Origin of the sequence: Pseudoalteromonas sp. SWXJZ10B (assembly GCF_015864475.1) — a bacterium.
In the GTDB taxonomy this organism is placed as follows: domain Bacteria; phylum Pseudomonadota; class Gammaproteobacteria; order Enterobacterales; family Alteromonadaceae; genus Pseudoalteromonas; species Pseudoalteromonas arctica.
Window position 1 is genome coordinate 1 of the sequence record NZ_JADYXD010000019.1, and the last position, 57,671, is coordinate 57,671.

Annotated in this window: 54 protein-coding genes, 4 tRNA genes and 2 pseudogenes (1 of these 60 running past the window's edge); 23 read left to right on the forward strand and 37 right to left on the reverse strand. The window is 38.2% G+C overall.

All coding sequences use genetic code 11. The annotated features are described in order from the left end of the window. Positions 1-320 precede the first annotated feature (320 nt). Positions 321-1,208, forward strand: a complete 888-nt coding sequence (locus tag I6F54_RS15235; protein ID WP_197142170.1) for a HEPN domain-containing protein — start codon at positions 321-323, stop codon at positions 1,206-1,208. 338 nt (positions 1,209-1,546) lie between these two features. Here the strand turns inward: I6F54_RS15235 and I6F54_RS20370 are convergent, their stop codons facing one another. The 4 genes from I6F54_RS20370 to I6F54_RS15250 form a co-directional block, all read right to left on the reverse strand. Beyond that, the gene (locus I6F54_RS20370; RefSeq protein WP_231617044.1) at positions 1,547-1,948 is read right to left on the reverse strand and encodes a hypothetical protein; all 402 of its coding nucleotides are present in this window, start codon (positions 1,946-1,948) and stop codon (positions 1,547-1,549) included. 29 nt (positions 1,949-1,977) lie between these two features. Beyond that, positions 1,978-2,175: a hypothetical protein gene (locus I6F54_RS20375; RefSeq protein WP_231617045.1), complete on the reverse strand. Its 198-nt coding sequence runs from the start codon at positions 2,173-2,175 to the stop codon at positions 1,978-1,980. Positions 2,176-2,485: 310 nt separating this feature from the next. After that, positions 2,486-3,175 carry an HNH endonuclease gene (locus tag I6F54_RS15245; protein WP_197142171.1) on the reverse strand — a complete coding sequence of 230 codons (690 nt, stop codon included), beginning with the start codon at positions 3,173-3,175 and terminating at the stop codon, positions 2,486-2,488. A 2-nt stretch (positions 3,176-3,177) separates the two neighbouring features. Beyond that, a complete protein-coding gene (locus tag I6F54_RS15250; RefSeq protein ID WP_197142172.1) occupies positions 3,178-4,428 on the reverse strand; it encodes an AAA family ATPase in 1,251 nt (416 codons plus the stop codon). A 451-nt stretch (positions 4,429-4,879) separates the two neighbouring features. Between I6F54_RS15250 and I6F54_RS15255 the strand changes: the two genes are divergently transcribed. Beyond that, positions 4,880-7,186: a restriction endonuclease gene (locus I6F54_RS15255; RefSeq protein WP_197142173.1), complete on the forward strand. Its 2,307-nt coding sequence runs from the start codon at positions 4,880-4,882 to the stop codon at positions 7,184-7,186. Positions 7,187-7,549: 363 nt separating this feature from the next. On the opposite strand, the pseudogene I6F54_RS15260 reads toward I6F54_RS15255, so the two are convergent. The 15 genes and pseudogenes from I6F54_RS15260 to I6F54_RS15330 form a co-directional block, all read right to left on the reverse strand. Beyond that, a pseudogene (locus I6F54_RS15260) lies at positions 7,550-7,822 on the reverse strand (endonuclease III domain-containing protein); the annotation flags it as partial. 51 nt (positions 7,823-7,873) lie between these two features. Next, positions 7,874-8,956, reverse strand: coding sequence for a hypothetical protein (locus tag I6F54_RS15265; RefSeq protein WP_197142174.1), 1,083 nt, complete (start codon positions 8,954-8,956; stop codon positions 7,874-7,876). Positions 8,957-8,968: 12 nt separating this feature from the next. After that, positions 8,969-9,631 (reverse strand): endonuclease III, encoded by a 663-nt coding sequence (nth, locus tag I6F54_RS15270; RefSeq protein WP_197142175.1) that lies wholly within the window; start codon positions 9,629-9,631, stop codon positions 8,969-8,971. 49 nt (positions 9,632-9,680) lie between these two features. Then, a complete protein-coding gene (locus I6F54_RS15275) occupies positions 9,681-10,379 on the reverse strand; it encodes an electron transport complex subunit E (RefSeq protein WP_165729536.1) in 699 nt (232 codons plus the stop codon). Beyond that, positions 10,376-11,017 (reverse strand): electron transport complex subunit RsxG, encoded by a 642-nt coding sequence (gene rsxG, locus I6F54_RS15280; RefSeq protein WP_002962266.1) that lies wholly within the window; start codon positions 11,015-11,017, stop codon positions 10,376-10,378. Before rsxG ends, I6F54_RS15275 begins: the two co-directional genes overlap by 4 nt. Next, complete coding sequence (rsxD, locus tag I6F54_RS15285) at positions 11,014-12,072, reverse strand: electron transport complex subunit RsxD (RefSeq protein ID WP_197142176.1); 1,059 nt, start codon at positions 12,070-12,072, stop codon at positions 11,014-11,016. The genes rsxG and rsxD overlap by 4 nt, the downstream gene beginning before the upstream one ends. Beyond that, positions 12,069-14,645, reverse strand: a complete 2,577-nt coding sequence (rsxC, locus tag I6F54_RS15290; protein WP_197142177.1) for an electron transport complex subunit RsxC — start codon at positions 14,643-14,645, stop codon at positions 12,069-12,071. Before rsxC ends, rsxD begins: the two co-directional genes overlap by 4 nt. 8 nt (positions 14,646-14,653) lie before the next feature. After that, positions 14,654-15,208, reverse strand: coding sequence for an electron transport complex subunit RsxB (gene rsxB / locus I6F54_RS15295; protein ID WP_007585357.1), 555 nt, complete (start codon positions 15,206-15,208; stop codon positions 14,654-14,656). 1 nt (position 15,209) lies between these two features. Beyond that, the gene (rsxA, locus tag I6F54_RS15300) at positions 15,210-15,791 is read right to left on the reverse strand and encodes an electron transport complex subunit RsxA (RefSeq protein ID WP_008172491.1); all 582 of its coding nucleotides are present in this window, start codon (positions 15,789-15,791) and stop codon (positions 15,210-15,212) included. An 81-nt stretch (positions 15,792-15,872) separates the two neighbouring features. Next, positions 15,873-16,691 (reverse strand): substrate-binding periplasmic protein, encoded by an 819-nt coding sequence (locus tag I6F54_RS15305; protein WP_165740413.1) that lies wholly within the window; start codon positions 16,689-16,691, stop codon positions 15,873-15,875. A gap of 15 nt (positions 16,692-16,706) precedes the next feature. Next, positions 16,707-18,650, reverse strand: coding sequence for an EAL domain-containing protein (locus tag I6F54_RS15310; RefSeq protein WP_024592352.1), 1,944 nt, complete (start codon positions 18,648-18,650; stop codon positions 16,707-16,709). A 148-nt stretch (positions 18,651-18,798) separates the two neighbouring features. After that, positions 18,799-18,875 (reverse strand) — tRNA-Asn (locus tag I6F54_RS15315). 21 nt (positions 18,876-18,896) lie between these two features. Continuing rightward, positions 18,897-18,973 (reverse strand) — tRNA-Asn (locus tag I6F54_RS15320). Between the two features lie 21 nt (positions 18,974-18,994). After that, positions 18,995-19,071: transfer RNA gene (locus I6F54_RS15325), tRNA-Asn, on the reverse strand. 15 nt (positions 19,072-19,086) lie between these two features. Beyond that, positions 19,087-19,163: transfer RNA gene (locus I6F54_RS15330), tRNA-Asn, on the reverse strand. A 1,052-nt stretch (positions 19,164-20,215) separates the two neighbouring features. On the opposite strand from I6F54_RS15330, the gene I6F54_RS15335 reads away from it, so the two are divergent. From I6F54_RS15335 to I6F54_RS15355, 5 genes are all read left to right on the forward strand, one after another. Next, positions 20,216-21,595, forward strand: a complete 1,380-nt coding sequence (locus tag I6F54_RS15335; protein WP_166421067.1) for an MATE family efflux transporter — start codon at positions 20,216-20,218, stop codon at positions 21,593-21,595. Further along, a complete protein-coding gene (gene uvrB / locus I6F54_RS15340) occupies positions 21,592-23,586 on the forward strand; it encodes an excinuclease ABC subunit UvrB (protein WP_007583893.1) in 1,995 nt (664 codons plus the stop codon). The genes I6F54_RS15335 and uvrB overlap by 4 nt, the downstream gene beginning before the upstream one ends. A gap of 2 nt (positions 23,587-23,588) precedes the next feature. Then, positions 23,589-24,527 (forward strand): class I SAM-dependent methyltransferase, encoded by a 939-nt coding sequence (locus tag I6F54_RS15345; protein ID WP_197142178.1) that lies wholly within the window; start codon positions 23,589-23,591, stop codon positions 24,525-24,527. Beyond that, on the forward strand, positions 24,528-25,208 hold the full coding sequence (locus I6F54_RS15350; protein WP_007583896.1) for a tRNA (adenine(22)-N(1))-methyltransferase TrmK: 681 nt from the start codon (positions 24,528-24,530) through the stop codon (positions 25,206-25,208). Positions 25,209-25,309: 101 nt separating this feature from the next. Further along, a complete protein-coding gene (locus I6F54_RS15355; protein ID WP_197142179.1) occupies positions 25,310-26,332 on the forward strand; it encodes a hypothetical protein in 1,023 nt (340 codons plus the stop codon). 4 nt (positions 26,333-26,336) lie between these two features. Here the strand turns inward: I6F54_RS15355 and I6F54_RS15360 are convergent, their stop codons facing one another. After that, entirely contained in the window at positions 26,337-26,579 is a 243-nt protein-coding gene (locus tag I6F54_RS15360; protein ID WP_007583900.1) for a hypothetical protein, read from the reverse strand. A gap of 208 nt (positions 26,580-26,787) precedes the next feature. On the opposite strand from I6F54_RS15360, the gene I6F54_RS15365 reads away from it, so the two are divergent. After that, positions 26,788-27,237, forward strand: coding sequence for a methyltransferase family protein (locus tag I6F54_RS15365; RefSeq protein ID WP_197142180.1), 450 nt, complete (start codon positions 26,788-26,790; stop codon positions 27,235-27,237). A gap of 87 nt (positions 27,238-27,324) precedes the next feature. On the opposite strand, the gene queC is transcribed toward I6F54_RS15365, so the two are convergent. Beyond that, positions 27,325-27,981: a 7-cyano-7-deazaguanine synthase QueC gene (queC, locus tag I6F54_RS15370; RefSeq protein WP_007583902.1), complete on the reverse strand. Its 657-nt coding sequence runs from the start codon at positions 27,979-27,981 to the stop codon at positions 27,325-27,327. Positions 27,982-28,126: 145 nt separating this feature from the next. On the opposite strand from queC, the gene queE reads away from it, so the two are divergent. From queE to I6F54_RS15390, 4 genes are all read left to right on the forward strand, one after another. After that, positions 28,127-28,792, forward strand: coding sequence for a 7-carboxy-7-deazaguanine synthase QueE (gene queE / locus I6F54_RS15375; RefSeq protein ID WP_002960417.1), 666 nt, complete (start codon positions 28,127-28,129; stop codon positions 28,790-28,792). Between the two features lie 239 nt (positions 28,793-29,031). Further along, the gene (locus tag I6F54_RS15380) at positions 29,032-29,775 is read left to right on the forward strand and encodes a class I SAM-dependent DNA methyltransferase (protein WP_165740067.1); all 744 of its coding nucleotides are present in this window, start codon (positions 29,032-29,034) and stop codon (positions 29,773-29,775) included. A gap of 553 nt (positions 29,776-30,328) precedes the next feature. Continuing rightward, positions 30,329-31,171, forward strand: a complete 843-nt coding sequence (locus I6F54_RS15385) for an acetolactate decarboxylase (protein WP_197142181.1) — start codon at positions 30,329-30,331, stop codon at positions 31,169-31,171. 161 nt (positions 31,172-31,332) lie between these two features. Beyond that, complete coding sequence (locus I6F54_RS15390; RefSeq protein ID WP_165740070.1) at positions 31,333-32,172, forward strand: nuclear transport factor 2 family protein; 840 nt, start codon at positions 31,333-31,335, stop codon at positions 32,170-32,172. A gap of 64 nt (positions 32,173-32,236) precedes the next feature. Here the strand turns inward: I6F54_RS15390 and I6F54_RS15395 are convergent, their stop codons facing one another. Further along, the gene (locus I6F54_RS15395; RefSeq protein ID WP_197142182.1) at positions 32,237-32,872 is read right to left on the reverse strand and encodes an NAD(P)-dependent oxidoreductase; all 636 of its coding nucleotides are present in this window, start codon (positions 32,870-32,872) and stop codon (positions 32,237-32,239) included. 119 nt (positions 32,873-32,991) lie between these two features. On the opposite strand from I6F54_RS15395, the gene I6F54_RS15400 reads away from it, so the two are divergent. Then, positions 32,992-33,888 (forward strand): LysR family transcriptional regulator, encoded by an 897-nt coding sequence (locus I6F54_RS15400; protein WP_197142183.1) that lies wholly within the window; start codon positions 32,992-32,994, stop codon positions 33,886-33,888. Positions 33,889-34,128: 240 nt separating this feature from the next. Continuing rightward, positions 34,129-35,085 carry a LysR family transcriptional regulator gene (locus tag I6F54_RS15405; RefSeq protein ID WP_197142185.1) on the forward strand — a complete coding sequence of 319 codons (957 nt, stop codon included), beginning with the start codon at positions 34,129-34,131 and terminating at the stop codon, positions 35,083-35,085. Between the two features lie 541 nt (positions 35,086-35,626). On the opposite strand, the gene I6F54_RS15410 is transcribed toward I6F54_RS15405, so the two are convergent. From I6F54_RS15410 to I6F54_RS15425, 4 genes are all read right to left on the reverse strand, one after another. Then, positions 35,627-36,097: a carboxymuconolactone decarboxylase family protein gene (locus tag I6F54_RS15410; protein WP_197142187.1), complete on the reverse strand. Its 471-nt coding sequence runs from the start codon at positions 36,095-36,097 to the stop codon at positions 35,627-35,629. A gap of 61 nt (positions 36,098-36,158) precedes the next feature. Further along, the gene (locus I6F54_RS15415) at positions 36,159-36,791 is read right to left on the reverse strand and encodes a putative quinol monooxygenase (protein WP_197142189.1); all 633 of its coding nucleotides are present in this window, start codon (positions 36,789-36,791) and stop codon (positions 36,159-36,161) included. Between the two features lie 67 nt (positions 36,792-36,858). After that, on the reverse strand, positions 36,859-37,527 hold the full coding sequence (gene nfsB / locus I6F54_RS15420; protein WP_165740082.1) for an oxygen-insensitive NAD(P)H nitroreductase: 669 nt from the start codon (positions 37,525-37,527) through the stop codon (positions 36,859-36,861). Between the two features lie 57 nt (positions 37,528-37,584). Continuing rightward, positions 37,585-38,592 carry a zinc-binding alcohol dehydrogenase family protein gene (locus tag I6F54_RS15425; RefSeq protein ID WP_165740084.1) on the reverse strand — a complete coding sequence of 336 codons (1,008 nt, stop codon included), beginning with the start codon at positions 38,590-38,592 and terminating at the stop codon, positions 37,585-37,587. Positions 38,593-38,884: 292 nt separating this feature from the next. On the opposite strand from I6F54_RS15425, the pseudogene I6F54_RS15430 reads away from it, so the two are divergent. Beyond that, positions 38,885-40,155, forward strand: a pseudogene (locus I6F54_RS15430) (IS4 family transposase). Positions 40,156-40,394: 239 nt separating this feature from the next. On the opposite strand, the gene I6F54_RS15435 reads toward I6F54_RS15430, so the two are convergent. Both I6F54_RS15435 and I6F54_RS15440 read right to left on the reverse strand, forming a co-directional pair. Further along, complete coding sequence (locus I6F54_RS15435) at positions 40,395-41,381, reverse strand: IS110 family transposase (protein WP_197142190.1); 987 nt, start codon at positions 41,379-41,381, stop codon at positions 40,395-40,397. A 624-nt stretch (positions 41,382-42,005) separates the two neighbouring features. Beyond that, positions 42,006-43,241, reverse strand: a complete 1,236-nt coding sequence (locus I6F54_RS15440) for a helix-turn-helix domain-containing protein (RefSeq protein WP_197142191.1) — start codon at positions 43,239-43,241, stop codon at positions 42,006-42,008. 198 nt (positions 43,242-43,439) lie between these two features. On the opposite strand from I6F54_RS15440, the gene I6F54_RS15445 reads away from it, so the two are divergent. Both I6F54_RS15445 and I6F54_RS15450 read left to right on the forward strand, forming a co-directional pair. Further along, entirely contained in the window at positions 43,440-44,000 is a 561-nt protein-coding gene (locus I6F54_RS15445) for an outer membrane beta-barrel protein (protein WP_231613035.1), read from the forward strand. 549 nt (positions 44,001-44,549) lie between these two features. Continuing rightward, positions 44,550-45,068: a GNAT family N-acetyltransferase gene (locus I6F54_RS15450; protein WP_165741693.1), complete on the forward strand. Its 519-nt coding sequence runs from the start codon at positions 44,550-44,552 to the stop codon at positions 45,066-45,068. Positions 45,069-45,791: 723 nt separating this feature from the next. On the opposite strand, the gene bcp is transcribed toward I6F54_RS15450, so the two are convergent. Both bcp and I6F54_RS15460 read right to left on the reverse strand, forming a co-directional pair. Beyond that, on the reverse strand, positions 45,792-46,271 hold the full coding sequence (gene bcp / locus I6F54_RS15455) for a thioredoxin-dependent thiol peroxidase (RefSeq protein ID WP_002963124.1): 480 nt from the start codon (positions 46,269-46,271) through the stop codon (positions 45,792-45,794). Between the two features lie 11 nt (positions 46,272-46,282). Continuing rightward, complete coding sequence (locus tag I6F54_RS15460; RefSeq protein WP_197142192.1) at positions 46,283-46,816, reverse strand: glycine cleavage system protein R; 534 nt, start codon at positions 46,814-46,816, stop codon at positions 46,283-46,285. 359 nt (positions 46,817-47,175) lie between these two features. Here I6F54_RS15460 and bamC point away from each other — a divergent pair, with 359 nt between their 5' ends. Beyond that, positions 47,176-48,237 (forward strand): outer membrane protein assembly factor BamC, encoded by a 1,062-nt coding sequence (gene bamC / locus I6F54_RS15465; protein WP_165728192.1) that lies wholly within the window; start codon positions 47,176-47,178, stop codon positions 48,235-48,237. Positions 48,238-48,303: 66 nt separating this feature from the next. Next, a complete protein-coding gene (locus I6F54_RS15470) occupies positions 48,304-49,674 on the forward strand; it encodes a YjiH family protein (RefSeq protein WP_165728193.1) in 1,371 nt (456 codons plus the stop codon). Positions 49,675-49,727: 53 nt separating this feature from the next. On the opposite strand, the gene I6F54_RS15475 is transcribed toward I6F54_RS15470, so the two are convergent. After that, positions 49,728-49,874 carry a DUF2897 family protein gene (locus I6F54_RS15475; protein ID WP_165728194.1) on the reverse strand — a complete coding sequence of 49 codons (147 nt, stop codon included), beginning with the start codon at positions 49,872-49,874 and terminating at the stop codon, positions 49,728-49,730. A gap of 126 nt (positions 49,875-50,000) precedes the next feature. Next, positions 50,001-50,537: an acyloxyacyl hydrolase gene (locus I6F54_RS15480; protein ID WP_165728195.1), complete on the reverse strand. Its 537-nt coding sequence runs from the start codon at positions 50,535-50,537 to the stop codon at positions 50,001-50,003. Positions 50,538-50,781: 244 nt separating this feature from the next. Here I6F54_RS15480 and I6F54_RS15485 point away from each other — a divergent pair, with 244 nt between their 5' ends. Next, positions 50,782-51,375, forward strand: a complete 594-nt coding sequence (locus I6F54_RS15485) for an MlaC/ttg2D family ABC transporter substrate-binding protein (protein WP_007583914.1) — start codon at positions 50,782-50,784, stop codon at positions 51,373-51,375. Between the two features lie 230 nt (positions 51,376-51,605). After that, complete coding sequence (locus I6F54_RS15490; RefSeq protein WP_165728196.1) at positions 51,606-52,943, forward strand: ankyrin repeat domain-containing protein; 1,338 nt, start codon at positions 51,606-51,608, stop codon at positions 52,941-52,943. 82 nt (positions 52,944-53,025) lie between these two features. On the opposite strand, the gene I6F54_RS15495 is transcribed toward I6F54_RS15490, so the two are convergent. From I6F54_RS15495 to I6F54_RS15515, 5 genes are read right to left on the reverse strand one after another with little or no spacing between them, the layout of a single operon-like run. Then, positions 53,026-53,469 carry a DUF2069 domain-containing protein gene (locus I6F54_RS15495; protein WP_024608624.1) on the reverse strand — a complete coding sequence of 148 codons (444 nt, stop codon included), beginning with the start codon at positions 53,467-53,469 and terminating at the stop codon, positions 53,026-53,028. After that, a complete protein-coding gene (gene wrbA / locus I6F54_RS15500; RefSeq protein WP_165728198.1) occupies positions 53,466-54,020 on the reverse strand; it encodes an NAD(P)H:quinone oxidoreductase in 555 nt (184 codons plus the stop codon). The genes I6F54_RS15495 and wrbA overlap by 4 nt, the downstream gene beginning before the upstream one ends. Further along, positions 54,020-54,367: an arsenate reductase (glutaredoxin) gene (gene arsC / locus I6F54_RS15505; RefSeq protein ID WP_165728199.1), complete on the reverse strand. Its 348-nt coding sequence runs from the start codon at positions 54,365-54,367 to the stop codon at positions 54,020-54,022. The genes wrbA and arsC overlap by 1 nt, the downstream gene beginning before the upstream one ends. 53 nt (positions 54,368-54,420) lie before the next feature. Then, a complete protein-coding gene (locus tag I6F54_RS15510; protein WP_165728200.1) occupies positions 54,421-55,878 on the reverse strand; it encodes a M48 family metalloprotease in 1,458 nt (485 codons plus the stop codon). Position 55,879: 1 nt separating this feature from the next. Next, positions 55,880-56,545, reverse strand: coding sequence for a hypothetical protein (locus I6F54_RS15515; RefSeq protein ID WP_165728201.1), 666 nt, complete (start codon positions 56,543-56,545; stop codon positions 55,880-55,882). A gap of 146 nt (positions 56,546-56,691) precedes the next feature. Here I6F54_RS15515 and I6F54_RS15520 point away from each other — a divergent pair, with 146 nt between their 5' ends. Both I6F54_RS15520 and I6F54_RS15525 read left to right on the forward strand, forming a co-directional pair. Next, positions 56,692-56,910: a hypothetical protein gene (locus I6F54_RS15520; RefSeq protein ID WP_165741202.1), complete on the forward strand. Its 219-nt coding sequence runs from the start codon at positions 56,692-56,694 to the stop codon at positions 56,908-56,910. Beyond that, positions 56,903-57,671, forward strand: the 5' portion of a protein-coding gene (locus tag I6F54_RS15525) for an AI-2E family transporter (RefSeq protein WP_165728202.1). It continues 308 nt past the right edge of the window; only the first 769 of its 1,077 coding nucleotides appear in the window; its start codon is at positions 56,903-56,905; its stop codon lies off the right edge, out of view. Before I6F54_RS15520 ends, I6F54_RS15525 begins: the two co-directional genes overlap by 8 nt.

Below are 57,671 nucleotides of genomic sequence, written 5' to 3' on the forward strand. Positions count from 1 at the left end.
TTAAATCCAGAGAAAAAAGAAGCAATGCGGGCGGCATAAAATTTAATTTGATGCGACAACTAACTTGAAAAACTCCGGTAGTTGGTAATCCATTAAAGCTCTTTAAACATTTAAATTCATTTGGTTATATAAACTTTCCGGATGAAAATTTAGTTGAATCACTGAATACACAAAAATATACACCAAAGTTTGATACCGAAAAGCATCCCGTTATTGCTTATTTTAATGGTGACTTTTCAATTTTTGAGCAAGAAACAGAATTAGGTACAATAAAAGCTCATAACTTAGTTACTAGCGGTTCTCTTGGGGGAGCAACAGGTGTGAAGATCGAAAATAAAGTAGTCATAACTATTGATTTTCGTGAAGGTGTTACTATTGATGAAGCATTCAAACGAGCCAATTTAGTTGCTTTATTTCTTAGGTTTATTGGTGTGAAAGGTCTTTTTTTTAAAGACATAACGCTAAAGAAGATTGAACACGAACACCATGAATTTACTATTTATCACGATAATTATGAATGGGGGAAAGAGATAAAGGATAGCTATTACTCTGAACCACTTATTGATGTAACTAACGACAGATTTCCAGAAATTTTGAAAGGTTGGTTTGAAAAAAGTGATAGAGAAAGTGTAAGGTACAACTTTTACAATACGTACTTCAGAGACTCCTATTCCTCAGACAGACTTATAACAGCAGCAAATATGTTTGATATTTTTCCGGTATCAGAGCAGGATACAAAATTATCGATAGCTACTGATGCAGAAGAATTATTAACAAACTTAAAAATGCACATCAAGTCTGAGTTTTCAACGTTTCCTGATATAAAACAATCTCTATTACAGTCTATTGGTTTTTTAACTCGAAAGTCCTTAAAAGACAGAGTACAAGAAAGACTTAATATAATTAAGCCACATTTAGTGGGACATAAAATAAATACCAAAGACTTAGAGTTCATTGTAAATATCGCCATAAAAAGTCGAAATTATTATGTGCATGGTAGTAAATATAAAAAATTATCGCCAGAAAAGCTCTTAAAATTCCAAGGTCTATTTATTGACACTTTTGAATATATTTATGCCTTGAGTGAAATAGTAGAGTGCGGTTGGGAATTTACCGATGCACCTTTATGGACTTCTCAAAATCAGATCATTGGCTTTGAACAGCGTTTTGATTTTTATAACAAAAAATTAAGAGAAGCTATCGAATAATAATTTAAAGAATTAAACTGATTTTTCACACTCTTAATTTATAACTAGATAGCCTACATATGTTTAAGGTACTAATGTCTGCTTCTTACATTCTGTTGAACTTCAGCAAAGAGCGATAAGCGGACGGTCGGGTAAACTCGTTGTTGGACAAAAACGTGTCAGCGCCTTTGCTAAATTAGTAATTAATGAATTACGACAGGTATGAAAAAGGGAAAAAGCCACTGTCAGGTTCGATAGCAATAGAGAGAACTAAGCCGATCCTACAAGTACCAGCAAACAATCCCACAACAAATAACCCGCAGGCAGCGGGCTTTCTGTTTAATAACGAACTAATAGAACTACTTCTTTGCTTTTTGTTTTACATTCCACAAGAAATGACTTGGATTCGCCGTGACTTTTGATTTGTAGTCGTGGTGTGACTTCAGCGCATTCAAACCCGCGATGCCAGTAGCAATCAAATTAGCCTCGAAAGTCAAAATACTAAGCCCTAAGCCGGCAACTGCAATACTAGCCTCAGCAAAATGTGTTCGTTTTAAATGCTTCAGTTGTGGGGCTATCTGGCGCATTTGTACTTCGAATAGTTCATGCTGTGTATCTTCGATAATTGCTTTCACACGACTAGGATCAGTTTCATACCTTGCTTCACGTAGCCCTTTTTCTAATTCAGCACGGAACGACTGGAATGCTTCACCGTCGTTGTTTCGAATAGACATCAAATCAGTAGAGGATACTTGTTCCATGAATGGCACGTCCATCTTTAGCGTACAATTTAATGTATTGGCTTAATATCAGTACTACCGACATTCATGTTAAGTAGATTGCTTTCAAACGGGTGTTCCGTATCAAACATGCAGCCGAGGTATTCTGATAACGCTATACGCTTACTGAGGTCAATGTAGTGATTTTGTGCAGTTTGATTTACAGATTGATATACCCAAGCATCAAAATCAGCTTTACTGGGTGGCACAGAATACTTCCTTTGAATGAAGGTGAATTCGTTTTCTTTATCAGTCGGTTCAAATTTTGTTGGGTTTAATAGATAACCCATAGCGAAGTCGCTTTCCATGCCTCGGAAATGAATACTGATGTTACTACATGTATATAGATTACGCATTATGAGCATTCGTCCATTATCGTTCTGAACACTTCGCACATCAGCACTACATTACTATCAACATTGAATCTTGCCTCTAATTGAAGCCAGTAAGTCTTGGCAATTACTCAAAACTGCTATAGTTAGCGAGGTGAGTAAATTAAGGAGCCAACAGCTCCTTAATTTACTTTTTGCAAGGACTCAGCTCTGCATATTCAAGTAGTAAATCTGAGTGTTCTCTCATCAGTACAGGGTCTCTCAAGAAACGCCAACGCCAGAAAGCTGAATATGGGTACTTATTTTGGAGCATTACTTTAAGTTGCTTTCTCGCTTTATTAATATCATCTTCGTCAGAGTCTTCATGACGGATTTTATAGGCTTGCTTTAAGAAGTGTTGTAACTTAATTTCAATCTTCTCGATAAGTGCTTCCCTGGTAATTCCACGAAAGGCAGTGCCAGCTTCGTTAAAACAACGCTCAAGAAGTTTTATCGTGTCGTCAACTGCTTTGTCTTCGCATTTCTTATCCACTTTTTCAAACGTTACGTCTGAGTAGTTGGATGGAGCCATGTTCCAGATGATTTTAGTTATCGGATCAACTTGCGCTACATCGAGAATGTTTTTGTGCTTCGTTCCTTTGATACTGTTACATCTGCGACACGAATAGAACAGATTTTTCCAATCTACTTTAAGGTCTTCATCTTTGTTTTCATGAGGTTCCTTGTGTTCAATTTCAGGAGCATCAGGGTTCAATGTTTCGCAGAGATAGCATTTGCGATGGCACATTTCCCAAAGGGAGTTAACAACTTTATCACTATTATATCCTTTGGTCTTAAGTTCAGCAGGTTCTTCTAATGCGCGGATAACTTTGAACAACGTCATTCCTCCGTTTCATTTTGAGCACGCTGATCTATGATCATTATCTCAGCTTGTTTTAGAACATTGCTCGAATGCGTATCTAAGTTACGTTCATTTGGTTTAATTCTACGAACAAGATCATAAATCGTACCCCAGTCAGGTCTCTTAGCTTGAATTTGTGCTGCTAGTTCTTCAATTAATCCATCCAGAATACTAGATTTGCTTTCAACACCCAATAAGCCTTTTAGAATCGATTCGTATGAATACATTGAAAGGTCTTCTAGCTGCTCATTAGCACTCAAATCATAGATGACCGAGTTACTCACTGACTGGACTACGAAAGGTGAGTGAGTAGTAACAATGAATTGAACTTTAGGAAATGCTTGGGCAAAGAAGGAGAAAATCTTTTTTTGAAGCGATACGTGAAGATGAGCGTCAATCTCATCAATGAAGACAACACCAGATAGTTCTTCGGCACTAACTTCTTTCAATTCTACCTTCATCAAAAGGTCAGCGTAGATGCTAAGAATGGATTGATAGCCTGATGATAGTTTGTCGAATTTGTATGGGTCTTTATCATCCTGTTTAATGTAGAAAGACTGTTCTTCAGCGTTATAATCCAACTTGAGGCTTTTATCTTCAAATAGGTATTGTAATTGACTTTCTACGTTATCGAACCATTCATCCACCTTTGCACCTTGTGCTTTATTGTCAACACGAGCTAATAGGTGACTACCGTAGTTATAGAAAGCAACTAGGTAGCGTTCAAATTGAGAACTTGAATCTTTAGAAAGAGAATTATGCTTGTCGTCTTGCTTTAAGCGAGCAAGACTATCATTTGAGCCATTATGAGCAAGAGATTGCTCTCTGACGGCAGGGAAGAAACGAAGTAGTGCTTTTTTTTCGTTGAAATCGGTGCAGTATGTTTCCACTTTTCCAAGTATTACTTTCACCTTATCTATATCAGCAAGTTTTAGTTCTAGTTCAACTATTTGCTGCTTATATTTATGATAGCTAGAATTCGTCGGACTAGAATCGCTCAGCCATGCCTCACGACTCCTTATGTTCTCCCCAATTTGATCTGCGGTTTTATGAGTTAATTGCTCGACTTGGGCAGAAACGTTCTCGTGGATTAGTTTTAGGAGGCGGGTCTTACCACAGCCATTGCCACCAGTAATGATAAGGTTTTTGCCTTTAAGATCGATTGTTACGTGTTTTTTTGAGTTAGGGATTATCGTATCAATCAATTGAATCGAATTGTCATTTTCCATGCTTTTCATTCTCTTAAGGAATCTAATGCAATTCTACTTCTTTCATTGCACTGATAGAAGACGCTACATTAGAAAAATTATAAGAAAGTGAAGGCAGATGGGTTCGACAATTCTAAGACTCTAACGCATTTTGGGGCATGAAATGAGTTAAACCGGAAAGGCAGCTTATGGCACTGAGCCGAACTTCGGCAAAGAGCGAAAACCAGACATTGAAATTGACTTAATACTATAGTTAGTTGATTGGTCAAAATGTTCTTTGCGCGCATATTGTTCTATTTAACTTTATTTTAAAGTTTTAGAAAACTTAGTGATAGCAATATCTTAGGTAATTTGTTAAAACTATATAAGTAGATAAATGAACGTTAAGTCGGCAGAAATATGCGCGATGAGCGCACTAATAAATTGTAAAGTTTTCGCCATATAAACAGTTATATAAAAGGCCATCAGATTAATGTCAGATTATGATTTTAGTAGCTTGAATGATAAAGAGTTTGAGGGGTTATCAGCAGATCTTTTAACATGTCATTTTGGAACTCGAGTTGAAAGGTTTAAAGTTGGACCTGATGGTGGAGTCGATGGTCGTTTTTTTTCCTTGGAAGGGGATGAAGTTATTATTCAGTGTAAGCACTGGATAAAGTCAGGTATTAAAGCTCTCATTAGGTCTATAGAAAACATAGAAGCAAACAAAGTGAGGAAGCTAAACCCCAACCGCTACATATTTGTAACCTCATTAGAGTTATCAAGGGCCAATAAAATAAAAATTAAGAACCTTTTATCTCCGTATATATTGTCAGAGTCAGATATTTTTGGCAATGAAGACCTTAATGACATGTTATCAAAGAATATTGAGGTAGAAAGAAAGCATTACAAGTTGTGGATATCAAGTACCAATGTTCTACAAACAATACTAAATTCGGCAATTGTTGGTCGAAGTAGACATAAAATAGAAGAAATTATCGAAGAATCTTGCCGATACGTAGTGACCAAAAACCATATGCAAGCAATCGAAAAGCTTGAAAAGATTCACTCCGTAATAATTACTGGTTCGCCTGGAGTGGGGAAAACCTCTTTAGCTGATCAATTATGTCAACTTTATACTGTGAGAGGTTTTGAGTTTTGCTTTATCGAAAATTCATTAAACGAGGCAGAAGATATTTATAATGAAGAGTCGAAGCAAGTTTTCTACTTCGATGATTTTTTGGGAAGAAACTTTTTACTAGCCTTGAGCTCACACCAAGATTCTCATGTAATTAATTTTATCAAAAGAATCGAAAAAGATAAGAACAAAAGGTTTGTTCTTACATCTCGCTCAAATATCTTGAATCAAGGAAAAAGACTTAGCGACCTTTTTGGCATTAAAAAAGTGGATAGGAACGAATATGAACTATCAATTACCTCGTTAACAGATATTGATAAGGCTAAAATATTATACAATCACATTTGGTTCGGTAATTTAAATGAAGAGTACATAGAACAAATATACATAGAAAAGAGATATTTGAAAATAATTAATCATAAAAATTTCAACCCTCGACTAATATCTTTTATTACTGATGAACACCGTCTTTCAGATATCAGTTCAAATAATTATTGGGAATATATAAATAAAACGTTATCAAATCCCAAAGATATTTGGAAAAATGTTTTCGAGGTGCAGCTTGATGATATCTGCAAACACATCGTAATAGCTGTATCTTTGCATGGGCTACCTTTATTAGAAGACCAACTCAATTCTCTTTATTGGGAAATTCTATCAAGTAACTTAGAATTGAGTTCTCGTAAAGATTATGATTCAGTAATAAAATTGTTGATAGGTGCCCTATTAAATAGAAGCATTAGAGACAAAGATAGGGTTTCATATGACTTGTTTAACCCGTCTATTTCTGACTTTGTAATTGAAAACTATTTAACTGATTTTCAATATATTAATAAGCTACTTTTGTGCTTAAGAACACCGCAATCAATCTATAACCTAAATAATTTGAAAACTTCGGGAGTAATTGAAGAGCAATTTTTCTGTTCGATCATAGAGTCCCAATTACTAGACCTTTCTTTATCAAATAAAGCTAAAGAAATTGATAGTTATAAGCTTAAGTTACTAGCTAGTGCCTCATCAAAAATTTCGCCTAAAGGAAAACTAATTGAATATATTCAAGACTTAGCAAAAGCTGCGTTAATGTCTGGTCCCATTACCTATGGTACAGACTATTTTGAATTTATTATATGGTCACTTTCTTTGGGCTATATCAAACCTGACGAACCTGCTTTTAAAGCACAAATCAATAGTTGGGTTTTTGACTATGAAAAGGATGAAAACGAGTTTATTACGATTTCTAATTTGGTATCTAAAGTAGAGTTGTCACCAGCAACTTTAACTGAAAAGTTAAAAGAAGATTATTTAGAGTATTTATCTAATGGTATTAAAAGTGAAGTTATTGAAGCAGGCCTTTTAGATGATGAATATGAGCCAGACAGTACTACTTATCCTGAATTAGAGGATTATATAAGTGAACGACTCTCAGAGGTAGAAATTCACTTTGAACAAGCTGATAAAGATTACATAAAGGACTGCTGTGATATTGATGAGATTATTCAATCTAATATTAATTCGGCAATGCACGAAGAACAGCAACAGCATTACGATGAATATAAAGGACATATATATAGTATGGAGCCATCAATACACGAAGAATATAAAGAACCAAGATATAATATGGAATCATCAATAGATGTCATTGATGATCTTTTCGAGAGATAGTGAAAATCTAACAAGTTGCTTATATGGATAAAACAAATGGCTTTTGCTCGCTCCTCGCTAATTTTAGTCAGCTATTTTATTACCGTAACAATGTCCGCTCATGGCACAAACCGGAAATAGCTTCTGATTAATACTGTATTTATATTTTAAGTTTAAGCTGGGCTCTAATTAATAAATCATAACATATTTGCAACACCTTGCTTAAATTCAAACTATTCTGAAGCTAACGCAAATTTTCAATTTAACTGGTGCTGGCCGAATAAAGGCTAATATCAGAACCAAATCGCCAGCTTCTTAAATGGAAATTAAAAAATGTGACTGTTAAAAAGTTCATATTAACTAAAGAATAACTACTCTTAGCTATCACTCAGTTTTCTCTTTATAGTCACACAAATCCTCAATAATACAACTTCCACATTTTGGGTTTCTCGCTGTACACGTATAGCGGCCATGCAGAATAAACCTATGATGAAGGTTGAACATAAATTCTTTTTTGTTTGGTGTATTTTTTATTATGGCTTGTTCGGTTTGTTCAACCGTTCTGCCTTTAGCGTAACCAGTAGGGTTCGCAAGGCTTTGGATATGAGTATCAACTGCTAAAAAGTATCTACCTTTATTATCTTTTAGCAGCCTAAACAGGTATTGTTGCGGTTGATAGTTAATATCACAACTTGATATTTTAGCTTTCTAATACCAGGGTGTTTCACACTGGTTTTGTTCCAATGCTGTTTCAATGGTATTTAACTGTGCATTAGGGGTAAAGGCTAAGTTCAGTAGATCAGCAGCACGGTCACCAATAAAACTATAATCATAAGTTTGACTGAATCCGGAGTAGTGACTAGTCCCGTATCCAGACCATGTACCGTGACCCCAAGAGTCGTTATACACTCCAGAGTAACTTGAGTTTAATTGCCCTGAAGTGGTTGAGGTGCTAAGGCTTTTATAAGCCTGAACAAGACCTAAAACTAGATTTTTTGCCAATGCAATACCTTGAGCTTGCCTTATACTTGCGTATTGCTTAGTTAGATCCGCACAAATGAAATTTCTGGTAGGCAAAAAGTCAAATGCCTCTGTGTGGGTTGGTTTTACTATAGCAAACCTATAAACGTTCTTGGTAAGAGATCTATAAATCTCGAATTTAGGTATTAAGTTAAAGAACGTCATTTCATCATCGATATTAGTGGTATACATTAAATAAGATACTTTTTCGATATTGCGATACACGCTAACTTTCTTATCTTGTGTGTGGTAAAGCTCATCCCAGTCATTAGCGGCTTCGCTAGGCATACTCGACGCTTTAAAAAAAATCTTTTTTATATTATCTTCATCAATAATCACAATTTTATTTGGGTGCTGGATGATAGTGACTGAGATATCTTTATTATAGTCCACTCTATTTTTACCACTAATATCAGTTTTAAATATCTTCTGAGTAACATAAGTATTACTAACAAATAAAGATTCCCAATCTTTATTTGCGTCTTCTGGTAATTTAGTTTTGTTAAGGTCTATAGAAAAACCTTTTTCTTGGTAGGTAACTTTATCAGAAAAATCGGTAATAGTTGCTTGGTACTTTGTATCAAACGATATTGCAGTTTGTTTTCTATTAATAAAGATTCTTTTTTCCTTTGCGGTGTAATTTATTGCAAGGCCGCGGTTGTTAAACGCGGTATAGTTTTTATTACTGGAATCATTAGAATCAGTTGATACGCAACCGGTTAATAAGAGCATTAAAAATAAGTGTGTTACAGCTTTTAAAATCCACTTCATGTTTTCGATATCCTACATTTCAGTTTTCTCTTTATAATCGCATAAGTCCTCAATGATACAACTTCCACATTTTGGCTTTCTCGCTGTACACGTATAGCGCCCATGTAAAATAAACCAATGATGAAGGTTAAACATAAACTCTTTTTTATTTGGCGTATTTTTAATTATGGCCTGTTCTGTTTGCTCAACAGTCTTTCCTTTAGCGTAACCCGTTCGGTTTGCAAGGCGTTGGATGTGAGTATCTACTGCTAAAAAGTATCTACCTTCATTATCTTTTAGCCAGCCAAAGGCGGTATTTAACACTACGTTAGCGGTTTTACGGCCAACGCCTGGTAAGGCTTCTAGTGCTTCACGGTTTTCTGGCACTATGCTGTTATGTTCATCCACCAAAATTTGGCACATTTTGTACACGTTGGCAGCTTTAGAATTAAATAAACCGATTGTTTTTATATAATCACGCAGTGTGTCGTGGCCTATATCTAAAATGGCTTGCGGTGTATTAGCAACAGGGAACAACTTTCGAGTGGCTTTATTAACGCCTACATCGGTTGCTTGCGCTGAGAGTGTTACTGCTACTAGTAACTCAAACGGGCTTGAATATTCAAGCTCTGTAACTGGGTGCGGGTTATCGTCGCGCAGGCGCGACAGTATTTGGTGACGTTTTTCTTTATTCATGCAACTTAAAACGTATTAGTGCTAATTGTTGCTCTAATACGTTTTCCCCTTAAGTTAAGCTGGTCACACGTGCTCGAGGGCCTTTTTCAGCCTCTGGCGGTGCAATTTGCTTTGATTTTATTTGTGCGTCAATTACGTTTTTAGCAGCAATAAGTAGTCCAAGACCTAAAAAGGCACCCGGTGGTAAAATTGCGAGTAAAAATTGGTTATCAAAGTTAAATACTTCTATGCGCAAGCTCTGTGCCCATGGGCCAAGTAATAAGTCGGCACCGTCAAACAGCGTACCTTGGCCGATTAGTTCGCGCATAGTACCTAATACTAACAGTACAGCCATAAAGCCTAAGCCCATCATTAAGCCGTCAAATGCTGATAAATGAACAGGGTTTTTAGAGGCGTATGCTTCGGCGCGGCCAATAATGGCGCAGTTAGTTACAATCAACGGAATAAAAATTCCCAATGATTGATATAAACCAAAGGTATAAGCGTTCATAAGTAATTGAACTATTGTTACAAAGCCCGCGATGATCATTACAAATACAGGTATACGAATATCTTTTGGCACCCAGTTACGCACAACCGATACAGTCACGTTTGAGCCTATGAGTACGAGTAAAGTTGCTAAGCCTAAACCTAAGGCATTTGTTACAGTTGAGGTAACGGCAAGCAGTGGACATAAACCTAAAAGCTGTACAAGGGCAGGGTTATTTACCCATACACCTTCTTTGTATAATGTTTTTAATTCACTCATTTAGCTACCTCCATACATTCGGCATTAGGTGCTGCAAAAATATCATCAAAATTAGTTTGTGCGAACAATACGGCATTTTTAACAGAGCCCACAACAGCACGTGGCGTTATGGTCGCGCCTGTAAATTGATCAAACTGGCCGCCATCTTTTTTTACAGCCCAGCGAGCGTCTTCTTCGCCTTCAACCGTTAAGCTTTTAAATGTTGTGATCCAAAGTGATTTTTTAACTTCTACTTTGTCGCCTAAACCAGGAGTTTCTTCGTGTTTAGTCGTACGAACGCCAGCAATAGTGCCATCGCTCAATACAGCTGTTAATAAGTTAATATCGCCACTGTAGCCGTTTGGCGTAACATGCCTAATAACAACAGCGACTGGTTTATTGTTTTTACGAGCACGGTAAATTACTTGGTTTGCGTGTGGGCCTAGTTTTTCGTCAGTAATAATTACGCAATCTTGTGATAATTGATTGTCGTACGATTTTGGGTCGAGCACTTCTTGTAGCTGCGCAGTAAGTTGCAGTTGTTCTTGCTCTGCAATTTTATCGGCAGTAAGCGCGTTGATAGAGGCAACTAAGCCCGTTGTTGCTAACGCAAACGCAGTTAAAATAGCACCATTTTTAGCCATTGACGAAATGATCATTTTACTGCTCCATGGCCATAAGTACGTGGCTGTGTGTAGTAGTCTATTAGCGGCACTGCAATATTAATCAATAATACGCTAAATGCGATGGCATCAGGAAAACCACCAAAGGTACGAATTAAATAAATTAGTAAGCCAATTAGCGCGCCATAAATTAAGCGCCCTTTGTTAGTTGTTGCTGCAGATACCGGATCGGTTGCTATAAAAAAGGCCCCCATCATAGTGGCACCACTTAATAAGTGAAATAGGGTACCCGGCTCAGTACCTGGTGCTGCAATATAACCAATTGCGCTGCATACAGCTAAACTTGCAATAAAACTGACGGGAATATGCCAGTTAATTATTTTTGCTTTTAATAAGTATAAACCACCGGCTAAAAAGCCTAAGTTAACCCATACCCAACCAAGGCCAGCCCATTCGTTAAATAATGGTTTTTGCATGCTTTCGGTTACGGTTAAACCGTGTGCTATGTCTGTTTTAACAGTATCCAGCGGTGTTGCCATTGTTAGGCCATCAACCCCTGCACGTACTTGATCAAGGCTAAACCCAGAGGCCGTAAAATCGGTGAATATTAGCCTTAGCTGATCAGCAAAGCCTATTGGCGTATTTATTAAATCGGTAACAGGCAACCATGCGGTCATTTGTACCGGAAACGAAACTAAAAGCAGTACATAAGCCGCCATTGCTGGATTGAATAAGTTAAACCCAAGGCCGCCATAAAGCTGTTTAACTATAACAATAGAAAATAAACAACCAATAACAATTACCCACCAAGGCGCAAGGGGCGGAATACTTAATGCCAATAACACACCAGTAAGCCATGCGCTGCCATCACTCAGTGCAGGCCAAACAGGGCGCTTTCGCATTAGCATTATTGCAGCTTCAAATACGCTTACAGCAACAAGCGCTAGTACCAGTTGAATAAGTACACCTGTTCCAAAAAAGAAAACTTGAGCAATTAGCCCAGGAATACACGCAGCAATAACGCTAAGCATTAATCGCGTTAACGATTTATGGCTGTGATTATGCGGCGAACTGGCCATGGTTAATTTCATGACTGATTATTTCCTTCTTTTTGTAACTTTTTAGCTTTTGCTCTCGCAATTGCTGCGGCCACGGCGGCTTTTTTCTTATCGTCGGCTGATTTAGGTTTATCTGCTTCAGTAGAATTGGATGAGTCATCGGTATTATTGTTTGCACCCTTTAGTGCAGCACTATCAATTTGTGGCTCTTGAGTTTGTTCGGCTTCTTCTAATGCTTGTGCCGCTTTTTTAGCTTTTGCGCGCGCAATGGCCGCAGCTACCGCTGCTTTTTTATCATCAACGGGTGCCGCGCGTTGTGGTTCTTCACTCACGGTTTGCTCGGTTTCTTCTAATGCTTTAGCTGCTTTTTTAGCTTTTGCGCGAGCAATGGCCGCCGCTACGGCTGCTTTTTTATCATCAGCAGGCGTATCGCTTTGTGGCTCTTCACTCACGGTTTGCTCAGCGCCATCTAATGCTTTAGCCGCTTTTTTAGCTTTTGCACGAGCAATGGCCGCCGCTACCGCTGCTTTTTTGTCATCAACAGGGGCATCAGTTTGTGGCTCTTCACTTACTGTTTGTTCAGCGTTATCTAATGCTTGTGCTGCCTTTTTGGCTTTAGCACGAGCAATGGCCGCCGCTACCGCTGACTTTTTATCATCAACAGGGGCATCGTTTTGTGGCTCTTCACTTGCTGCTTGTTCAGCGTTATCTAATGCTTGTGCTGCTTTTTTAGCTTTAGCTCGAGCAATGGCCGCAGCTACCGCTGACTTTTTATCATCAACAGGGGCCACGTTTTGTGGCTCTTCACTTGCTGCTTGTTCAGCGTTATCTAATGCTTGTGCTGCTTTTTTAGCTTTAGCGCGAGCAATGGCTGCAGCGACTGCTGATTTTTTATCATCAACGGGCGCAGTATCGGCCGATTCATCTGTTTGAGATTTTTGCTCTTTATATTTACGCGCTTGTTCTTTACGTAGTGCGCGCTCTTTTGCTACTTCGCTGTTGTCAGGTTCTAATTCAGCAGATTGATCGCCTAGCTTTTTAGCTTTAGCGCGTGCAATAGCAGCTGCAACAGCTGATTTTTCATCGCCGTTATCTGATTTATTTTTAACGCGGGCTAGTGCCTCTGCTACTTTTTGCTTTTCGTCAGCAGATTTAGCTGCAGGTTTACGTTTGTGGCGGTTTTGACGTTCTTCTTGCTCGCGATCTAAACGCTCTTTTCGTGCATCAAAACGCTCTTTTGCTCTGTCGGCTTTAATTTTATCCGCTTGTTGTTCTTTAATTTCAACTTTGGCTATACGGTAGTACTGTACAAGAGGGATTTCGCTTGGGCACACATATGCACAAGCACCACACTCAATACAGTCAAATAAATTATGCTCTTGTAGTTTGTCGTACTCTTTTGATTTAGCAAACCACTGCAATTGCTGTGGTAATAAAGAAGCAGGGCAGGCATCAGCACAAGCGCTACAACGTATACAGGCTTTTTCAGGGCCGGGCTCCGCTAGCTCTTTATGATCAGGCGCTAAAATACAGTTAGTTGTTTTAACTATGCCAATACGCACTGTGGGTAGCGTAAAGCCCATCATTGGGCCGCCCATTACAACACTTTGCTGCGGTACAGGTGAGAAACCTTGGCAATCAAGTAAATGCTTTATTTCAGTGCCAAGTAGTGCCCATACATTCCCAGGCTTATGAATAGTGTTACCTGTTACCGTAACTATACGTTCAATGAGTGGTTTACCTTCATAAACGGCTTGTTGTACGGCAAACAAAGTCCCGGTGTTATGCACTAAAATACCAATATCGGCAGGAATACCAATGCTAGGAACTTCACGGTTAGTAAGTAATTTAATTAATTGCTTTTCACCGCCAGATGGATAAATAGTTGGCACCGTTTGAATAATAATTTTTGAGTTATGCTCAGCTGCTTGCTTCATTGCTGCAATAGCTTCAGGCTTGTTATCTTCTACACCCACAATGCACAGTGTTGGGTTTAAAAGTTGCTGCATTATTTCAATGCCTTGGATAACTTCTTTAGCGTGTTCGCGCATTAAAACGTCATCGGCAGTAATATAAGGTTCGCACTCAACAGCATTTACAATCAAAAATTCGATAGGTTGCTTGGTATCTGCTTTTACATAAGTAGGAAAACCAGCACCACCCATACCGCTAATACCGGCTTGGTGAATAATATTTATCAGCTCATCATGACTAAGCTCAGCAGGATTTTTATTTTTATTTAGAGCTACCCATTCGTCTTTGCCGTCTGGTTCAATAATAACACTTAGTTCAGGTAGGGCCGATGGATGTGCTGATGGCATAGGTGCAATATCAGTAACCACACCAGAGCTTGGAGCATGCACAGGTACCGACCAGTTAGCAGCAGGCGCTGTAAGTGGTTGGCCTTTTAAGACGTGTTGGCCTTTTTCTACAAGTAACTTACCGTTTGCGCCTATGTGTTGCTTAAGCGCAACAATGAGTTTGTCGGGCAACGGTAGGCGAGTGATACTCGCACTATTAGAGAGTGATTTTTGTTGTGGTGGGTGTATGCCGCCAGGAAATGCCCACACGGTGCCTTTTTTTATTTGTTCAAGTAACTTGTCCACTCAAACCTCTAATCTATTTGTGTAACAGGAATAGCATCTAGCTGCCATTTCCAGTTTTGTTTAGTTTCGGCTACAGGTAGCATATCAATGCAATCTACAGGGCAAGGCTCAACACATAAATCACAGCCAGTACATTCATCAATTAATACAGTGTGCATTTGACGAGTTGCGCCCAAAATGGCGTCAACCGGGCAGGCTTGAATACATTTGGTACAGCCAATACATTCATCTTCGCGAATATAAGCCACTGTTTTTATAGGTTCTGCTTGCTCGCCACCGGCAAGTGGTTTTTCATCAACACCCATTAAGCCGGCAAGCTTTTTCATGGTTGATTCGCCGCCCGGTGGGCATTTATTTATTTCATCGCCATTGGCTATGGCTTCGGCGTAAGGGCGACAACCCGGGTAGCCACATTGTCCGCATTGAGTTTGCGGCAAAATAGTATCAATTTGCTCAACAATAGGGTTACCTTCAACGCGAAAGCGAATTGCTGCAAACCCTAAAATAAGTCCAAAAATGAGTGCTAGCGAACCAATCGCTATCAAGGCATAAAACAAGGTCATATTAAAACTTCACTAATCCAGTAAAACCCATAAACGCCATCGACATTAAGCCTGCAGTGATCATTGCAATAGAGGCGCCTTTAAAAGGCGTAGGAACGTCAGCAGCTGCTAAACGTTCTCGTAGTGCTGCAAATAATACAAGCACTAAAGAAAAACCAACCGCAGCACCAAAACCATACACTGCAGATTGTAAAAACGAATGATCTTCTTTGATATTTAATAAAGCCACACCTAATACCGCACAGTTAGTGGTGATCAGCGGTAAAAATATGCCTAATAAACGATATAGAGTAGGGCTTGTTTTACGCACAACCATTTCGGTAAATTGCACTACAACGGCAATCACTAAAATAAAGCTCATGGTGCGTAAAAAGGCGATATCCAGAGGGATTAAAATATATTGATTAACTAAATAGCTAGTTACAGAGGCAAGGGTAAGCACAAACGTGGTTGCCAAAGACATACCAATCGCCGTATCAAGCTTACCTGATACGCCCATAAACGGACATAAGCCTAAAAATTGTACTAATACAAAGTTATTAACCAGAACGGTTCCAATCAATAACAAGACATATTCTGTCATGTGTGCCTCACGCTATAATAAACGTGGGTATTATCCTTTTTTCTTTATCGATTAACAACACATGAGAAGCAAATAAACGACTCAATCAGTAATGATATTAAAGCGACTTAAGATTTCAGGTGTAATTAGAATAGGATCGATATTATATGGCTTTAAAATATCTTTAAATTGATCGTGTTCTTGGTATAAATCTAATAGTGCTTTATTAAATAGGGCAATTTGTTCAGGAGATAATTGAATTTTATTAAAACCAATAAAATAGGGGGATTCGCTTTGTAAAAAGGCCAAATTAACATGATGTAAGTTAAATTGTTTTAGCCTAGCGCGTGCTTGTAAAGTATTGGCAAAGTACCCATCTATACGGTTGTTTTCTATCATTTTTACACCCGTGCCATTGGCATCGGTGAGTAAAACAATATCAAACTCCCTCAATCCGTCTTTAATCATTTGTTGCTGTATTTTAACTAGTTGAAAAGATGCATTTGAAGGGCCAAAAACAGCAATTTGCATTTTTTGTAGATCATTGAGGCTTTTGATGGTTTTTTTTGCACCCTCAGGTTGAAAAAATCCATATTGCATTTTCATAAGCGGGATCGAAAAATAAAGCCATTCGTTGCGGTCAAGATTCCAGCCCATAGGAAAGTTTCCTTGAGCTTGCAGGTTTTTTAACATGAGCTTAGAGCGACGATTTGGTACGCTGACAAACTCACATTTATAATTGAGGCGTTTACACGCTAAGGTAAGTATATCAACAAAGGGGCCAGCGGCATTATCGTGTTCATCAACAAATGAAAATGGAGGATAGTTGTGAGTGCTAAAAACTAATTCTTTTTGCGGGGCGTTTGCGTACAAACTCAAAGGCATAATAAAAAGTATAATAAAGGTAATTACTCTTTTCATGATGCCTCCAATAGACTATATGTCTTTAGGTTTTTCTATGTAATAACCTTGAACGCCATCTAAACACAACGTTTCTATAATGTGCTTTTCTTCTTGGCTCTCAACGCCCTCAGCAAATACACTAACACCAATGCGGTGGGCTAAATCGACCATTAAGCGCATAAAGTACTGATTGTTTTTATCGTCTTCGAGGCCGCGAGTATAACTTGCGTCCATTTTAATAAAGTCAGGTTTTAAATCTCGGAAAAACTTAAACGAAGTTAAGCCAACACCAAAACGTTCAACTGTAACGCGTGCGCCAACACGGTGAACCATGTCGATAAAGCGCTTACTAGCCTTGATGTTTTGCTGTAAACCAAACTCGCTTACTTCAAATACTAGTTTAGATGCAATATGCGTATCTTTCAATAATCGGCGCTCTAGCCAAATTACAAACTGATCGTTGTGTGCACTAGAAGCTGTCACGTTTAAACCAAAAAACTTTTCAGATAAATTACGGCTTTTAACCTTTTCAAGAGAAGAGTCTATGATCAGGCGATCAATTTCTATTGCCATATCAAGCTTTTCGGCCATCGCTAAAAAAGAAGCGGTAGGCAGTACTTGATTGTCTTCTGTTTTAAATCGAACTTGTACTTCAGCGTAGGCTTTTATGCTTTTACCAAGCGGCATAATGTTTTGCATTACCAAATGCACACGCTTAGATTCAATAACTTCTTTAATAACCTTACGCCAGTTTTGATTACCAAAACCCGCACTTACGTTATTAACTAAATCGGTTTCGCGTTGTACGTGCCATGCGTTTACTTGTTTTGATTGCGCCATACTCATTGCGTTATCAACAACAGAAAGCAATTCGCCTAACGGCTTACCTTTTTCGTAACCTACAATACCTGTATTAGCTACCGAGCTTAACTCTTGGTTTTGTTGGTACTGCGTGAAGCGCGATTGCAGGTTTTCACCAAAGCGCTCAGCTTCTTTTAAAGGAATGTGGGGTAGTACGACAGCAAAGTCAGAGCTGTTTAATCTAAATATTTGGCTGCCAGTGTAAGTGCCGCTTATGTGCTTAATAATATCGGCAACGCCTTTTACGTACTCATCACCTTTTTGATAACCACGGCTTTGGTTTATAGCTTGTAGTTCGCTACAACGAACCATAGCTAAAGAGCCAAATGTACTTTGCTCAGTGTTTTCAATATTTTTTTCGTAGTACTCAACAAACATATTACGATTACCAAGCGAGGTAATTACATCTTTGTACGCTTCATGCTTAATAGTCATAGCAGCGCTTTGTATGTCTTCGTTTTTGTTTTTTAAGAAATGTGATAATCGATTAAAGCTAGGTACTAAATCTTTTCCCATTTTTTTCAATCGAGTGCCATCTAGTGCTGTTTCTAAATCATTATCAACTTGGTTTTGATTGATATAAATATCGATAATGTCAGCAACTGTTGTACTTATGTTTTTATTTAAATGGTAAAAAATAGATTTCATTAGAATTATTGGAATAATAACTAAAATGGCAGAAATCAAAATAACAATAAAAAGGGAGGTTTGTAGCTGCGACGCTAAATGCTCAATGTTAAGTACAAATTCAACTTTTATATCTGAGGCGTCATTTACAGCAAATTGAGGGCGCACTGAGTTAAAGTTAGAGAGTACAAAATCAGCAAACATTGGTAATTGAGTAGGGGGGTTAATACTAAATATTTCAGCCCCTTGGTAATCTCTTAGAGTGAAGCTTGAAAACGTTTTACCATCTGCAATTGATTGTTTTAAATTTTGAGCAGAAATATCGTCTAAAGAAAGGTCATTAATATACTTAGTAACAGTAGTTTGCGCACTTTTTTGTGCATCACTTACCGCAGTATCAAAGCTTATAGATATGAAGTAGCTTCCTGCTGCAACACACAATAACCAAGAGATAATTTGTATAAAAATAAGTTTTTTAAATCCAGCCATGTTTTCAGTCTTTTAATAATTCAAAAGGGAAGGAATCAAGTCCTTGATTAATAAACTAAGTACAGCGCATTAAGGAATAAACTAATGCTTTAGTTATATAAGGAAGAGTAGTGGAATTAGCTTGAGATGTCTATGAAATTCTTAGAATTGGCTCCCCCTCCCCGACTCGAACGGGGGACCTGCGGATTAACAGTCCGTCGCTCTAACCAACTGAGCTAAGGGGGAACTACATCATAAACATAAACTTGGCTCCCCCTCCCCGACTCGAACGGGGGACCTGCGGATTAACAGTCCGTCGCTCTAACCAACTGAGCTAAGGGGGAACTACATCATAAACATAAACTTGGCTCCCCCTCCCCGACTCGAACGGGGGACCTGCGGATTAACAGTCCGTCGCTCTAACCAACTGAGCTAAGGGGGAAATCGTAACAAAACTTGGCTCCCCCTCCCCGACTCGAACGGGGGACCTGCGGATTAACAGTCCGTCGCTCTAACCAACTGAGCTAAGGGGGAAGCGTCTTGCCTTTCAACGGGGCGAAATATTAATGACCGAGCCGCAAAGTGTCAACATATAAAAGTCATAAATTGAAAAAAGAGGTTTATTCGTTGTTTTTGTGTTCGATCTGCGTGTTTTGTAGCTCTATTAAAGTTACTTTTTTAAAAATTTAAGAATAACAATGTGACTTTTATTATTGTTGAGTCTTTAAATTGGTTAAATTAAACACGCTATTAAAGTCACTTGTAATTAAAAATCGGCCCAAAAACATAAAAACTCATTTTTTCTTAGTGGGTATTCTTCGCATTTATTTACTTTTTTGCTTTAATTTTCTAAAAAAATACTTCTGTGAATATTCACAGAAGTATTTTTTACCCTTAATTGTGATCTAATCACTATTTATAAATAGGGTATTTATTTTCTGCGTTCAAAAATAGAACAATCAATAACTTAACTTTGTCTTAAACGTTTTTTGTTTACCAACGTACAACTATGTTAAGAAGAAAAACCGGCGAGCTACAATTTTTAGTGTGAGTTTATAAAAATGCCACAATTAGCAAATGATTAATTGGTTGGACCTCATCGAAAATTGCGGCTCTCTCAAAGCCTTTATAAATGCGGGTTTGAATGAGTTATCCACGGTTTCTGTGGATAACTCTGTTTATGAAACTTTAAGAACATCATCGGCACCAATGGTTTAGGGTGCTACAACGATTTCAAGCTTTTAAATCATTATTTTTAATTTGTTTAAAAACAATTGGTTATGTTTTTATGGCTAAAGGGTGTAACTCGATGAGTGAATTTTTTCGTAACGATAAATCAAGTCATGCCTTTGTGTAAAAAAGCACCAGATAACACAGTGTGTTTGTAATAAAAGTTATAAAAATGTGTTTTAATTGTTTTTTGGAGTGTTAAGGCTCTATTTTAACAAAAAGATGTAAAAATGAAGTTTTACTATTTTTTCGAATCTTTACTTCATTAATTACATCAATTGTAGTGATAAATCCGTGGCTTGAACTGCCTTGATGCTTTAAAATGATTCGCTCAGTAAAAGAGGCCTATTTATTCCATGCGCGCAATTTCAAAATCTCAGACTCGCCCAGATTTACTAAACGATCCCATTTTGCCTACATTAAAGACGATGACCATCCCGATGATATTCGGCATGATCACGCTAATGATGTTCAATATTGTAGATACCTTCTTTATAAGCTTACTTGGCACTGAGCCACTTGCTGCCGTCAGCTTTACGTTTCCGGTTACTTTTACCGTTATTAGCTTAGCAATAGGACTGGGTATTGGTACATCTGCGGTTATTGCTAAAGCACTCGGTAGTAATAAAATTGATGAAGCACGTTTTGATGCCAGCATTTCTTTAATGGTTGGTGTGGTTTTAGTTATTGTGTTGTCGTCGGTTGGGTATTTAATGATTGACCCAATATTTACTTTACTAGGAGCGGGCGCACAAGTATTACCGTTAATACACGAATACATGAATGTATGGTTTATTGGTAGCTTATTTTTAATAACCCCCATGATTGGTAATTCGGTACTGCGCGCCAGTGGTGATACAAAAACGCCAAGTATAGTAATGGGCGGAGCAGGGCTTATAAACGCGATACTTGACCCCATGTTGATATTTGGCTTTGGGCCAATACCTGCCTTAGGTATTCAAGGTGCAGCCATAGCAAGTGTTATTGCATGGGCAGTCGCAGTAATTATTATTTTGTATATATTAATGTTTAAAAAGCGTTTGTTGAGCCTAAAAGCGGGCAAGCAAACGGTTGTTGGCGCTATTCGTAAAATATTAAAGATTGGTTTACCTGCAGCAGGTGCGAACATGCTTACACCGGTTGCAATGGCCGTAATGACCGCTATGGTTGCGCACCACGGCCCAGAGGCTGTAGCCGCATTTGGGGTAGGCAGCCGTATAGAATCTATTGCAAGTATATTAGTGCTTGCGCTATCTATGACTTTGCCGCCGTTTGTTAGCCAAAATTTTGGGGCTGGCAAATTGTGCCGCGTTAAAGAAGCGTACACAGGTACACTAAAATTTGTGATGGTATGGCAATTTGCTATTTACGTATTACTCATTGCATTTTCAGGCGTTATAAGCCAATTGTTTGGTAAAGAACAAGCCGTAATAGATGTAATTAAGCTCTTTATTTATACCATCCCGTTGAGCTATGGCTTACAAGGGGTGATCATATTATCAAACTCATCGTTTAATGCTTTACACAAACCAATGTACGCACTGGTTTTAAGTGTCATTCGGTTATTCATATTTTATGTACCATTTGCTTATGTAGGCAACGAAATAGCCGGATTATTAGGGCTGTTTATTGGCGCTGCTTTAGGTAACTTATTTACAGCAATAGTGGCGTATAAATGGTTTATGAAAAAACTAGAAACGCTGAGCGGCGAATCGTTACAGGAGTGCAATAATTGAGCGACCATTTTCAGTTAAAATCACATTTTAAACCAGCAGGCGATCAGCCAACAGCGATTAAACAGCTGTGCGAAGGCCTAGAAGCAGGGCTTGCACATCAAACATTATTAGGCGCCACTGGTACAGGTAAAACCTTTACCATGGCTAATATTATTAACGACTTAAACCGTCCAACAATAATAATGGCGCACAATAAAACACTTGCCGCGCAGCTATACGGAGAAATGAAAGAGTTTTTCCCTAAAAATGCGGTTGAGTATTTTGTATCGTATTACGATTACTACCAGCCAGAAGCCTATGTTGTATCAAGCGACACCTTTATTGAAAAAGATGCCTCAATAAACGAGCACATAGAGCAAATGCGTTTAAGTGCAACCAAAGCACTGCTTGAACGCCGCGACACCATTATTGTGGCGTCGGTATCGGCTATTTATGGTTTGGGCGACCCTAAGTCATATATGAAAATGATGCTGCTTTTAAAAGTGGGCGAAAAAGTAGATCAACGCGACATGCTACGTCGCCTTGCCGAAATACAATACACTCGCAACGATATAGATTTTAGCCGTGGTACGTATCGTGTACGTGGTGAAGTGGTTGACATATTTCCTGCAGAATCTAGCACCTTCGCAATTCGCGTAGAAATGTTTGACGACGAAATAGAGCGCTTGAGTATTTTTGACCCACTTACAGGCGCCGTCGAAAAGCATATAATACGCACCACTATTTATCCTAAAACACACTATGTTACCCCGCGTGAAAAAATACTCGGTGCTATTGATAAAATACAAGAAGAACTAAAAGATCGAAGAGCCCAGTTACTCAGTGCGAATAAATTAGTAGAAGAGCAGCGCGTAACACAGCGTACGCAATACGATATAGAAATGATGCGGGAGCTAGGTTATTGCTCTGGTATAGAAAACTACAGCCGCTATTTATCGGGCCGTACGCCGGGCGATCCGCCGCCTACGTTACTTGATTATCTCCCAGACGACGCATTGATGATTATTGATGAATCGCACGTAACCGTATCGCAAATTGGCGCAATGTATAAAGGCGACAGAAGCCGTAAAGAAAACTTAGTTGAGTATGGCTTCAGAATGCCCTCAGCAATGGACAACAGGCCGCTGCGCTTTGAAGAATTTGAAGCTATTTCACCACAAACAATTTATGTATCGGCAACGCCAGGCGACTTTGAGTTAGACCGTTGTGTGGGCGCAATAGCAGAGCAAGTAATTCGTCCAACAGGCTTGCTCGATCCACTTATTGAAGTGCGCCCAGTGGGCGATCAGGTTGATGACTTACTTTCAGAAATTTATAAAAGTGTAGAGAAGGGCGAGCGTGTACTTGTAACCACTTTGACCAAACGTATGTCTGAGGATTTAACCGATTACTTAAGTGAGCACGACGTAAAAGTGCGTTACTTACATTCAGACATAGACACGGTTGAACGCGTTGAAATTATTCGTGATTTACGTGCGGGTGTGTTTGATGTGTTAGTGGGTATTAACTTACTTCGAGAAGGCCTAGATATGCCAGAGGTGGCGCTAGTAGCCATACTTGATGCCGATAAAGAAGGCTTTTTACGCTCGGCGCGTTCAATTATTCAAACCATTGGTCGTGCTGCACGTCACTTAGATGGCCGCGCTATTTTGTACGGTGATAAAATTACAAAATCTATGGCTAAGGCCATGGACGAAACAGCGCGCAGACGCGAAATTCAGCATGCTTATAATATTGAACACGGTATTGAACCGCATTCACTAGCCAAAAAGATTCTTGATGCGATGGATGTAGGCGAAGAAGCCGGCCCTAAAGATAACCTTAGACTTGTTCGTAAAGACTCTAAAAAGGTACTTAGCGCCAAAGAAATTACCGTACAAATTAAGCAGCTTGAAACCAAAATGCATGCATACGCAAGCGACTTAGAATTTGAAAAAGCGGGCTCTGTTCGCGATGAAATACATGAACTACAACAACAGTTGATTAATTAAAAATGACAGCAAACTTTACTCCTCTTATTACTGCGCTTGAAGATGCGCCAATTTTAAAAAATGAACTGTGCCGTGTTTTTCATGGTCGAGGCCACAGTGTTGAGGCGTTGAGCCATATAAATTTAGACTTTTATCCGCCAAGTTTGTTTTTGGTTTCGTACGACGAAATTGACGAACAAACACTAAGCGAGCTTACCGATGTTGTGTGGCAGTGGGCGCAAGCAAACCAGCCAGAACTTATTAGCTCACTTGTGTACCAGCAGCGCGCTGGTGTACAAAGCCAAAACACCGTGGTTTATGGGCAATTACCTAATCCGCATGTTGTAACCGAAAACGGCATTCGTTTTTTGGTTGATTTACAGAGCCGTCAAAATACCGGAATATTTCCCGATATGCGCAGCGGCCGTGAGTTTGTAATGGCTAATAGTAAGCATGGCAAAGTGCTTAATTTGTTTTCATATACGTGTGGGTTTTCGCTTGCAGCAATGCAAGGCGGAGCGGATCATGTAATGAACATGGATATGAGCAAAGGCGTACTTAAAGTCGGTAAGCAAAACCATCAATTAAATGGTTTTGAGCGCGGCGTGAGTTTTTTACCTCATGATATTTTAAAGTCGTTTGGAAAACTAAAAAAAGCAGCCCCGTTTGACTTAATAATAGTTGATCCGCCAAGCTTTCAAAAAGGCAGCTTTATTTTAACTAAAGACTATCAAAAAGTGCTGCGCAGGTTGCCAGAGCTACTTTGCGATACCACACAATTGTTATTGTGTGCTAATAGCCCAGAGCTTAGCGAAGAGGCGTTTAAATCGTTAATAAACGAGCACACCCAAGGCACAATTGAATTTGTTGAGCGCCTAGCCCCTACCGAGCGTTTTATTGAAGTAGACAGCGACAGAAGCTTAAAAGCACTTATCTACAAAACGTCACAATCTGCTGATTAAATGAAGCTCAGCAAACGCCTAACTGCCATTGATACATTAATCTCGCAGCATCACGATATTATTTGGGATTGCTGCTGCGACCATGGTTATTTAGGCATGGCGCTATTAAAACGCGCAGCTGCAAACCAGGTTATTTTTGTAGATATAGTCGCCACTTTAATGAACGACCTAGAAGCGCAATTATCATCTATTAATAAATTACAAAAAACCTGTAATAAAAATCCGCAGTGGCAGGTCTTATGTCAGGATGTAGGCAAAATTGAAATTGCTCAAAGTAAAAGCCAAGTAGTTGTAATAGCGGGTGTTGGCGGTGAGCTGTTGTTAAGTTTAATACAACAAATTACTGCTAATAACGTAAGTGAGCATTTAAATAATGTTCGGTTTATTTTATGCCCAGTGCATCACACTTATAAGTTGCGAGTCGGTTTAAAGCAATTAGGTTTAGGGCTTGTAAGTGAGCAAATAGTTTACGACAACAAACGTTTTTATGAAGTGATTGAAGTGAGCTTTAGTAGCAATAATGAGATTAGTCATACCGGCAATAATATGTGGGACTTTGCTAGTGCAGAGCACGCTATGTACCAACGGCAACTCATAAATCATTATAATAAAATGCTTAATAAAGATAAGCCATACTATCAAAAAGTTATAACAGACTATCAAGAACTCACCGATAGTTAAAAAAGCCCGAAAGTAGGGCGTACATGTGATCTAATTACGACATTGACGACGTAATGTGTTCATAGTTTATATCGCACAACGCGAGCTTATTTGGTTTATTTATGTCAGATAACAAGAGTCACATAGAACATTTGCTTAGTAATGAGCAAAAATGGCAACACAGTTACGAGCAACCTATTTCTTATGCACCCCTTGTGCAATTGGCCAATAGTAGCTGGGTGGTGCCACAACACTTTTTACGCTACAAGCACACGCTTCAAAGCGTAAACGAAGTGCTTGAGAGTATTGAGTTTTCGGCTCACTTTAGAGTGCTAGCCGCACAAAAAGGTGAAGAAATTTACCTGCAAGTAGCAGTGCTCAGCCCCGATAACTACCAAAAAAGTGCATCTACAAATGAAGCCAAAGCTAAAAAACTGTTATTTGGTAGACGCTGGATAATAGAGCCAAACTTACCAACGTCAGAGCTTATTCAAACCGCATTTTTAGCGTTAAAAGTAGCGCGTGAGCATGAAGTAAGAGAGCTATTTCAGTTAATGCAAAGCGGCGCAACAAGCACGCCATTTAATAACCATCATGACTTACCTGTTATGGCGCAAAACCCTGAGCTTGTTAAAAGCGCAAGTGCAAAAAGCCAAGTTGATGAAGTGCTTAAACGTATTGTATTTGCAGGAAAAAGTATTGAGCTTAAAAGCCAGCAGCAAGTAGCTGAGCAACATTTATATACCGTTGAGCTTTTATGTGAGGGTTGCCAACTTAGCGAGTTTAATAACAAAACTATTTCGTTTTTAACAGCAGGCTCATCTGCTAATAGTTTTTTACATGGCTTAATTACGGCATTAGTAGCTACAAGTAATGACTACGTGAACGAGCAATTTAAGTACAAAGGTTTTGCACGCTTTAGTAAGCACGTTGTGGTTGAACAAATAGGTAACTTAAGTATCGCTATGCGCTCGCCAAGTACCTTAGGGCTGTGCTCTATGGGTAAGCAACATGCTAACCAGTTAAACTTTGAGATAGACAGCGGGCGAGCACCACAGGGATGCGGGCAAGCTATTGGTGGCTTTTTAGCTGCACATGGTATTGAGCAGCCAGAAAACGCGCATTTATATCCAAATTATTTATAACAATTTAAAGCTTATTAATTTCATCTTTAACGCTAAAGCTTGAATCGGTAACAATAGCCTCAAGTGTTTGTACACGCTCTTTTAATGCAAGCACTTGTGCATTTGTTTCAGCTAATTGTTTATGGGCATCGCTGTTGTTGTTTTGCATTTTATGCTTAAACTCAAGATGCTTTTTATACATATCGTAAACCACTCCTGAGCCAACCGAAATTAGCACAATAAGTACAATCATCGTAGTTCCAGACATAATCTCATTCCTTATCATTTTATTATTCGTTTATGGTTAAAGTATAACCTTTAAGCGCTTTTGATAAAGCTGACAATTGTAACTTAATTTGTATACTTTACTTAAGCTCAGCTTTGAGTGTGTTCATCATTTATACACTTTAGATATTGTTTAATAACGTCAGTGTCTCCATATAATAAACATACTTTAGCCAATACAGTGAGTTGCCATGTTAAATAATAAAATACCTCCCGTTATTGTTGTGCTGTTTTTTGCAGGCATAATGGCGCTTATTGCGCATTACAGTGTTATTGATTTCACCGCATTTATTACCTACTTGGCAGCAAGTTTGGTTATTATAGGGTGTGTTTTTTGTATTGCTGGGGTGGTGAGTTTTAAAATAGCAAACACCACGGTAAACCCTAATAAACCAGAGCAAGCGTCAAAACTTATTACTAGCGGCATTTATAAAATCTCACGTAATCCTATGTATGTGGGTTTTGCATTTATTTTAGCAGGGTGGGGTATTTGGTTAAGCTCATTGTGGGCACTTTTATGTATTATAGGGTTTATTGCGTATTTAACGTTGTTTCAAATAATACCTGAGGAGCGTGCGCTCACTAAATTATTTGGTGAAGAGTTTACCGCTTATAAAGCGCGGGTAAAACGCTGGTTGTAATCTCTACGTTAAATTAAACAAACAAAAAAGGCTATCGATGATAGCCTTTTTTTGTTTACAGCAATTGTATTACTAATTAATTGCTGCTTATTCGTATTCTAACGGGTCTGTAATGTTATTTAGGGCAAATGCTTCAAGGCGTTCTTGACACGCGCCACATTTACCACAGGCCTTTTCACGGCCGTTATAACAAGTCCACGTTTGGCTGTAATCTAATCCCATTTCAATACCGTCGGTTAAAATACCAATTTTAGTATTGTTTAAGTATGGGCTAAAAATTTCTACAGCGTCGTAATTTGCAATACGACATACATCATCCATTTTTTGCACAAATTCAGGACGGCAGTCAGGGTAAATAGCATGATCCCCAGAGTGAGCGCCGTAATAAACTTGGCCAGCTTTAAGTGATACCGCGTAACCAACAGCAAGCGAGAGCAAAATCATATTACGATTAGGTACAATCGTACTTTTCATGCTTTCTTCTTCGTAATGACCTTCAGGCACATCAATATCATCAGTAAGTGATGAGCCACCAATAAGTTGGTTAATCGCCGAAATATCAACAATTTTGTGCGGAACGTTTAATTTTTCACACACACTTGCTGCCACTTTAAGCTCTTTTACATGACGCTGACCATAGTCAAATGATAGGGCATATACATCATGGCCTTGTTGCAGGGCTTTATTTAATACGGTAAATGAGTCCATACCGCCGGAATAAATAACAACTACTTTTTGCGTCATATCTGTTTTGCTCTTAGTTTTAATAGAGGTTTATATCAGGGCGCGATATACTACACGGCCGCAGCTTAAATAACAATTTTTGCACAGCGCTTTTTGGTTTTTTAATAGTAGCAATTTGGCTGCTAGGTAGTAAGTGAGATCTCTTTTGTACAAAATTAATGAAGTGTTTGAAACCATTCAAGGTGAAGCTAGTTTTACTGGCACACCCTCAATATTTTTACGTTTGCAAGGCTGCCCAGTAGGCTGCTCTTGGTGCGACACTAAGCAAACGTGGGATGTTGATAATGTATATAAAGTATCGCTGGATGAAACCGTAGAAAAAAAAGCCGACTCTGATCATTGGGCTAACGCCAGTGCAGAGCAAATTTTAGCGTTGTTTCAATCGCGTGGTTATACCGCAAAGCACGTAGTAATTACCGGCGGCGAGCCATGCATGTTTGATTTAAACCCAGTATGTAACTTATTACACGAACACGGCTTTAGTACACAAATAGAAACCAGCGGCACGTTTGAAATACTTGCCCCAGAGCAAACATGGGTTACGGTATCGCCAAAAATCAACATGCGCGGCGGTTATGAAGTACTTACCAGCACCATGAAGCGTGCAAACGAAATTAAACACCCCGTTGCTATGCAAAAGCACGTAGAAGAGCTAGAAGAATTATTTGCTAAAACAGGTGTTAATCCAAAGCTTGTTTACTTACAGCCAATAAGCCAAAAAGTATCAGCAACCAAATTAGCAATCGACACCTGTATTGCCAAAAACTGGCGCCTATCAATACAAGTACACAAGTATTTAGGAATTAGTTAAAGCGCAGCTTAAAGTTATAGTACGTATGTTGGGTAGAGCGTAGCGAAACCCAACGAATCTCCACTTCCACACCGTTTATAACAATGTTCTATAATATTTAAATACGTAGGTCGTTTATTTAGCTCGGATAAGTGAAGCGCCATCCGACAAACCTAAAGCTCATATCTTCTTCGCTAATAGCCATAACTAGTTTACTATGCGCGACTTAAAAATATTTTACTACTTACCACTAGGCTTATATGTCCGCAAATGCGCTTTACACCGACCTTTCTGATTACTACGACTTAATGTGCGCAGATATAGATTATCAAGCCCAAAGTAATTCTATTCACAGGCTGCACCAAATTTTTGGTAATGGCGGAAATACCCACCTCGATTTAGCGTGTGGCACCGGCCCGCATGTACGTCATTTTATAGATAACGGTTACCAAAGTAGTGGTCTTGATTTAAACCAGCCAATGCTAGATAAAGCAAAAGTTCGCTGCCCAGAAGCGCAATTTTCGTTGCAAAACATGAGTGAGTTTAAGGTAACCGAGCACTTGGATTTAATTACCTGTTTTTTGTATTCACTGCATTACTGCGACGGAATTGATAAGCTAAAAGAATGCCTTGCTAGCGTACACAGTGCATTAAATACAGGTGGAATATTTTGCTTTAACGCCGTTGATAAAAACAAAATCGACAGCGATTCATTTGTAGAGCATACCGCAACAAGTGAAAATAGCTTATTCACATTTCGTTCTGGCTGGCACTACAGTGGTACAGGCAATAAACAGCTATTAAAACTCAACATCGAAAAAGCCACTGCAGACAAAATACTCGTATGGCACGACGAGCACCCAATGGTCGCCTTTAGTTATAGCGAGCTTAAAGAAGCCCTAAAGCCGTACTTCGAAATTCACATATTTGAACATGACTACGACAAAATAACCCCATGGGCACAGCGCTCAGGCAACGCCATTTTTGTCTGCGTAAAAATTTAAGACAAACACGTATGTTGGGTAGAGCACAGCGAAACCCTACGACATCCAACGATCTTAAATGAACCCTCACTCCCCACGCCTCCAATAAACCAGCATTATATATTTGAAAACGTAGGTCGGATAAGCGCAGCGCCATCCGACACACTAACGTATTTGAGTTTCGGCGAATATAAACAGCTAATTAATTATGATGTATGAAGTCAATATTTGAGCCTTTTGGCTTTATCTTTGGTTTTAAAACAGTGGCCATATTTTATTGACCACTACAATACCCCAAACCAGCTAGTCGTCATCGAATGGTGGAAATCAGCTGAGGTGGCACGTGCGTTCTCCACTACAGATCCGCTTTCTATCGAAACAGGGAAGGTTCTGACGGAATCTCTTGAACGGCCTATTCCTGAATATCTACATGAGTTAAGAGAAGTAAACCCTTAAATTGGTAAGTTGGCCATGACATCGGCATGCCGGTGTCATGGGCTGACTGTAGTTTGAGAACTGCACATCATTGATTAATAACCACAATATTCTGGCATTAACTACAAATAGGAACACTATGAACATACAAAAAAAAATTCTAGCGCTAATAAGCGTAACTGCCATTTTAGGTATTTCAAGTAATACAATCGCAGGGGAATCGAAAACGGATTCACATACACATACTCACAGCACTCTCAATAAAGGCAAAGCAATCGAGCAATACGGTTTACCTATTACGTTAATGAATACCATTTACGAAGGTAATATCACAGCAAAAGAAATGAAAACCCTAGGCGATATCGGCGTGGGTGTGAGTAACCATCTCAATGGCGAGTTAACGGCTATTGATGGTGTGGTTTACAGTATTGCCGCTGATGGTACATCAACAGTAGCACCTGATAATTTACAAGCGCCATATATGTCGATGGTAAAATTTGAACCCACACATTCAATTACGGTTAAGGGCATTACCTCATTTAAAGCGCTGTCTGATGTTATTTCGGCTGAAATTGAGTCGGTTAATAGTTTTTATGTATTCAAGGCAAAGGGCACTTTTGAGCTTGCTCGCTTAGCATCGGCTCACGGCGTTGAAGATGAAGATGTCGATTTTTTTAAATATTTAGGCAGTCGTCAAATGTATAACCTAGAGCAGACCAAAGGGACGTTGGTCGGTATTTACACGCCTGACTACTTAGGCACGATTAGTATTCCTGGTTTACATTTTCATTTTCAAAATGGCGATAACACAGTCGGCGGTCATCTTGAAGATATTCGCTTTGATGAAATGGAATTTGAAGTACAGGAGTTTGATCGAATCAATTTGGCTCTGCCTAATGTTGAAGAATTCCGAACGAAAAAAATGAAGATGATCAAACCTCCTTCAGGATCAGGTTCAGGAGGAACAAAAGACAGTAAATAATGTTAGCTATTGCTATCGATACGCATTTATTTCATCGCTTAGCGCAAATGTAATTAACTAAATATGCTGCATTAATATGCAAGATGATGCAGTAAGAATAGGTTCAATAAATCAAGTCTACTTGCTAAAAGTAGACATTAAAATTATTACAGGATTAACACATGAAAAAATCAATTAAATTTACCTTAAGTCTAATAGTGACTGCTGTTATCACACTTGGCTCACCATTGGCCATTGCCCAAGATACAGTAAAAGAGCAGTCTTTAGAGTTACTAAATAAAGGCTTAGTACAGGGTGATATCTCTTTTATTAAAGAGAATGTAGCCGAGGGTTATATTCAACATAATCCAGGAGCACACGATAAGCTAACAGGGCTACTAGGTTTTGTTGGCTATCTAAAAACACTAGATACGCCGCTCAGTTACCACCCTAAACGTGTACTTCGAGAAGGTAATCTCGTATTGGTTCACAGTGAGGTTGTTTTAGGCAGCAAACTAGCTGTATTTGATTTATTTCGTATTGAAAACGGCTTAATCGCGGAACATTGGGACGGGATTCAAGAAATGCCGGTTAAAACGGTAAGTGGTCGCAGTATGGTAGACGGCCCTACAATGATTAAGGATATTGATAAAACGAAAGAAAACAAAAAAATAGTCATACAATTCGTAACCGATGTATTGGTGAACGGTAAAGGTGATAAACTTAGTCAATATATAGGAGAGGTTTACCATCAGCATAATCCAGGGATTGCAGATGGCACTAAAGGTTTACTTGATTTTATGGGGAGTCTTGCTGAGAATAAAACGTCTTTTGGGTACACAAAAATTCATAACGTGGTTGCCGAAGGCAACTTCGTGTTCACTCAAAGTGAAGGCGATTTTGGCGGCCAACCAACGGCCTTTTACGATCTTTTCCGTGTTGATAATGGGCTGATAGTTGAGCACTGGGACAGCATTCAGGCGATTCCATCTAAAATGGCTCACGAAAATGGTATGTTCTAAATAGTATTAATCCTTACAGTGATCTGTTCTTATTAGGTCACTGCAAGGATTATTTTTTCAGCTATTAATAAGCGACACCAATGCGCTTATTATGATGCTGTGACTTTTCAGCCTCATCGATCAATGCCACTGCATAATCTTCAACAGAAATTTTACTATTACCTTGGTCATCACTCAGTAATTGCTCTCCACCTACACGATAAATACCTGTACGTTCACCGGGGAAAATTTCAGCCGCTGGACTTACAAATAACCAATCTAGTGTACTATCACTATTGCGAAAAACGTCTAATGCCTGACCCTGAGCAATCGCTTCGTCTTTATATTCAGCAGGAAAGTCTGGAACGCTAACGAGTTTAACACCTGGAGCTACCTCTAAACTTCCGGCACCACCCACCCAAATTAGACGCTTAACATCGGATTTTGGTAGCTCTTTCAATAAACGCTGTGCCGTACTCGCAACTATTTCATGATTACTTTTTGCTCGACCACCAATAGCCGCAATAACGATGTCAGCATCGGCAACAGCGTCTTTAATACTTCCATCAGTAAGTAAATCAAGAGGGTGTGTGGTAACACCTTGTTTTTCGATATTATTTGCGCCACGACTAATTGCTATAACTTTATGATCTCTGTTTAAGGCTTCATTCATTAATGTAGAGCCAATCCAACCTGTTGCACCAATAATTGCTATTTTCATTGTATTCTCCAAAGTTTGTTTCATTTATTTAAGATGTCGTTATTATGAATAAATCTATTACTGTAATAAATATGTATTTAAGTACATGATTGTTACAAATATTGAAACAAAGGTTTTTTATGGATAAGTTTGAAGCACTACGCAGTTTTGTTGAAGTGGCAAGTACCGGTAGTTTTACTGATGCAGCAGAGCAATTAGACTTGAGTCGTGTAAAAGTAACACGACACGTTAAGGAGCTAGAAGACTGGCTCAATATTCGTTTACTACATCGTACAACGCGTAGTGTTAGTTTAACCTCGCCAGGTCGAGATATTATGCAACATTGTGAACGCATTTTAAGTGAGGTATCTGGTTTAGAAAGCTTAGCCCGTAGCCATAATGAAGAGCTTATTGGTGATATCCGTATTGCTACGCCCATAGGGCTCGGACAAAACCTGCTTTACGAGGTGGTTGCCATGTTTACCGCTTTACACCCAAAAGTTAGTATTAAATTAGTAATGTCGGACAAAAATGCATTGTTAGTTGAAGAACACATAGATGTTGCTTTGCGGTATACCGACCAACCCGATGAAAACCTCATTGCTCGTCGGTTAATGAGTATTGAAAGTGTATTATGTGGCTCAGCAAGGTACCTAAAAAATCATGATAAAATAAACTACCCACAACAGTTAATTGAGCATAATTGTTTGGTACATTTATCTCAAAATAGTTGGACATTTATTGAAGATAAAAAATATCACTCAATCTCTGTAACTGGCAGTATTCAAGCAAATGACCTCGGTGTTTTGATAAAAGCAGCCATTAATGGTGTCGGTCTTGCCTATCTTCCCTGTGACTTAGCAAATCCTTCGCTAGAAAAAGGTGAGTTAATACACTTATTACCTGACATATCTTTACCTACAATGGCACTTTGGGCTGTATATTTGTCAAGAAGCTACCAGCGACCTGTTGTCAGAGCATTTATCGATTTTTTGGCTGAACAATGGCAAGAGGATGTCAAAGTTGCTCGTACATAAATGAATCATTGTCATAATGTTGTTCAACAGGTAGCTGAACGAACTTAATTAATATCTTGATTTAGTCGAACCGCTTATTTATGGCGCCTATCAATATCTATTTTTAGGCTTTGTAGCCCTTCAGATTCAATTAATAAGTGAACCTAATAATAAATTACTCTCAAGCGGGCATTAAAATCTTTAAAAAAGAGTTACTTCAGTTATTATCATTTACTATTTGGGCTGGAGAATAAGAGCCATATGTCTATCACAAATCAATTATCATTATTTCTTGATATTGTTCAGCAGGGTTCTTTTGCCAAAGCTGCTGCACTTCACGATATGGATAATTCATCTTTATCAAAACAAATTAAGAAACTTGAAACCAGTTTAGGTATTCAATTATTAAATCGTTCTACTCGCTCATTTTCCTTAACACCAGCAGGAGAGGAAATACTTACACAGGCGCAATTATTGATTGGAACATTAGATCAAATTATAAATATTGCTGATTCATATCATAAAACACCTAAAGGTCATATTAGAATCACTTCTTCAATCGTCTTTGGCCAAATGTATTTACAGCCTGCTATTTCCTGTTACCTAAAAAAATTTCCGGATATAAAAATAACACTTTCATTAGACGATAAAAAAAGTGACATTATTGCCGACCATTTTGATTTAGCTTTTCGAATTGGAAAGCTTGCCGAATCAAACCTTATTGCAAAAAAAATAGCAAAAACAAATTTCGTCATTCTTGCTTCTGAAGAGTTCGTTAAGGTACATGGACAGCCGAAAACGCCAGAAGAACTTATCGCATTACCAGCAGTTATATACAGTAATGGTGATGTAACATTAGATCAAATGCAGCTAAGTGAATCACCTACTAGTGATAAATTTAACATTTATAGAATGAAAGGAAATTATAAAGTCAGTGATGTTAAATCGATGATGGGCGCTGTTAAAGACGGAATTGGCTATACCATGCTTGATTTATTTAATTTGGAACAACCAATAAATGTATCAAAATTAGTACCTTTATTAACCGATCATAAAATATCTATGATGGATACTGGCATTTACGCTGTTTACCCACATAGAAACCAAACACCATTAATTACTGAATTTATTGACATATTACAAACCAATATTGGCGAGCCTCCATTTTGGGAGAGTCACGTACCAAATTATAAAAAGCTGTATAATCTTAATAAATAGGAAAGTATTACAATAAATATTTTTGTTCGTTTAAGTCTTTCTTTTCAAAACTTAAATTAACATGTTCGTTAAGTTGAATATGAGCCTCCTCGAGTGTTATATCAATACTCTGAAGGTTATCTTGCGACTTTTACAATTGTAGCACCATGAAAATGTACTGTTTCGCCTTGTAAAATAGCACTACCATACAATAAATTAGTATTGAAATTTACATGTAAGGTAACATAATCACCGTATTCCTCTTCAAACCAAGCAGCAAGGAAGGTGTTTTTTTCAACTTCAAATGCAGTGTAAGGAAATGGTCCCCACCATGTATTGGGTTTTGATCCTGTTAAAAAACGATAACTGACACCTGATTTTTCGAATTTTACGTTATATGATCAACCGCTAGTGTAGTTGTATGTAATAGAAGTTCCATCAAGAGTACGTGTTGGCGATTTCAGTTCATCAGCAAATGTATAAACAGACATCAAGACTAAACAAAGTAAAATAGTTAATTTATGTATCATTTTCATTATAAAATCTCCTTGATTGAAATGAGTTATTTTACACGCTGAATTAGCACTTCTTTCAATGCTAAAGTGCCGTTTATTGCCGCAGGAAAACCTGCATAAGCACTTGTTAATATCATTATTTCGGCTATTTCTTCTTGAGTAACCCCTACATTTAATGCTGCATTAATGTGTGCTTTAAGCTGAGGTTGAGCATTTCCTAAAGCCGCTAAATTAGCAATTATGATCATTTCTTTGGTTTTTACTGCCAATATCTTACGACTAAGTAAGTCTCCAAAGCCATATTCTATTGCATATTTTGCAAGGTCAGGTGAAGCATCTTTCAGTGCATTAACTATTTTTTCACCTGAGCCTTCACCGTTTATTTCATTTAACCGTTTAATACCTTCTGTAAATCGTTCTGAGATAGGTTGAGTCTCAACTAACGATTCAGCATAGGCGTATACACTAGTAACCTTACATAAACTTAATAACAAAACAGTCAAAATATATATGTTCATAGAATCAACTTTACAAATTTATGCCTAGTAATAAAATTATTTAACAAACGGTTAGCAATGATTAAAATTCAGTTACAAAATTCATGTATTGCTCTAATTCACCCACAACCGCTTCATTCATCAGTTTTCCAGTCTCTACTGCATAAGGTTGATTGAAGTGAATATCCCAAACATCTGACTCTTTACGCCAATGTTCATAAACAGCAAACGTATCATCTTGCCCTTCAACGGTATACAAATCGAAAATAATATTACCTGCTTCTTGTGCTCTAGTGCTGGGTATATGTATTTCAAATTGATTTAATATTTTTTCACGGTAACCTGGCTTTATCTTAAAAATGAAGAAAATAATAAAAATATCATCTTCTTCATTAGCACTCTTTGGGTTGTTTTCATGTAGAGGACTTGGCGTAGTATCGTTTAACTCCATGACTAACGGCGCAGATTGAGCAGACGTTTCAAGTAAATCAAATACAACTGCCGTATAAGGCTGAGAAGCATGGTGTGTTAATGCGTCGTTATTTTTAAACCGTTCATAGGCAAAAATAATATTCGGCTGTTTCTTATCTTGAAATAAACGCAACTCAAGGCATCCATCATCATTTTTTGAACCACGTTGGTCATTAAGAAGTGCCTCTTTAAATTCTTCAATTTTTTCCAACTTAATATCAAACTTTACTATTTGAGTAATCATCTAAAAAATCCTATTAGTTTTTGTCGTAGTAATACTTAATGAGCTTTCTGATAAAGCGATGTTAAGTCTAAACTTCCGTTAATATATCTGAGTAAGGTAAACGTGATTTTGGTAGTAATGCATTAAAGTCGTTTTCAGCATCACTGTAACCCAGTGGTACAACACATATGCTAGAAAAACCTTTTTCACGTAGACCAAATTCTTTATCTAAGATATCAAGGTCGACCCCTTCCATTGGCGTAGAATCAATACCTAACGCTGAGACACCCAATAAGAAATGTCCTAAGTTCAAATAAACCTGCTTGGCCAACCAATGAGGAACATCGTTAAATTTTTCTTTATGAACATTAATAAACATTTTACGTCCACCGTCCATTTTTGCTTTAAACACTTCAGGGTCAGCATCAAAACGCCCGTCTTTTTCTTCTTGAGCTAAAAGGCTTTGTAAGTATTCTTCTGGAGTATCTAATCTGCTCGCAAATACAACAACATGAGATGCCTCGCGAATAGAATTACTATTGAATGGATAAAGCACATCAGTTGCTTTAGCGATTCTATTTTTACCTTCTTCAGTAGAAGCTATTACAAAGTGCCAAGGTTGTGCATTAACACTGGATGGGCTGTAACGTAATAACTCTTTAATCTTTTCAATATTTTCTGCTGATATTTTTTTACTTGAATCGTAAGCTTTAACTGATTGTCTTTTTTTAGCATAATAAGTGATATCGTTATTCATATTCAAATCTCTATAGTTGTCGTTATTATTAAAATAATAGGTAGTAATAAGTGTTGTTTAGAAGCCTTCTAAAACAATTTTACCTTTCGCTTTTCCAGTTTCTAAAAATTGATGTGCTTTACGTAAGTTTTCCGCATTAATTTGACCTAAGTTCTCACCGACCGTAGTTCTAAGTAAACCTTTATCAATTAAAGTTGCAATTTCATTAAGGATGTCATGTTGAGATTGCATATCAGGTGTTTTAAAAAGTGACCGAGTAAACATTAACTCCCAATGAACCGAAATAGCTTTTGTTTGAAACGCTGCAATATCAAGTGTTTTAGTATCATCAATTAAACCGAATTTACTTTGAGGTTTAAGTACTTTTTCAATTTCTACCAAATGCGATCCGGTATGGTTTAAACCTACAACATAATCAACATTACCTAGATCTTGCTCTGAAAATTCTTCACTTAACTTATTTCTGTGATTCACCACATGATCAGCACCAAGCTCTTTTAACCAATCTGTTGTTTCTGGTCGAGAAGCGGATGCGATAATGGTTAAATTAGTGAGCTTTTTAAGCAGTTGTACCATAATAGATCCAACACCACCGGCAGCACCAATAACCAATATGCTTTTTTCTTTATCTTGTTTTGACACTTCTAATCGGTCAAAAAGCATCTCCCAAGCAGTTAATGAAGTAAGCGGAAGCGCTGCGGCTTCACCATAAGACAGAGACTCAGGCATTTTCCCTACAATACGTTCATCAACTAATTGCATTTCAGCATTACTACCTGAACGTGTTATATCTCCAGCATAAAAAACCTTATCACCCGGCTGAAACAACGTAACATTATCACCTACAGATTTAACTACACCTGCAGCATCCCAACCAATAACTTTCCATTCGCCATCTGGTACAGGCATACTTGAGCGTACTTTATAATCAGCAGGATTAACTGATACCGCTTTTACTTCTACTAAAATATCGTGTCCCTGTGCAACAGGTTGCTCAAGTTCAATATCTTGTAACGATAGTTCGTTTTCAATGGGTAAGTTATTTTGATATCCAATAGCTTTCATATTATTTCTCGATTTGTTTTACTTTGATAATTTTATTATAAAGAAAGCAGCAACGAAGAAAATGGCCATAAATGCAAAACATTATGGGTTTATATAGCCATAATGTTTTAACGTGGAATTTGATGATAAATAATAAAATTAAAGAAGTGCGAGCAAAATATAAAAATATTCGATTAAGAATTTTAGTTAATAACGACTCATAGGTTGGATCTTAAGGAATAAAACTTGAAAACATGCTCTGAATTTGATCTGATAGTAATCGCCAAACCACTATCTATCCCAAAAGCAGAGCATGAATAAACATAATACTGAGTTAAACAAAATAACGAAAGTGCTTAACGATTTTAATATTAACGAAATAGGTAAAACAAGCCGTTTTTGTAGCCGTAAACGAATAATAAAACCTTTCGAATTAGTCATGTCGTTAATAACGGCTCTAGGCGATAAATCGGTAAACACCGTGACAGATTTACATCGCTATTTTGTGAAGTTGACGGAAACTGATGTTCAATATAAACCGTTTCACAATCAACTGAGTAAGCCTGAATTCAGCCTATTGATGAAATCACTGGTCGATGTGGCGTTAAATGAATGGCAGCAACAAATACTCGGTACAGACGCCACTCTTTCTGACTTTAAACGCATAGTAATGCAAGATGGAAGTTCGTTCGCAGTGCACGATAGTTTAAAAGATACCTTTAAAGGTCGCTTTACTAAAATAAGTCCTGCGGCAATAGAGGTTCATGTGAGTTGGGATGTGCTTCAAGGTTATCCCGAAGAAATCTCAGTGAGTCCTGATAGCCAAGCTGAATATGATTTTTTACCTGATGCTAAATCGTTAGTCGACACCTTGTTTTTAGCGGATAGAGGTTATTTTAAGTTATCGTATCTTGAATCAATTGATACAGCAGGAGGCTTTTATGTTGTCAGGGCTAAAACCACGGTTAATCCAACCGTAGTAGCTGCTTTTAATCGTCACGGTAACGCGTTAAAACGGTTTTCACAGAGAAGCAAAAGGACGTTAAAAAGCATATTCGTCGTAGTGTTATTGTCGATATGGATGTGGAAGGTAAAACGAATTATCGATTGATTGCGAGCTGGCCTAAAGGAAAAAGTGAGCCTACTTATTGGGCAACGAACTTAAATCGAGAAAAATTTAGCGCTGAAGCGGTAATAAAGCTCTACAGTCTCAGATGGCAAATAGAGTTACTGTTTAAAGAATGGAAGTCTTATTGCAACCTTCAGAAATTTAACACCAGAAAAGCGAGCATGATGGAAGGCTTGGTGTGGGCAAGTTTATTGACGTTGTTAGTAAAGAGGCGAATAGGCATGAGTGTTCAACAACTTGCCGGTATTGAGCTATCAACATTTATGGTAGCAAAAAACACCCAAGGTTGGTTTTATCAATTAATGGAGTCGATAACACAAGGCGTGATATCGACACTGAATAAAGCATGGCAAAAAACTATCAGTTTTTTGTCAAAATATGCACGAAGAGCGAACCCAAAAAGAGATAAAGAAAAAGGACGATTAAAATGCGGCCTGAATCCAATTCTCTCTTAATGTCTAACCTATGAGTTCATATTAATTAAAGCGCTTGAAGTTAATAAAACTTCAAGCGCGAATGTATGAAATGGTTTAAAAAACTGTCAACAATACGTAGTAGGTGAGTCTTATTAGGGACTGGTGGAACGGCTATAGTTCTTTCTAGGCAGTCAAAGTATGAAGTCAAAATTTGACCCCTCTGGTTTTTAAAACAAACAACGTAGATACCATCTCTTCTAATCAGCCTCAAGCTTTCTTTAAATAGCTTGAGGCTGGTATTCAGTTTGATTCTTCACAACACCAAAACAGATATGTGTCAGCTTTCTCATTGCAGCACCAATTGCCTGCATTTTTGTTTTACCTTGCCCCACTAATCGCTTATTTTGGGCTTTTATATCTGGATTATGTTGTACAGCGACTACAGCAGCCATATACAATTTAGCCCTTATATACCCAGGCCCTTCTTTGCTTAAGGTTGTTTTTCCAGCCCGTTTGCCTGACTCATTAAGCTTAGGTATTAAGCCTAAGTAACAAGCTAATTGCTTGGCATTTTTAAACTGTTTACATGCCAGCAAGGACACCATCATACGTGATATTACCTCTCCAACACCTTTGATACTTTGAAGCAATTTGCGGTTCTTTTTTAATTGCGGGTGTCTATCAATATGCTCATCAATGTCATTTTTTAGCTTGCCTATCTCAGTTTTTAGTACAGCTATCATATCTTCAATTGACTGAGTAACTCGAGTAGATGCACCTGAGAAACCAACAGCTTCATAACGATTTTCTTCGCGACGTAAGTCTTGCTCAAGTGCTTCAAGTCTACGCGTCATTACTTTTAACTCTCTCGCTTCAACAGGCTCAGGCTGCCAACTTAAAAGTGAGTGCTGTTGGTCATGACCATAACGAGCAAGCATTGTGGCGTCTGACTTGTCTGTCTTATGGACAAGCCCTAATGAACTTGCGTACTGTTTTGCTTTACCAGGATTTACATGTAATAAAATAAATCCTTGCTCGTATAGGAAATACATCAGCGGCTCGCTATAAACACCTGTGGGCTCTGTTGTAATAACAATGTCTTGTGCTTTTAAATTTGTATTCTTTATCAACCAGGCAACTAACTCTTGATAGCCCTGCGGGTTATTTTTAAAAATCTTCGTTTTCTTTTTACTTTTGACTACATCGCGTAGCCAGGAAATATCTAACTTTTCTTTACCCACATCAATGCCAATAAAAGCTTTCATCTCTATCTACTCCCCTTGTACATGCAGCGTCACCCTTAGTTGGGGCGCTAGGATACCATTCAGTTTAATTGAGGTTAGGAAGTCAGGGCTCAATCTACGTCACAGCATTTTCACACTCTGGTTGGGTACGAGCTCACTGTCTTCCCGATGTGACAAGTGCTAGCTAAACACTCATCAAGAAGAGATACAAGGTTGGGTCGAGCGTAGCGAAACCCAACAAACCTGCAATACCCACGCCCCCAATAACCCGTATTATATATTTGAAAACGTAGGTCGGATAAGCGAAGCGCCATCCGATACAGTAACGTATTTGAGTTTCGGCGAATATAAACAGCTAATTAATTATGATGTATGAAGTCAAGATTTGACCCTTATGGTTATAAGTGCATAGTCGATTTACTTTGTAATTTCTTTGGTCGGAAAAAACATATAAGATCAAAATTGGCTGTGCACTTCAACCGTTTTTTAAACTAACTTATTGATTTATATCATCAAATTGTGGGGGTTCGTCAGGGCTTGACCCCCTTTGGTTTTGTTTGACCGGAACTTTCTAATGGGTGACCCCTTTGGATTTTTTACGATTTGATAAAATAATTTTAACTAACTCTCGATAAAGAGGGAATACTAGCTTAGCTTAGTTAACCATGGCTGCCAAAGCGGAAGTGAGAGCTGGGTTAGTGTGTTTTCAATATGTGTTAATTTTTCAGATGCCTCGAGCATCTCACTTTGCTCTATATTTATTAAATAAAGCTGATATACAGCAAAGGTGTTAGGGACTGTAGCCGTGTTACAAATTTTGTTTAGTGCGTTTAAAGAAACCGCGAACTTTGAACTGTTCCCAGTTTTTCGGTAAATAAATAATGAGATACACAACAAGCTCGGTAGTGCAATATCTTCGTCACTAACTAAGGCAATGCTCTGCGCTATAAGTTGCTCTGCAAGTACATAGTTTGCATTTGTGCAATGAATAGCGGCTAAGTATCCTTTTGATACCGCAACACAGCGATTATACCCAGATAGATTGGCTACGTTTAGTGATTCAGCGCAAAATATATACGCTAATTCAATATCGCCTTGTAACAAATAACACGCGCCGAGCAGCTGTAAAGCGGTACTCTTAAATAGATTCTTTTCTATTGAATCGGTTGTTATATCACATTCGTTTAAGCATAAATTAGCTGATTGGATTGCAGCGTTTATATCACCAGAATATAAATAGAAAAGTGCATTTGTGCTGTAATAGTGAGCCTTCTCTTGGTTCGCGTGTTGTAATGTGGCATTACATATTACTAAGTAATGGTGTGATCTTTTAAACTCACAAGAAAATAGTAAAGTAATTGCAGTGCCTAAATTAGCAGAAAACACTAACGGAAGATCATTCACTTTAATTGCTTTATTAAGGCCTTTATCAAAATATTGTAGTGCTTTTTCATATTGACGATGAATAAGCGCGGCATAACCAAGTTTAATATAGAAGTTGGCCACAATAGCGCTTGGTAATGCGGAGTGAAATGTTGATTTAATTAAAGAAATAGCGAGCTTAATCTTACTGCTCATCATTAGTTCATACAAAAGCCCATCGTTATGCAATTCATTTACTAAAATATCTCGGTTCTCTTCACTCGGGTAAATATCCACTTCTGAACGGGCAATCAAGCTTCCTTTTTCACAATTTAAAGCACTCGCAAGCTTATTTAAATTACTCAGACGTATTCTTGTAACTGAGCCATTAAGCCATCGAGTAAGGGTTTTTTCGCTTACACCTATTTGATTGGCAAGCCATAAATGTTTTATCGATTGCTCTATTATATATTGCTGTAATTGCCCTCGATTTAGAAGGGCAGTTTTTGAGTTGTTCAATTTTCACTCTTGTAATTCGGTATTAAATATTTACGGCTTAGGAGGGATTTCAATTTTGACGAAAGGTTTCCTAACGTAATACTTAAAATGTCCGGTTATGTCCGTGGATTAATTTAGGCACACTTAATATCATATATTGAACACACCCTTGAAGCAACAAAGTGCCTTTTTAAGGTCAACTCAATATTGGATAATAAAATGAAAAAAACAATCTCACTTAGTGCATTCACATTGTTAATGAGTAGTTTTACTACACATGCCAATGAGGCTCAAATAAGAATGGGCGTTGAGCTTGGTACGGGAAAAATAAAAGTAGATAAAGATTTTGCAATTTTAAGCGAAGATTTTGATACTGGCGGATTCTCACTTGGTTATGTACTCGGTTATAAATTTGGAAATAATGTAGTCACAGAAGCTAACTTAGCCTATACATCAAGTGATGGATTATTTGGTACTCTAGATAGCTATGAAACGTATGAATTTAAGGCAATGATAGGATATTCATTTGATTTAGCAACGCACTTTAGGGTTGTGCCAATGGTGGGGTTATCGCGCTGGGAATTAGACACGAGAGAAGGCTTTTTTTTAAACCCAGGCCCTGAGGCAAAGGAAGAATTCACAGGAACTGACTTTACTTATAAAGTAAGATTTGAAGTACCGTTGGGTGATCTGGTTTTACTTTCACTTTCGTATGCGAGTACTGAAGTTGAGTTTGGCCGAAATGAAACAACTCAATTGGGTATATTATTTGAGTTTTAAAGTTCGTAACTAAAAAGCAAAAGGGCTCACCCATTAGAAAGTTCAGGTCAAGCAGGCAGCAGTGTTTTCTTGAACTTTTTATTCAAAAACCAAGTGTTCTTATTATTCAAACTCAATTTAAATATGACTACGCCCCCAGTAATGACGTCGATTGGTGTGAATATGCACCTTGGTTTGAATAAAGAACGCCATATGAATTTAGGCAGTTTAATTAAGGCCCTTGGCTTTCGCCTCAGTCATCGTTTAGTACCAATGTCAGTCCAGTTTCTGGCTGTGTTTACACACTGCGCTGTAACAAGACTGCCCTAGGGTCAAATCTTGACTCCATACATCAAAATTATGGATCGCCTAGTTATCCCTCGTTCATGCTCTTACTTAATCAAAGTTTGAGTAAATAACGTAAAAAAACGTTGCCCTAGAGTAGTACTTTTCTGTATCTTTTTACTAGCTCAAAGGCTATTCAGTCCTTAAATAAGTTTGGGGCTACTTAATAGTGATCTTTAGCTTTAAACTTACAACTATAAAATCAATACTCACAAGGAAGAACACTTGCATATTCAAATTGCAGAACACATTAAATTAGCTCCTTTAGTGGAAAGCGATGCTGCGGATATTTTGAAGACTGTTAATTTAAGTCGGGCAAGTTTAGGTGCATTTTTGCCTTGGGTAGAAGGGGTAAACAATATTGAATCAGCTAAAAAGTACATACTCGACAGAGTAAACAGCGGGCTAAATGGCTCGCGGTGGTTTAAAATTTATTATAAAGATAATCTGAGTGGTGTTTTTGCAGTTAAGTCTATTTGTCCTGATTTGAATATAGCGGAACTTGGTTACTGGTTAAGTAGTGATGCACAAGGCAACGGTATTATCAGTCAAGTAATCGCAAGATTGCCAAGCATACTTAAAAACACAGGCGCTAAAGTCATTGAGTTTAGATGCTTAGAACAAAATGAAGCTAGTATTAAAATTGCTTTAAAATTAGGTGCGAGTTTAGTTAGTACAATTCCAAACTTTGTATCGGTTGATAATACACTACAACAACTTAATATATACCAAGTGACTTTGTGAATAACCCCACGTACTAGACTCTCCAGTAATAACTCCGTCTACTTAATTACTTTTCTCATCAATTTCTTTCCCGCAATTATAACAATCGTTAGTGGGAAGCTTATAACTAGAAATAGAGCGCATTACTTGGTTTTTCTTGCAGGCAGGGCAGGCGTAATTAATTACAGAGATTATAAGCGCAATAGTAAAAACGAAACTACCGATATAAAACGGGTTTGAGTAAAATTGCATACTTGGCTCTGAAAAATTAAAACCGATAATACAGATGATTAAGGCAGTTAAATAAAGTTTAAATTTTAGGCTTTTATTCAAGATTTAAATATCCAATTGGTAAGGGGCTAATAATAAGTGCTTTAGCAGTTTTAACAAATTATTTACTCGATTACTATACTAATACCAACCTGCATAAATCTTTGAGCAATTTAACGAATTAAATTGCACTATAACGTCGTTAAAATTTTTTATTTACGACTGCATGGATGCAGGAGGTAGAGCAATGCAGGGAGCAATTGCCGAGAACAACTAGATACAAAAATTTTTGCCTAGTTCTAGCGTAATTTTCTTAACGTTAAATAGACCCTATATATAAGCAGATTGGTATAATTTTTACATAGCGAAAATGTATAGGCATAAAAAAAGCGTTGCCCTTGAGCAACGCTTTTCTGTATTTGTCTAATAGCTGGTAGCTAACTTACTCAGCCGCTAGCTTATTCTGCTGCAAACTTATTCTGCTGCAAGATAGTCCAACACCACTTGATGGTGATCTTTGGTTTTAAACTTATCAAATAGGTGTTTAATTTTACCGTCTTGGCCTACTAAAAACGTCAAGCGGTGAATACCATCGTACTCTTTACCCATAAATTTTTTGTAGCCCCATACACCAAATGCTTCAGCAATGGCGTGGTCTTCATCGGCTAATAGGTCAAAATTAAGCTCTTTTTTAGTTTCAAAGTTTTTAAGACGCTTAATTGGATCTGGGCTAATACCTACAACGCGGGTGTTAAATTTAGCAAGCTGTGCTTGCTCATCGCGTAGGTTTTCGGCTTGTACAGTACAGCCCGGCGTTGACGCTTTAGGGTAAAAGTACACAAGCACTTGTTGCTCTTTTAACAGCTCACTTAATGTTACTGTTTCGTCGTTTTGGTTTTGTAGGCTAAAAGCGGGTGCAGTATCGCCTGCTTGTAATGGACTAATTGTGTTCATGTTTAGCATCCTTAACGAATTCGTTTAAAAATATAATCTACGTTTAGCGTATGAGAAAGGCTCTCAAAACTAATTTTAAATTGATCTATATCTACATCAACAGGTATGTTGAATTCAAGTTCACAACGCATTTTAATGTTGTCTTCTTGAGAATAAGTGTCTGACTTAAGTGAGCAAATACTAATATTATTGTCGGCAAAAAAGCGCGTTACTTTGCTCAATGTGCCTGGGGTGTCTATGCCAGTGTATTCTAGTGTGTAACCTGCACAAAATTCGCTAGGAGTATGACTCGCTGTGCGCTTCATCATGGTAAGTAGGCCAAGTTCCATGGCTTTGGTTGGCAGTACGTGCTCAATGCGGCTTATTGCAGACATGTCGCCGCTTAGTAGCATTATGAAGGTAAATTCGCAGCCTAAAATAGCAATACGGCTGTCAATAATGTTGCAGTGGCAATCGCTAACGAGTTGGGTTAGTTCACTTACAATACTGGGTCTGTCTTCGCCAATCGCTGTTAAAACAATTTGATGATTTGAAAATGCAGTCATGAGTTCAAATACCTTGTTACTTGGATTATATCAACCGAGTTGGCAACACCAAAAATACACACGAGAAGTTGCACGGCGGCGAAGTTTAACACAAAAAGGGCTCTAAACTACAGCACACGCTAATTAAGCGCTTTTAAAGTACGGTGTTTCTTGTTTTTACTGGCACGGGAAAGTACCATAGCTAAAATTTGCTTATTTGCGCTTAGTTTTATTGCTAAGTTGAAGTGCTGAACTTTATTGCATTTAGGCAGCCAAATAATAAATGTAAAGTTAATATTGATTTTACACTGAACCAAATCGGCATTACCCACTCATATATTTGTTAAAACAATTAAAGGGTATGCTAAGGAGAAATATCTGTGCAGTATTGGATCCCAAAAGCACTTGCAGTAAGTGTATTGGTAAGTTTATCAGGATGTAGTGTATTTACTAATCAAGCACATAATGAGCGTAACTATCGTACGCATGAGCCTGTAAAAGCACCAACGTCGTTATCTCAACCAGCTCAAGACCCAGTTTATAAAATGGATGTAGGTCAATACGACAACAATCCTGAAGCTACAAATTACCGCCCACCGGCACAAGTATTAACAATTGCTAAAGGCAGTTGGGTAGAAGAGACAGATAAACAAGCGCGTATTTATTTTGATAAAAACGATGGCATTGCTGATTTAGATGAATTTCTTTGGGACACGATTCAATCAGTCCTCGCTGATAACAATGCAGCAACCACTAAAGAAGACAAGCTACTAGGTACTATTGAAACTGATTGGTACTCAATTATCAAAACGGAAGAAAGTTTTTGGTGGTGGGGCGATGAAGTTAACGATGACTTAGAAAAATTTAGATTCACTATTGAAGAAAAGTCACATCAGCGTACTGCGTCTTTACGTGTAGAGCTGATTGATTTTAAAGGCGACCATACGCTAACTGATTTGTTAAAACAGCAGTTAGAAGTACGTGCGCTTAACCAAGTAGTGAGCGAGTTTGATTACCGTTACCGTCAACTTGAAGTTGATATGCGTAAACGCCAAGGTATTATTTCTCTTGAAATGGGCTTTGATAACAAAGGTAATGCAGCACTTGTAACTGAGCAATCTTACGAAGCTGTTTTTGACCGTTTCTCTGGATTTTTAGAGCGCTTGTCGTTCACTATTGTTGAAATTAACCCAGATACGGGCTTAATTACTGCTGATTACACTAAACCAGAAACAAGTGTTTGGGATTCAATTTGGGGTGATGACGTAGCTCAACTACCTATTGATGAAGGCCAATACCAAATTTTAGTAAGTAAAACTAAAGAAGGCGGTACTAGCTTAACGTGGATGGATGACAAAGGCGAAACGCTTGAGCCAGGTACTATGAATGGTTTACAACAAGCATTAGAAGCAGCACTCATTCAGCGCGGCATTAAAATTTAAATAATAATAAGTTTTACCACAAAAAGAGCGCTATGCTCTTTTTGTGGTTTTTATAGGTTAATAAATATGTCTCAGCTACCTCATCGTTCACACTACACGTGGCGCACTTGGTTTACTTTTTTGGTTCCTTCGTTAATTGGTGTGTTTTTATTTATGACACCCATTAGTACCTCGCAAGGGATGACCATTCCTATTGCCGTTATGGCAAAAGCGGTTCAAGCAATGATGCTTGGCTCTGCTCAAGCAATTATTACTCTCATTATTTGTATTACAGGGGTTATTTCTGTAATTACTAAAGTGTTTAAACCCGCCGCTATATGTAACTCATCTTTGTTAAAGCATTTATTTGATGTGAGCTGGACATGGCTGGTGGTGCGCTTATTTGGTATGGCGTTTGGTTTAATGACGTACTTAAGCCTAGGCAGCGAGATGATTACCTCGGCCAATACTGGCGCGCTGGTATTAAATGACTTATTGCCGGTGTTGTTTTCGGTATTTATTTTAGCGGGCTTATTACTGCCGCTATTAATTAACTTTGGTCTACTAGAGCTTGCTGGTACGTTAATGACTAAAGTAATGCGCCCTGTATTTGGTGTACCTGGTAGAAGCGCGGTTGACTGTACTGCATCGTGGTTAGGTGATGGTAGTGTGGGTATTTTGATGACTGCAAGGCAGTACGATCAAAAGCACTATACACAACGCGAAGCGGCTATTATTGGTACTACGTTTTCAGCGGTTTCAATTACGTTTAGTTTAGTGGTGCTTGGGCAAGTTAAACTTGAATACCTATTTGCACCGTTTTACGCAACGGTATGTTTAGCCGGTATTGTTGCCGCTATTATTGTGCCGCGATTACCTCCACTGCGCTTTAAAAAAGACTTACTGATTGATGGCACTGAGCCAGATAGAGACGCTGAAACAATTCCGGGTCATAAAACCTTATTTGGTCATTCGTTAGATGTTGCATTAGCTAAAGCAGATAACTCAACGGGTGTTAAAGGTACTATAAAAGAGGGCTTACATAACGCGCTTGATATGGTGTTTGGTGTATTGCCTGTAGTTATGGCGGTAGGTACATTTGCACTGATCATTGCTGAGCATACGCCTATATTTCAGTATTTAGGTATGCCGTTTGTGCCATTTTTAGAGTTATTACAAGTACCCGAAGCGGCAGCAGCGTCGCAAACTATTATGGTTGGTTTTGCTGATATGTTTATTCCGTCAATATTAGCAGCAGGAACAATTGAAAGTGATGTAACGCGCTTTATTATTGCCGCAATGAGTGTAACTCAGCTTATTTATATGTCTGAGGTGGGCGCACTTTTACTTGGCAGTAAAATACCGGTAAATATTTTAGAGTTGTTTATTATATTTATTTTGCGAACGCTAATTACTTTACCTGTTATTGCGCTAATGGCGCATTGGTTAGTAGGCTAAATTAACGAAAATATAATTAAGCGAATTGGTATTATTAAAAAAGCCCTGATTAATCAGGGCTTTTTTGTGTCTGTTGTATTTTTAATATTGGCGTTGGGCTTTTTAAACTCCGTTTTTGCAGAGAGTTTAATCAGCGCAATATTACCAATGACAATAGTAAAAACAACGGCGACAATAATTACAATATGCCAAGTTTGCATCGCAGTATCACTTAATATTTAGTACGTTTAAGTGTGACCGTTTTACGCTATAACAGCAATTAAATTACTCAAAACATAATCAATAACTTTAAAAACAATCAATAACCTTAAACACAATCAATAACCTTAAAAACGTCTAGCTACCGAAAGCGTTAAAAAGTTAAGCCCTGGGTTTGGCTCTTTAAAGCCTGCGTTTGAATAGTGAATAACTCTAAGGGCAACGTTAGTATGACCAAAGTCGGCAACAAGGCCTATGCGGTCTTCAAACTGGTAGTGAGTACTTATGTTTTTACCGGCAAACTGCGTTTCATCAATCAGTGATACACCAATCCCTGCTTCTACATAAAATGGGGTGTTGTTAAAACTAAAGGCAGGAAATTGCAGCACAGGTGACATAGCAAGTACTAGGTTTGATTGTGTTTCATCGCCGTGGCGGTATTCCCACATATTTACGCTGGTTTCAAAGTAAAAGCGTGCATCACCAATTATATTTTGCATGCTAGGTGCATGATACTGATACGCAAGCTTAACGCCGTTTACGTTACCTTCGCCTTTGAGAAAATCAACGGCATAACCGTGGTTCGATTGAGCAAAAGCAAATTTGCCAAAAAGTGAAACTACTAATACAAAAGAGATAATAAGTGTTTTAAGTGACGTTTTCATAGGTGCCAAATGTCTGTTTGATTCAAGTGATAACTAAATGATAAGGGCGACCTATTAACAATTACAATGAGGACAAAATGCCGGTTGTATATGGCCTGTTAATGGAGTTTTCTAACTGCTTGAATTTATTTTAGTTATTTTATTGGTGCGATTTGGGCATTAATAAGTTGCTTATTTGTGCCTTTTTTATTGCGTATAGTTCGCGTAAATTACAGCCATCTTAATCACACAGACATATACAATTATGAAACTCTTTAAACTATTCGTTTTAGCCACTGCTTTTTTTAGTAGTTCGTTATTTGCACAAACTCAGCAATCGCCAGATCAGTTACTTGAATCAGTAGCCGATAAGCTATTTGCAGACATTGGCCAAGTAAATTCAAAAGGCACAGCAAGCAAAGAAGCGATGGCTGCCATTGTTGAAAAACGTTTAATGCCACATATTGATGTTAAGTTTGTGTCGTTTAAATTATTAGGTAAGCACATTAAAGGCATTGAGCGCGAACAGGCTGTTCAATTTATAGATGCAGTAGAGCATTACTTAACAGGCACATACGCTGGTGCACTAATGAAGTACACAGGTCAAAAAGTAGTATTTGAGCGTAATAACGCAAAAAGTGACTCTGAGTACGCAACAGTTAATACACAAATTATTGAGCCAAATGCGCCTACAATTGACTTAAGTTTTAAGCTTCGTTTAGGTAAAAATGATGAGTGGAAAGTATACGATATTGTTGCCGAAGGCATTTCACTATTAAGTGCTAAGCAAAAAGAGATTATTCAACGTATTTCTGAAGTGGGTTTAGATCAAGTTATTAGCGAGTTAAAAAGTAAATAGACTATTTGTCTGGCTCTGATTAAGCCCAACTCCAACCTCAAAAACGGCCAATTACTTATGTACTTGGCCGTTTTTATATTTGTAAGTAAAGGATTGTTGTTATTGCGTAATTTTGCGCTAGCAGCAAAACAAAGGTGTGCTAGAATATCGACACTTTGATTAAGCGTGGTGTCAGCTAAAAACTGATATAACTTACCACCCCCAAGCCACACTGGAGTTGTGTTGTTTTAATGGAAAATGTACTGATTTGGCCAAAGGAATACCCATTACTTATTAAAGGACTGGTAGAACAAAACGGTGCCTTTATTTTAGATGCTTTGGAAGCTTGGCCTGCTTGTCGTTCTACAAATGAAGACGATGGTGTATGCACCACCGTGTTACCGCCTATTTATTATTTGGCATGGCTAACCCCGCTAGAACCATTTGAAGAATGTTACTTTCAACATATCTCTGAATATGACGAAGACGCACAAGCGTATATTAGTGCGGTTAAAAGCCATTACTACGATAATGAATACACCCCTGAAAGCTTAGTGCTTATGCTATGCCAACGCCTTGAAAAATACGCAAGTGTGGCTGCGCAAAACACCATAGATACGCCACTGTCTTTAGTTGATTTGTTTTTTAGTAAGCGCTATTTCACGTTAATTGAGCATGCGCTAAATAATAACAGTAAGCTTTCGGCAAAGGATACATTAGCGCTTTGGAAAGAAGTTGATTTTAGAGAGCGTTTAAGTGCGTTTATTCCAGAGTCTATTGCTGATTTAGATACTCTTTCTGAACTTGCCAGCGAAAAAGTAGCAGCGGGTAAAGATTATTTTACGTTGCTTACACAGGTTTCTCCTGATGTTGACTCTGTTGTACTGCTAGAAAAAGCATTATTAACGCACCTGCGTAAAAAAACAGCCAAGCAAACAATGGCAATGCGCTTTATTGAGCAAGGCGCTACAGGTGTTCTTGCTGATGAAAACAATAAAACAGCTTTTATGTGGGCCGCCGAAAAAGGCTTTGTAAATGTGGTTGAAACGCTACTTGCAAAGCAAGACAAAAAAGCGGTTGATAATTTAGGTAATACAGCACTTCATTATGCTGTATTTGCTAAAAATGAATCACTTATGGTACTGCTAATTAAAGCCGGATACGACTTTAGAGCGCGCAATAAAGAAGGTTTAAGCTGTTACCGTTTAGCGGTAAGTATAAAAGCCAATAACTTAGTTAAATGCTTAGAACGTGACTTTGGTATTAAAGAGCTTTCGCCAGAAGGGCAGTTTGATCGCATTAAAAAAGTACATGTGCTGCACGCTATCGTCACTATACTGCTGCCTTTACAGTTGTTCTTCTTTTTTGATGAAACACTCTCTATTAAAAGTGAGCTGACGCTGGGTTTAACTATGGCGGCGGTGATTTGTTTTTTCTTTGCAACCACTTTAAAACGTTGCGCGTTATATCCGCATATTAAACACCCTTGGGGTTTATTTGTGCTTAGGGGCTTTTCGTTTATTAGCTTAGTGGCTCAAATAGGGTTAGCGAGCATTGTGGTGCTAGCTGCCTTAAGTGATTTAGTTTAGTCACTTTTAAACAGCTAATAAAAAACGCGCTTAAAGCAATTTAAGCGCGTTTTTTGTATTTATAACCGTTTATGGTTAAGCCTTATTTACCGTGCTCATTTGCTGCTTTTTCTTCAGCTAGTTCTTCTTTAAGCTTACGGATTTTTAACCCCTGCTCTTGTCCGCGATGCCTTGCATAATACGTACAGCCAATAAACATTGAAGAGGCAAACACAAGCTCTAGCAATACCCAAATTAACTCATCTGGCGCTGCCCACAGCATGGTAAGCCCGTGAATAAAATACAGCATTACAACAAAGTTAGCCCACGCATAAGTGTATGTACTGTCTTTAATTATGCCTCTTAACGGCAGTAGTAACGGAATAATAGGCAAAAATAAAGACACTAAACTCGCATTACCATTTAGAGGTGGCACAAAATACATCCACAGTGGAATAAGAACAAGTAAACCTACATAGCCAAATAGTGCGGCACGCTGAAACTTTACTGTAATCGGCTTTTTAGCTGGGTTGTCAGCGGTATTCATTTAAGTTTTCTCGCAATGTGAGTAAGGCGTTTACCAACGCTTTGGCATATTTTAATTTCGTCTTTGCTTAGCTGTGCACTATTAGCGCTGCCAGCAACGTGTGTTGCACCGTATGGTGTTCCACCTGTTTGTGTTGCAAGTAGTTCGGGTACATCGTACGGCACGCCCAGTAGCATCATACCGTGGTGTAATAGTGGCAGAGATAAGTTAAGTAAGGTTGCTTCATTACCACCATGCATACTGCTTGATGACGAAAACACACACGCTGGCTTATCTATTAGCTGACCTTTTAACCATAAGTCGCTGGTAGTTTCCCAAAAGCTTTTAGCTTGAGAGGCCATCATGCCAAATCGCGTTGGCGTACCAAATGCTAAACCATCACAATTTATTAAATCATCTTTGGTTATTACAATGTCGTGCGGATTTTTAGCTACAAAAGTACGCAGCAGGGCAGTTGCGCCTTGTTGCTCAATTGATTCTGCTATTTCGTGAGCCATTGCTTCAACTGAGCCATGGCTTGAGTGGTAAAGTACCACAATGGTTTCGCTCATTATAAAACGCTTAGTACGTTTTCAGGCGGACGACCAATAGCTGCTTTATTGTTATTAACAACAATAGGGCGTTCAATTAGCTTTGGATTTTGTACCATGGCGTCTATTAATGCTGACTCACTGCTTTCATCTTTCAAATTAAGTTCTTTGTAAGCATCTTCTTTAGTGCGCATTAGTTCGCGTACTGATGAAAAACCAAGCTGACTTACAAGCATTGAAATTTGCTCGTGAGTAAGAGGCGTTTTTAAATACTCTACAATATTTGGCTCTACCGCTTTACTTTGCAGTAGCGCCAGCGTTTCGCGCGATTTAGAGCAGCGAGGGTTGTGGTAAATAGTAACAGACATAAAATGATTCCAAAGTGTGAATTGCGTCTATTTTAGGGTAAGCGCTTGCAGACTTAAAGCCTCGCTAGCTCTTTTTGTAAAAGTCGATACTGAGTAAGCAGTGCTTTTAAACGCTGTTGTTTTACAAGTTCTGTTGATTCTACGAAATTAAGCGCTTTTTGGATTTCATCAGCGGCTTTTAAGTAAGCACCATATTGCGCTAATACATCAGCGTTAGCTTCGTGGTAAGAGGCTAATTTATCTTGTTTTTTATACGCGTCAGCAAGGAGTTGTTTACCTAAGTTGTGATCTGGCTTTTCAAGCAAAAAACTCTTTAAAATGTTTTCGGCAAGTTCATATTGCTCAGCTTCAAGTGCTGAGTTGGCATAGTTAAGTGTAATTACCTGATTATTAGGGCGATACTGATTTAAATCCGCTAAAAATTTAACGGCTTCATCTGCCTTTTTTTGTGCGATGAGTAAATCGGTATGAGTGTCTATATAGAATAGGTTTTTAGGATCGTTTTTTAAAAGCTCATCTAACATTGGCGCTGCTTCATCAAGCTTTTTTTGATCAAGCAAACTAATAGCTAAACCGTATTTTAATGCTGTATTGTTGTAGGTGTTTTCGCGAAGGAGCTTTCTAAATAGGTCTTCCGCTTTTTCTGGTTTGTTGTAATAACGTGCCAGTACGCGACTTTTTGCTAAACTAAACTCAAGGCTCGCGTTTATATGGCGTTGAGGATACTGCTCTGCCCGCAAGCGTACGTCTGATACGCGGCTCTCTGGTAATGGGTGAGTAAGCAAAAACGCAGGTGGCTTGTATTTATAGCGAATTTGCGCTGCAAGTTTAGTTAAAAATTCGCTCGATGCACGTGCATCAAAACCCGCATTATTAAGAGTTTGCATACCTATACGGTCGGCTTCTTGCTCGGCTGAGCGGCTATGCGTTAACTGACTAAAAGCAGACTGCGTTTGGCTCGCTGATATAATGGCAATGCCGGCGTCGGGTGCAACAACTGTTGCCAGTATACCGGCAATCATACCGGCAATGGTCAGCGCGCTGTTATCCTGTTGTTGTTGAATTCTACGTGCTAAGTGGCGCTGTGTTACGTGAGCAATTTCGTGGCCAAGTACAGAGGCAAACTGGCTCTCGTTATCGGCTTGTGCTATTAACCCTGTGTGCACACCTACATGCCCGCCGTAAAAGGCGAAGGCGTTTATTTCTGAGTTGTTTATCCAAAAAAACGAAAACGGAAAGCGCACATCGTTAGCATTAGCCACCAATTTACGGCCAATAGTGGTCAGGTATTCATCCAATACAGGGTCGTTTATAACGGGCGATGAACCGCGTATTTGCATCATCATTACTTCGCCAATAGCTTTTTCTTTTTCAAGTGGCAGCGCTTGTAATGCAGATGTTCCTAAATCAGGAAGAGTAAAGTTAGTTTGCGCTTTTAAAGGTTCGCTTACTAATAAGCTGAACGTAAGCGCGGCACTGCATAAAGTGATAAATGCTGATTTTAGCTGCATTTTATTCCTTGTTAATTGGTTCGCCAATTGCAATTTTGGCTATGTCTATTTCGTCACTGCTTGCACGGCTGTCTTTTTCGCACAATTGGTATAGTTCTTTTATTGTGACTCCATCAAGCTTTACAACGTTCAATTCTCGCTGCAAAAAAGTAATAATTTTATGTACTACTTTATGTGCATGTAAAATAATGGCTTTATCTGCTTTGTCGCCTCGTTCAAAATAAAAGCCAATAAACTTATGTAATTGATTTATTCTGATTAGATTTTTCATTGAATGCGGATCCCACACTCTAAATTCCATAAAGCGATTATCTTTTACGTATTGGTCAACAATAACATCTTTAGCATAAGGCTGTGCCCATAACTCAAAGCCTCTGTCGGTAAATACTTGGTGCAGCGCTATACGTGGCTTATGTTTAGTATGTATTACACCAAAGCTGTCTTCATGGCCTTCTAATAAATCTAAGTTCCAATTGCGTTTATCTATAAGTTGTTTAACTGCATTGTCGAATCCATGATCTAAAATTCCTTCTGATTCGCTTATTGATGAGGCAACAAGGTGATAAAAAGGAGGAAGTTCGCCCCAATTAATTTGCTTTTTAAACCAATTAATCTCTTTGAGTGTTGGATTACTGGGTAGTTGCGCTTTATTATGCGTTCCAGGCATTAACTTATCCTTACTGCTAGTTATGCTATAAGGATAAACTATTGCAGGTGTTGTTTTAAGAAAAAGTTACAACGGTTCACGTTTTATAAATACGTAGACCGACAATATGCGACTTATTATTCATTTACTATACGGATAAAGTAGTTATGGTGGAGCGCGATTTAAAAGAGTTTGAGTGTCCTCAGCAATTTGTGCAGTTTAAACTTGCGCTACGAAGTGCACAGTCATCAAAACATCGCATCACCTTTAGTCTTAATAAAGGTGAAAGTGCGAACGATATTGAACGTTTTTTGCAAAAAAATGCTTATAGTTACAATTTTGATAAACAACGTGGGTTGTTATTAGTGGAGCCATTACATGTTTGAATACGTAAAAACATGGTACGAAAGGAAGTTCTCGGATCCTCATTCGTCTACCTTATTATTTTTATTATTGGCCTCTGTGGCCTTACTTTACTTTTTTGGCTCGTTAATTGTTCCTGTGCTTGTAGCATTGGTTATTGCTTATTTACTTGATTGGCCGGTTATTCATTTAGAGCGCGTTGGCTTAAAACGTTTTACTGCAACGATTATTGTAATGTTGATATTTATTAGCATTATGCTCACCCTTATTTTGGTTATTGGCCCCGTACTTTGGAAGCAAACCAGTAACTTAGTGCAAGAAACCCCGCATATGTTAGAGCAAGGGAAGTCTTATTTAATGGCTTTACCTGAACAATACCCAAGTTTAATTAACATAGATCAAGTACAAGCTATTGTTGCAACGGTAGAAGCTAAAATCATTGAGTTTGGTCAAACTGTATTGTCGTTTTCACTTACGTCATTAAAAGATGTTGTTGCATGGCTTATATATTTAGTACTTGTGCCGTTACTGGTGTTTTTTATGCTTAAAGATAAGCTGGAGCTAACGGGGAGTATTGCTAAACTGATCCCGCAGCAACGACGCTTAATTTTGCAAGTGTGGCACGAAATGAATCAACAAATTATGAATTACATTCGCGGTAAAGTGTTTGAAATTTTAATTGTTGGTGGTGTGTCTTTTATTGCATTTACTGTTTTAGATTTACGCTACGCCGCATTACTTGGTGTGCTTGTTGGCTTGTCGGTATTAATTCCATTTATTGGCG

What these genes read in the sequence shown, in the direction of transcription:
- wrbA (WP_165728198.1), bottom strand. Translation starts at nt 54,020, where the DNA reads ATGAGCGAAACCATTGTGGTACTTTACCACTCAAGCCATGGCTCAGTT.
- I6F54_RS15400 (WP_197142183.1), top strand. Translation starts at nt 32,992, where the DNA reads ATGGATAAGTTTGAAGCACTACGCAGTTTTGTTGAAGTGGCAAGTACC.
- nfsB (WP_165740082.1), bottom strand. Translation starts at nt 37,527, where the DNA reads ATGAATAACGATATCACTTATTATGCTAAAAAAAGACAATCAGTTAAA.
- I6F54_RS15335 (WP_166421067.1), top strand. Translation starts at nt 20,216, where the DNA reads ATGCGCGCAATTTCAAAATCTCAGACTCGCCCAGATTTACTAAACGAT.
- I6F54_RS15435 (WP_197142190.1), bottom strand. Translation starts at nt 41,381, where the DNA reads ATGAAAGCTTTTATTGGCATTGATGTGGGTAAAGAAAAGTTAGATATT.
- rsxB (WP_007585357.1), bottom strand. Translation starts at nt 15,208, where the DNA reads ATGACCTTGTTTTATGCCTTGATAGCGATTGGTTCGCTAGCACTCATT.
- I6F54_RS15490 (WP_165728196.1), top strand. Translation starts at nt 51,606, where the DNA reads ATGGAAAATGTACTGATTTGGCCAAAGGAATACCCATTACTTATTAAA.
- I6F54_RS15305 (WP_165740413.1), bottom strand. Translation starts at nt 16,691, where the DNA reads ATGAAAAGAGTAATTACCTTTATTATACTTTTTATTATGCCTTTGAGT.
- I6F54_RS15415 (WP_197142189.1), bottom strand. Translation starts at nt 36,791, where the DNA reads ATGATTACTCAAATAGTAAAGTTTGATATTAAGTTGGAAAAAATTGAA.
- I6F54_RS15470 (WP_165728193.1), top strand. Translation starts at nt 48,304, where the DNA reads ATGTCTCAGCTACCTCATCGTTCACACTACACGTGGCGCACTTGGTTT.
- I6F54_RS15380 (WP_165740067.1), top strand. Translation starts at nt 29,032, where the DNA reads ATGTCCGCAAATGCGCTTTACACCGACCTTTCTGATTACTACGACTTA.
- I6F54_RS15250 (WP_197142172.1), bottom strand. Translation starts at nt 4,428, where the DNA reads ATGGAAAATGACAATTCGATTCAATTGATTGATACGATAATCCCTAAC.
- I6F54_RS15445 (WP_231613035.1), top strand. Translation starts at nt 43,440, where the DNA reads ATGAAAAAAACAATCTCACTTAGTGCATTCACATTGTTAATGAGTAGT.
- I6F54_RS15385 (WP_197142181.1), top strand. Translation starts at nt 30,329, where the DNA reads ATGAACATACAAAAAAAAATTCTAGCGCTAATAAGCGTAACTGCCATT.
- I6F54_RS15495 (WP_024608624.1), bottom strand. Translation starts at nt 53,469, where the DNA reads ATGAATACCGCTGACAACCCAGCTAAAAAGCCGATTACAGTAAAGTTT.
- I6F54_RS15350 (WP_007583896.1), top strand. Translation starts at nt 24,528, where the DNA reads ATGAAGCTCAGCAAACGCCTAACTGCCATTGATACATTAATCTCGCAG.
- I6F54_RS15410 (WP_197142187.1), bottom strand. Translation starts at nt 36,097, where the DNA reads ATGAACATATATATTTTGACTGTTTTGTTATTAAGTTTATGTAAGGTT.
- I6F54_RS15515 (WP_165728201.1), bottom strand. Translation starts at nt 56,545, where the DNA reads ATGCCTGGAACGCATAATAAAGCGCAACTACCCAGTAATCCAACACTC.
- I6F54_RS15255 (WP_197142173.1), top strand. Translation starts at nt 4,880, where the DNA reads ATGTCAGATTATGATTTTAGTAGCTTGAATGATAAAGAGTTTGAGGGG.
- I6F54_RS15520 (WP_165741202.1), top strand. Translation starts at nt 56,692, where the DNA reads ATGGTGGAGCGCGATTTAAAAGAGTTTGAGTGTCCTCAGCAATTTGTG.
- I6F54_RS15365 (WP_197142180.1), top strand. Translation starts at nt 26,788, where the DNA reads ATGTTAAATAATAAAATACCTCCCGTTATTGTTGTGCTGTTTTTTGCA.
- I6F54_RS15390 (WP_165740070.1), top strand. Translation starts at nt 31,333, where the DNA reads ATGAAAAAATCAATTAAATTTACCTTAAGTCTAATAGTGACTGCTGTT.
- bcp (WP_002963124.1), bottom strand. Translation starts at nt 46,271, where the DNA reads ATGAACACAATTAGTCCATTACAAGCAGGCGATACTGCACCCGCTTTT.
- arsC (WP_165728199.1), bottom strand. Translation starts at nt 54,367, where the DNA reads ATGTCTGTTACTATTTACCACAACCCTCGCTGCTCTAAATCGCGCGAA.
- I6F54_RS15405 (WP_197142185.1), top strand. Translation starts at nt 34,129, where the DNA reads ATGTCTATCACAAATCAATTATCATTATTTCTTGATATTGTTCAGCAG.
- nth (WP_197142175.1), bottom strand. Translation starts at nt 9,631, where the DNA reads ATGAATAAAGAAAAACGTCACCAAATACTGTCGCGCCTGCGCGACGAT.
- rsxD (WP_197142176.1), bottom strand. Translation starts at nt 12,072, where the DNA reads ATGAAATTAACCATGGCCAGTTCGCCGCATAATCACAGCCATAAATCG.
- I6F54_RS15480 (WP_165728195.1), bottom strand. Translation starts at nt 50,537, where the DNA reads ATGAAAACGTCACTTAAAACACTTATTATCTCTTTTGTATTAGTAGTT.
- I6F54_RS15275 (WP_165729536.1), bottom strand. Translation starts at nt 10,379, where the DNA reads ATGAGTGAATTAAAAACATTATACAAAGAAGGTGTATGGGTAAATAAC.
- I6F54_RS20370 (WP_231617044.1), bottom strand. Translation starts at nt 1,948, where the DNA reads ATGGAACAAGTATCCTCTACTGATTTGATGTCTATTCGAAACAACGAC.
- rsxA (WP_008172491.1), bottom strand. Translation starts at nt 15,791, where the DNA reads ATGACAGAATATGTCTTGTTATTGATTGGAACCGTTCTGGTTAATAAC.
- rsxG (WP_002962266.1), bottom strand. Translation starts at nt 11,017, where the DNA reads ATGATCATTTCGTCAATGGCTAAAAATGGTGCTATTTTAACTGCGTTT.
- I6F54_RS15265 (WP_197142174.1), bottom strand. Translation starts at nt 8,956, where the DNA reads ATGAAGTGGATTTTAAAAGCTGTAACACACTTATTTTTAATGCTCTTA.
- I6F54_RS15395 (WP_197142182.1), bottom strand. Translation starts at nt 32,872, where the DNA reads ATGAAAATAGCAATTATTGGTGCAACAGGTTGGATTGGCTCTACATTA.
- queC (WP_007583902.1), bottom strand. Translation starts at nt 27,981, where the DNA reads ATGACGCAAAAAGTAGTTGTTATTTATTCCGGCGGTATGGACTCATTT.
- I6F54_RS15475 (WP_165728194.1), bottom strand. Translation starts at nt 49,874, where the DNA reads ATGCAAACTTGGCATATTGTAATTATTGTCGCCGTTGTTTTTACTATT.
- I6F54_RS15360 (WP_007583900.1), bottom strand. Translation starts at nt 26,579, where the DNA reads ATGTCTGGAACTACGATGATTGTACTTATTGTGCTAATTTCGGTTGGC.
- I6F54_RS15345 (WP_197142178.1), top strand. Translation starts at nt 23,589, where the DNA reads ATGACAGCAAACTTTACTCCTCTTATTACTGCGCTTGAAGATGCGCCA.
- I6F54_RS15485 (WP_007583914.1), top strand. Translation starts at nt 50,782, where the DNA reads ATGAAACTCTTTAAACTATTCGTTTTAGCCACTGCTTTTTTTAGTAGT.
- I6F54_RS15460 (WP_197142192.1), bottom strand. Translation starts at nt 46,816, where the DNA reads ATGACTGCATTTTCAAATCATCAAATTGTTTTAACAGCGATTGGCGAA.
- I6F54_RS15510 (WP_165728200.1), bottom strand. Translation starts at nt 55,878, where the DNA reads ATGCAGCTAAAATCAGCATTTATCACTTTATGCAGTGCCGCGCTTACG.
- I6F54_RS15425 (WP_165740084.1), bottom strand. Translation starts at nt 38,592, where the DNA reads ATGAAAGCTATTGGATATCAAAATAACTTACCCATTGAAAACGAACTA.
- I6F54_RS15355 (WP_197142179.1), top strand. Translation starts at nt 25,310, where the DNA reads ATGTCAGATAACAAGAGTCACATAGAACATTTGCTTAGTAATGAGCAA.
- I6F54_RS15310 (WP_024592352.1), bottom strand. Translation starts at nt 18,650, where the DNA reads ATGGCTGGATTTAAAAAACTTATTTTTATACAAATTATCTCTTGGTTA.